Annotated in this window: 49 protein-coding genes and 1 tRNA gene (1 of these 50 running past the window's edge); 25 read left to right on the top strand and 25 right to left on the bottom strand. The window is 64.2% G+C overall.

Features of this window, described 5'->3' with window-relative positions; translation table 11 throughout:
- Both H618_RS22890 and H618_RS0117185 read left to right on the top strand, forming a co-directional pair.
- Positions 1 to 2,025 (top strand): hypothetical protein (locus H618_RS22890; protein ID WP_028696241.1); only part of this gene is annotated, 2,025 nt, incomplete at its 5' end.
- Positions 2,022 to 2,969, top strand: a complete 948-nt coding sequence (locus H618_RS0117185; RefSeq protein WP_154660682.1) for a hypothetical protein — start codon at positions 2,022 to 2,024, stop codon at positions 2,967 to 2,969. The genes H618_RS22890 and H618_RS0117185, both read left to right, overlap by 4 nt.
- A gap of 39 nt (positions 2,970 to 3,008) precedes the next feature.
- On the opposite strand, the gene H618_RS21845 is transcribed toward H618_RS0117185, so the two are convergent.
- Complete coding sequence (locus H618_RS21845; protein ID WP_033727748.1) at positions 3,009 to 3,758, bottom strand: phosphatase PAP2 family protein; 750 nt, start codon at positions 3,756 to 3,758, stop codon at positions 3,009 to 3,011.
- 310 nt (positions 3,759 to 4,068) lie between these two features.
- Here H618_RS21845 and H618_RS21840 point away from each other — a divergent pair, with 310 nt between their 5' ends.
- Positions 4,069 to 5,751 (top strand): phosphoethanolamine transferase, encoded by a 1,683-nt coding sequence (locus H618_RS21840; protein ID WP_050577340.1) that lies wholly within the window; start codon positions 4,069 to 4,071, stop codon positions 5,749 to 5,751.
- Here H618_RS21840 and H618_RS0117170 read toward each other — a convergent pair.
- A complete protein-coding gene (locus H618_RS0117170) occupies positions 5,727 to 6,674 on the bottom strand; it encodes a helix-turn-helix transcriptional regulator (RefSeq protein ID WP_028696239.1) in 948 nt (315 codons plus the stop codon). The genes H618_RS21840 and H618_RS0117170 overlap by 25 nt on opposite strands.
- Before the next feature lie 377 nt (positions 6,675 to 7,051).
- On the opposite strand from H618_RS0117170, the gene H618_RS0117165 reads away from it, so the two are divergent.
- A complete protein-coding gene (locus tag H618_RS0117165) occupies positions 7,052 to 8,518 on the top strand; it encodes a M48 family metallopeptidase (protein WP_081673806.1) in 1,467 nt (488 codons plus the stop codon).
- On the top strand, positions 8,515 to 9,174 hold the full coding sequence (locus tag H618_RS0117160) for a hypothetical protein (RefSeq protein ID WP_028696237.1): 660 nt from the start codon (positions 8,515 to 8,517) through the stop codon (positions 9,172 to 9,174). Before H618_RS0117165 ends, H618_RS0117160 begins: the two co-directional genes overlap by 4 nt.
- 63 nt (positions 9,175 to 9,237) lie before the next feature.
- Here H618_RS0117160 and H618_RS0117155 read toward each other — a convergent pair whose 3' ends face one another.
- The 6 genes from H618_RS0117155 to H618_RS0117130 all read right to left on the bottom strand — a co-directional run bounded on the left by H618_RS0117155 (position 9,238) and on the right by H618_RS0117130 (position 14,470).
- A complete protein-coding gene (locus tag H618_RS0117155; protein WP_028696236.1) occupies positions 9,238 to 9,999 on the bottom strand; it encodes an ABC transporter ATP-binding protein in 762 nt (253 codons plus the stop codon).
- On the bottom strand, positions 9,996 to 11,057 hold the full coding sequence (locus H618_RS0117150) for a FecCD family ABC transporter permease (protein ID WP_028696235.1): 1,062 nt from the start codon (positions 11,055 to 11,057) through the stop codon (positions 9,996 to 9,998). The genes H618_RS0117155 and H618_RS0117150 overlap by 4 nt, the downstream gene beginning before the upstream one ends.
- The gene (locus H618_RS0117145) at positions 11,054 to 12,166 is read right to left on the bottom strand and encodes an ABC transporter substrate-binding protein (RefSeq protein WP_028696234.1); all 1,113 of its coding nucleotides are present in this window, start codon (positions 12,164 to 12,166) and stop codon (positions 11,054 to 11,056) included. Before H618_RS0117145 ends, H618_RS0117150 begins: the two co-directional genes overlap by 4 nt.
- Before the next feature lie 180 nt (positions 12,167 to 12,346).
- Positions 12,347 to 12,940: an HAD family hydrolase gene (locus H618_RS0117140; protein ID WP_028696233.1), complete on the bottom strand. Its 594-nt coding sequence runs from the start codon at positions 12,938 to 12,940 to the stop codon at positions 12,347 to 12,349.
- Positions 12,937 to 13,806, bottom strand: coding sequence for an acyl-CoA thioesterase II (gene tesB, locus H618_RS0117135; protein WP_028696232.1), 870 nt, complete (start codon positions 13,804 to 13,806; stop codon positions 12,937 to 12,939). Before tesB ends, H618_RS0117140 begins: the two co-directional genes overlap by 4 nt.
- 94 nt (positions 13,807 to 13,900) lie before the next feature.
- Entirely contained in the window at positions 13,901 to 14,470 is a 570-nt protein-coding gene (locus H618_RS0117130; protein WP_028696231.1) for a GNAT family N-acetyltransferase, read from the bottom strand.
- Positions 14,471 to 14,597: 127 nt separating this feature from the next.
- Between H618_RS0117130 and H618_RS0117125 the strand changes: the two genes are divergently transcribed.
- The 5 genes from H618_RS0117125 (at position 14,598) to H618_RS0117105 (ending at position 21,094) form a co-directional block, all read left to right on the top strand.
- A complete protein-coding gene (locus H618_RS0117125) occupies positions 14,598 to 15,512 on the top strand; it encodes a histone deacetylase family protein (protein ID WP_028696230.1) in 915 nt (304 codons plus the stop codon).
- Positions 15,513 to 15,663: 151 nt separating this feature from the next.
- The gene (locus tag H618_RS0117120; protein WP_028696229.1) at positions 15,664 to 16,902 is read left to right on the top strand and encodes a TIGR03862 family flavoprotein; all 1,239 of its coding nucleotides are present in this window, start codon (positions 15,664 to 15,666) and stop codon (positions 16,900 to 16,902) included.
- Positions 16,903 to 17,058: 156 nt separating this feature from the next.
- Positions 17,059 to 17,574, top strand: coding sequence for a sigma-70 family RNA polymerase sigma factor (locus H618_RS0117115; RefSeq protein WP_028696228.1), 516 nt, complete (start codon positions 17,059 to 17,061; stop codon positions 17,572 to 17,574).
- On the top strand, positions 17,567 to 18,529 hold the full coding sequence (locus tag H618_RS0117110; RefSeq protein WP_028696227.1) for a FecR domain-containing protein: 963 nt from the start codon (positions 17,567 to 17,569) through the stop codon (positions 18,527 to 18,529). The genes H618_RS0117115 and H618_RS0117110 overlap by 8 nt, the downstream gene beginning before the upstream one ends.
- A gap of 93 nt (positions 18,530 to 18,622) precedes the next feature.
- Positions 18,623 to 21,094: a TonB-dependent siderophore receptor gene (locus H618_RS0117105; RefSeq protein ID WP_028696226.1), complete on the top strand. Its 2,472-nt coding sequence runs from the start codon at positions 18,623 to 18,625 to the stop codon at positions 21,092 to 21,094.
- A 9-nt stretch (positions 21,095 to 21,103) separates the two neighbouring features.
- Here the strand turns inward: H618_RS0117105 and H618_RS0117100 are convergent, their stop codons facing one another.
- The 3 genes from H618_RS0117100 to H618_RS0117090 form a co-directional block, all read right to left on the bottom strand.
- Entirely contained in the window at positions 21,104 to 22,267 is a 1,164-nt protein-coding gene (locus H618_RS0117100; protein WP_028696225.1) for an MFS transporter, read from the bottom strand.
- A gap of 97 nt (positions 22,268 to 22,364) precedes the next feature.
- The gene (locus tag H618_RS22970; RefSeq protein ID WP_169338841.1) at positions 22,365 to 22,508 is read right to left on the bottom strand and encodes a hypothetical protein; all 144 of its coding nucleotides are present in this window, start codon (positions 22,506 to 22,508) and stop codon (positions 22,365 to 22,367) included.
- An 82-nt stretch (positions 22,509 to 22,590) separates the two neighbouring features.
- Positions 22,591 to 23,790 carry an MFS transporter gene (locus H618_RS0117090; protein WP_028696224.1) on the bottom strand — a complete coding sequence of 400 codons (1,200 nt, stop codon included), beginning with the start codon at positions 23,788 to 23,790 and terminating at the stop codon, positions 22,591 to 22,593.
- 171 nt (positions 23,791 to 23,961) lie between these two features.
- Between H618_RS0117090 and H618_RS0117085 the strand changes: the two genes are divergently transcribed.
- From H618_RS0117085 to H618_RS21835, 5 genes are all read left to right on the top strand, one after another.
- A complete protein-coding gene (locus H618_RS0117085) occupies positions 23,962 to 24,906 on the top strand; it encodes a FecR family protein (RefSeq protein ID WP_028696223.1) in 945 nt (314 codons plus the stop codon).
- A gap of 94 nt (positions 24,907 to 25,000) precedes the next feature.
- Positions 25,001 to 25,077 (top strand) — tRNA-Met (locus H618_RS0117080).
- Positions 25,078 to 25,240: 163 nt separating this feature from the next.
- Complete coding sequence (locus tag H618_RS0117075; protein ID WP_050577338.1) at positions 25,241 to 25,741, top strand: RNA polymerase sigma factor; 501 nt, start codon at positions 25,241 to 25,243, stop codon at positions 25,739 to 25,741.
- 52 nt (positions 25,742 to 25,793) lie between these two features.
- Positions 25,794 to 26,738 carry a FecR family protein gene (locus H618_RS0117070; RefSeq protein WP_028696221.1) on the top strand — a complete coding sequence of 315 codons (945 nt, stop codon included), beginning with the start codon at positions 25,794 to 25,796 and terminating at the stop codon, positions 26,736 to 26,738.
- Positions 26,739 to 26,838: 100 nt separating this feature from the next.
- Positions 26,839 to 29,322 (top strand): TonB-dependent siderophore receptor, encoded by a 2,484-nt coding sequence (locus H618_RS21835; RefSeq protein ID WP_050577337.1) that lies wholly within the window; start codon positions 26,839 to 26,841, stop codon positions 29,320 to 29,322.
- An 80-nt stretch (positions 29,323 to 29,402) separates the two neighbouring features.
- Here H618_RS21835 and H618_RS0117060 read toward each other — a convergent pair whose 3' ends face one another.
- The 3 genes from H618_RS0117060 to H618_RS0117050 all read right to left on the bottom strand — a co-directional run bounded on the left by H618_RS0117060 (position 29,403) and on the right by H618_RS0117050 (position 31,465).
- Positions 29,403 to 30,104, bottom strand: coding sequence for a DUF3053 domain-containing protein (locus H618_RS0117060; RefSeq protein WP_028696220.1), 702 nt, complete (start codon positions 30,102 to 30,104; stop codon positions 29,403 to 29,405).
- A 120-nt stretch (positions 30,105 to 30,224) separates the two neighbouring features.
- Complete coding sequence (rimI, locus tag H618_RS0117055) at positions 30,225 to 30,677, bottom strand: ribosomal protein S18-alanine N-acetyltransferase (RefSeq protein ID WP_028696219.1); 453 nt, start codon at positions 30,675 to 30,677, stop codon at positions 30,225 to 30,227.
- Entirely contained in the window at positions 30,674 to 31,465 is a 792-nt protein-coding gene (locus H618_RS0117050; protein WP_028696218.1) for a hypothetical protein, read from the bottom strand. The genes rimI and H618_RS0117050 overlap by 4 nt, the downstream gene beginning before the upstream one ends.
- A gap of 185 nt (positions 31,466 to 31,650) precedes the next feature.
- On the opposite strand from H618_RS0117050, the gene mksB reads away from it, so the two are divergent.
- Genes mksB through mksF form a run of 3 tightly spaced genes read left to right on the top strand, consistent with a single transcriptional unit; the run spans position 31,651 to position 36,408 of the window.
- The gene (gene mksB, locus H618_RS0117045; protein ID WP_028696217.1) at positions 31,651 to 32,928 is read left to right on the top strand and encodes an Mks condensin complex protein MksB; all 1,278 of its coding nucleotides are present in this window, start codon (positions 31,651 to 31,653) and stop codon (positions 32,926 to 32,928) included.
- Complete coding sequence (mksE, locus tag H618_RS0117040) at positions 32,918 to 33,604, top strand: Mks condensin complex protein MksE (protein ID WP_028696216.1); 687 nt, start codon at positions 32,918 to 32,920, stop codon at positions 33,602 to 33,604. Before mksB ends, mksE begins: the two co-directional genes overlap by 11 nt.
- The gene (gene mksF / locus H618_RS0117035; protein ID WP_028696215.1) at positions 33,601 to 36,408 is read left to right on the top strand and encodes an Mks condensin complex protein MksF; all 2,808 of its coding nucleotides are present in this window, start codon (positions 33,601 to 33,603) and stop codon (positions 36,406 to 36,408) included. Before mksE ends, mksF begins: the two co-directional genes overlap by 4 nt.
- 54 nt (positions 36,409 to 36,462) lie before the next feature.
- Here the strand turns inward: mksF and H618_RS0117030 are convergent, their stop codons facing one another.
- The 5 genes from H618_RS0117030 to rplU form a co-directional block, all read right to left on the bottom strand.
- Entirely contained in the window at positions 36,463 to 36,906 is a 444-nt protein-coding gene (locus tag H618_RS0117030) for a CreA family protein (RefSeq protein ID WP_033727747.1), read from the bottom strand.
- Positions 36,907 to 36,928: 22 nt separating this feature from the next.
- The gene (proB, locus tag H618_RS0117025) at positions 36,929 to 38,047 is read right to left on the bottom strand and encodes a glutamate 5-kinase (RefSeq protein ID WP_028696213.1); all 1,119 of its coding nucleotides are present in this window, start codon (positions 38,045 to 38,047) and stop codon (positions 36,929 to 36,931) included.
- A gap of 104 nt (positions 38,048 to 38,151) precedes the next feature.
- Positions 38,152 to 39,375, bottom strand: coding sequence for an Obg family GTPase CgtA (gene cgtA / locus H618_RS0117020; protein ID WP_028696212.1), 1,224 nt, complete (start codon positions 39,373 to 39,375; stop codon positions 38,152 to 38,154).
- A gap of 187 nt (positions 39,376 to 39,562) precedes the next feature.
- Positions 39,563 to 39,820 carry a 50S ribosomal protein L27 gene (gene rpmA / locus H618_RS0117015; RefSeq protein ID WP_023533198.1) on the bottom strand — a complete coding sequence of 86 codons (258 nt, stop codon included), beginning with the start codon at positions 39,818 to 39,820 and terminating at the stop codon, positions 39,563 to 39,565.
- 38 nt (positions 39,821 to 39,858) lie between these two features.
- A complete protein-coding gene (gene rplU, locus H618_RS0117010; protein ID WP_028696211.1) occupies positions 39,859 to 40,173 on the bottom strand; it encodes a 50S ribosomal protein L21 in 315 nt (104 codons plus the stop codon).
- Positions 40,174 to 40,418: 245 nt separating this feature from the next.
- Here rplU and H618_RS0117005 point away from each other — a divergent pair, with 245 nt between their 5' ends.
- The 3 genes from H618_RS0117005 (at position 40,419) to H618_RS0116995 (ending at position 42,276) form a co-directional block, all read left to right on the top strand.
- A complete protein-coding gene (locus H618_RS0117005) occupies positions 40,419 to 41,387 on the top strand; it encodes a polyprenyl synthetase family protein (protein ID WP_028696210.1) in 969 nt (322 codons plus the stop codon).
- A 150-nt stretch (positions 41,388 to 41,537) separates the two neighbouring features.
- Positions 41,538 to 41,879, top strand: a complete 342-nt coding sequence (locus H618_RS0117000) for a zinc ribbon domain-containing protein YjdM (protein ID WP_028631723.1) — start codon at positions 41,538 to 41,540, stop codon at positions 41,877 to 41,879.
- Between the two features lie 148 nt (positions 41,880 to 42,027).
- Positions 42,028 to 42,276 (top strand): PA4570 family protein, encoded by a 249-nt coding sequence (locus tag H618_RS0116995; RefSeq protein WP_028696209.1) that lies wholly within the window; start codon positions 42,028 to 42,030, stop codon positions 42,274 to 42,276.
- A gap of 52 nt (positions 42,277 to 42,328) precedes the next feature.
- Here H618_RS0116995 and bamJ read toward each other — a convergent pair whose 3' ends face one another.
- The 5 genes from bamJ to H618_RS0116970 form a co-directional block, all read right to left on the bottom strand.
- The gene (gene bamJ / locus H618_RS0116990; RefSeq protein WP_028696208.1) at positions 42,329 to 42,946 is read right to left on the bottom strand and encodes a BamJ family beta-barrel-assembly machinery protein; all 618 of its coding nucleotides are present in this window, start codon (positions 42,944 to 42,946) and stop codon (positions 42,329 to 42,331) included.
- Positions 42,947 to 43,033: 87 nt separating this feature from the next.
- Entirely contained in the window at positions 43,034 to 43,339 is a 306-nt protein-coding gene (locus H618_RS0116985) for a DUF6482 family protein (protein WP_028696207.1), read from the bottom strand.
- Between the two features lie 117 nt (positions 43,340 to 43,456).
- Positions 43,457 to 43,945 carry a TIGR00645 family protein gene (locus H618_RS0116980; RefSeq protein ID WP_028696206.1) on the bottom strand — a complete coding sequence of 163 codons (489 nt, stop codon included), beginning with the start codon at positions 43,943 to 43,945 and terminating at the stop codon, positions 43,457 to 43,459.
- Positions 43,946 to 44,048: 103 nt separating this feature from the next.
- The gene (locus H618_RS0116975) at positions 44,049 to 44,387 is read right to left on the bottom strand and encodes a PA4575 family protein (RefSeq protein WP_028696205.1); all 339 of its coding nucleotides are present in this window, start codon (positions 44,385 to 44,387) and stop codon (positions 44,049 to 44,051) included.
- Between the two features lie 161 nt (positions 44,388 to 44,548).
- On the bottom strand, positions 44,549 to 46,987 hold the full coding sequence (locus H618_RS0116970; RefSeq protein WP_028696204.1) for a Lon protease family protein: 2,439 nt from the start codon (positions 46,985 to 46,987) through the stop codon (positions 44,549 to 44,551).
- A 240-nt stretch (positions 46,988 to 47,227) separates the two neighbouring features.
- Between H618_RS0116970 and H618_RS0116965 the strand changes: the two genes are divergently transcribed.
- The 4 genes from H618_RS0116965 (at position 47,228) to H618_RS0116950 (ending at position 50,703) form a co-directional block, all read left to right on the top strand.
- On the top strand, positions 47,228 to 47,716 hold the full coding sequence (locus H618_RS0116965; protein WP_028696203.1) for a DUF3015 domain-containing protein: 489 nt from the start codon (positions 47,228 to 47,230) through the stop codon (positions 47,714 to 47,716).
- A 76-nt stretch (positions 47,717 to 47,792) separates the two neighbouring features.
- The gene (locus H618_RS0116960; RefSeq protein WP_028696202.1) at positions 47,793 to 49,646 is read left to right on the top strand and encodes an Lnb N-terminal periplasmic domain-containing protein; all 1,854 of its coding nucleotides are present in this window, start codon (positions 47,793 to 47,795) and stop codon (positions 49,644 to 49,646) included.
- Between the two features lie 112 nt (positions 49,647 to 49,758).
- The gene (locus H618_RS0116955) at positions 49,759 to 50,118 is read left to right on the top strand and encodes a hypothetical protein (RefSeq protein ID WP_028696201.1); all 360 of its coding nucleotides are present in this window, start codon (positions 49,759 to 49,761) and stop codon (positions 50,116 to 50,118) included.
- 69 nt (positions 50,119 to 50,187) lie between these two features.
- Positions 50,188 to 50,703, top strand: a complete 516-nt coding sequence (locus H618_RS0116950) for a GreA/GreB family elongation factor (protein ID WP_028696200.1) — start codon at positions 50,188 to 50,190, stop codon at positions 50,701 to 50,703.
- 36 nt (positions 50,704 to 50,739) lie between these two features.
- On the opposite strand, the gene gdhA is transcribed toward H618_RS0116950, so the two are convergent.
- Positions 50,740 to 51,427: the 3' portion of an NADP-specific glutamate dehydrogenase gene (gdhA, locus tag H618_RS0116945; RefSeq protein WP_028696199.1), read on the bottom strand. The gene runs 653 nt beyond the window's last position; 688 of the gene's 1,341 nt are visible here — the last part of the coding sequence; the start codon falls outside the window, past its right edge; its stop codon occupies positions 50,740 to 50,742.

Genomic DNA, 51,427 nt, shown 5'->3' with positions numbered 1-51,427 from the left:
GAGCGCAAGACGAAGTATGCCGGCCAGAATGCCCACGCATTGCAGAGCGCGACGCTCATCAGCAACTACTTCGAGGCCATGCACAAGCAGGCTGCGTATTCCGAAGAGGGGGCCGATGCGCTGATCCGGCAGAAAAAGCTCGTCAAATACACTGACGCCATGGCATTTCCCGCCGAGTACGCCGAGCGCATCAACGCCTTCGACGAAACCATCGCCCTGGCGGTGAACGACGTCATCGCCTGGGTAGTGCTGATGAATCCGGTCAAGCTGCTGGGCAAGGCGCTGTCCTGCTTCGATACCCGCGTCATCCCCACGGCCCGTGCCTATGAGCAGGCGGTTTTCCAGTGTATCGGCGCCCTGGTGCACACCCAGCGCGGCACGCACGTGCTGGCCCAACTGATCGATATGCCCGTGGACAGCAGCCCCTATTGGCTGGCGCTGGCCAATGGCAGTGACCTGCTCCTCGATCGCTTGCGCGACAGCGCCGGGGTGCTGGCCAAGAGCACCTTCCAAGTATTGGACGCCTTCATGGAAGAACATGCCATCACCCCGGCCACCAATGCCCTGATCGGTCTGCTGCAAGCGATACCCGCAGCCAAACGCGCGGACGTGCTGATACCACGCTTGCGGCATGTGATGGAGATCAGGGCCAACGTCACCCTCGTCCAGTACGAAATGAGCCTGGCAGACCTGCAACGCGCAGCCTATGAGTTCCAGGGCCACCAAAGCCTGGAGTCCGCCAAAGCGCAAGGCTGGAAAGTGCCGACGCCGAAGGTCACCCAGTTCGACTTGACCATCCGAATCCCCGTCTATGAATGGGTCAAGATTGGCGAGACCAGCTACCACGAAATCGACAGTCCGCCCAAGAATCGACCAGCGCTGCCACCACCACGGGCGATGGAGTTGGAGGGGAATCCGTTCATGAATGCGGTGAAACGGATGCGGGAGCCGGCGGGGCATTTGTTTACGGGGTTGGGGGGGTATTTGGCGGTTGTGGGGATGGGGAATGCCTCTAGAGAGCTGAGTTCTAATAACGAACCAGTCTCTGCTGTTATTCATTTTGTGGGCGCTGTAATTGCATTGACAGGAACCGCTGTAGAGATCAGCGCAAGGGCGGTTGCAGTGAGCGCAGGCATGCGCGGAAATGAAACGCTGGCTAAAACCGCAAAAATCATCTCGGCTAAACGCGGTGTTGCGACTTTCGGTGCTCTCGGAGCGGGCCTGCTGGCTGTTGCAGACCTAGTGAAATCAATACAAGCATTCGACAACAGCAACCGCGCGCAGGGACTCATGTTTCTCGGCTCAGCAATTTCTGCAGGCGTCCTGACCATTGCAACTTGGGGAGGCGGCGTGGCTGCGGCCAAAGCGCTAGGTGGCGCAGGTATGGTCCTCGTCCTAGGACTGGGCATAGCCGGATGGGCCGTTGTGGCATTCGTAGCGACTGCAGCGACTATTGCATTCGCGATGGGTGTCGACATCACTAAGCACGGCCCTGCCGAGATATGGCTTAAACACAGCGCCTGGGGTATCGATTACAGCCGCTATAGTAATGCAAAGGAACTGGAAGCCGTATATGGGCTGTACTACCGACCTCGAATTATTGCGAAATGGGAACAGCGATCCGATTACCCAACAGGCACCTTGTATATTCATTGCTGGCTCCCTGGAATAGAAGGTGCTCCAGGGGATCGGTTCCAAACTCGACTGTCTTTCCATAGAGGTAACAGAACACTCGAGCGTATCGATGGACCGATCGTATATGCCGGTTCCAACCCGCTCGACTACCAACAGGAGTGCTTGGTTACGCCTTTAGGCTTCACTGCCGAGGAATGTGGCTGGTCGATCCAAATGCACGAGTTTGCCCACGTCACACTCGAATATGTATATTTGCCTGATCCTCAACACCAGCCTCATCTGATGTTGACCCCACTTTGCGCGCCTGACCCCCTGATTTTCAAAGCGGGCACCTGGTTAGTCGATCCAATCGAATCAGGTATGCTGCAACCCCTGGTGGGTCCTCTATGAAGCCAGAAATCAAACGCCTGCCGAAGAGTCTTCGCCTTGGCGGAACCAGGCTATATAAGAACTGGCCTACTGGCGAAACTGCGCAACCGGATGGGGTGCGAAGGATAAACAGCAGAGCCGTCGAACTTGAAACGTATGCTAATTGGCATCAGCGCGGTGCGTCAGGGGCGCTTGCCATCTCTATAATAGTTACGATTGCTCTATTGCCAGTCATATTTTACATATACGGCATAGAGCGACTAACATTAGAAACAACCATCAAGATCATCCTATCAGCGGCCACGCTCCCTATGATGGCCGCCATCTTCTACTTCGCCGGCGGCACCCACCGCACTCGCGGTGCCTACATACGCATCCACCGGTTAACGCGCAAGGTCTACATCGTTTTTCCCGGCCAAACGCGCCTTCACACCCTCGACTGGGATCACCTCGAAGTCCTGGCAGGCTACATTCCCATCGTCACGCAAACAGGTTTGATCACCCGGCATCCGCTGTACCTGATCGGCGTGGATTACAGCATGCACCCGCCCACCGAAATCTGTGCCGCATGCGGAAACCTTGGTGTATTCGACGGCGACCGTTCAGCCAAGTCCTTATTCTCCTATCTCCAAACCTTCATGGAGCACGGCCCCGAAAGACTCCCCAAGCCCCCGCCCATTGCCCCTCGACTAAGCCGTCGAGCGGAAGCCCTGCAACCCTACCGTGACTGGTACACCGGCCTGCGTCGCACTTTGGCAAAACCCTACGGCCTGCTCAAAGCGCCGATAACGATTCCGCTCTGGCTCGGTTGGCTGCTGATCAACGCCTACCCTGACAGCTTCGAAAACTTCATCCAGTACAACGTACCCTATTCGAAGTTTCCGAAAGAAATCGACACGTTGTGCGGCTTCCATGAAAAACGCAAACCGGTAATACGGGTGAACGGGAAGCGTATCGACTCATAAGCATACCCCCGCCCGCCGTAACCCCCGGCACCTTCGCATTCAGCCGGCAATACGCACGGCCCCGCGCGGCCCTTGAGGGATCGGCACGTGATTACCCGGTCGATACACCAGCCATCGGTAGCACAGCGCGCAAATCATCCAGTCGATCAGCAGTGTCCACAGGTTGTGCGAGAGGAAATGCGCGCCCTGGGCCATGCGCCCCAAGGACAGCACCGAGCCCAGGATGAGCGCCAGCGCCAGCGCGACGCGGGCGGTTTTTGGGCGGCGGTCACGCAGGGCGAAGAACAGCGCCAGCAGGGAGAACCCGGTAGACGCGTGGCCACCTGGCCAGCACAGGCCGGGCTTGATGGCCTCTGCACGATGGGCCAGCAACGGCGTGTAGGTCTCGACGCCACCGAACTCGCTGAGGCTCCAGGGGCAATGTACGCCAGTGGCGATCTTCAGCGGGGTCACCACCGAGGTGGTCAGGCTCAAGGCCAGCACCACGTAACCCAACGGCCTGCGCAAATGCCGTAGCGGTGCATACACGCAACTGACCACGAAGGCTACGAACAGCAGCACCGCCAGCACGATGACCGCCTGTTTGACGCGGTCATGCAGGATGTTTTCCAGCCAGTAGCTGTTACGGCCGATGAAGCCCTCGCCGGGCTGGTAGAACAGATGCGCCAACTGGAAATCGATGGAGCTCATGTCGAACAGCAGCATCAGGCCCATCAATAACAAAGGCACGCCCAGCGCCAGACGAAAATCGAATGGCCGCGAGGGATTGGAAAAAGGCGCGATGGCCATGACGGAAGCTCCGCAAATAAAAGGTAGAGGGGCCAGCACAAGGTCGTGCGAGCGGTGGAATGGCCGCGCGACAGTAGTGGGCAAACCATTCCTAAACAGTGAAAGACCTGTAAAAAAATCGTTGAACAGCGGCGCGCACGGCAAACTAAATAAACATTCATCCAGCCTTCACACACTTTAATAATTTCCCTACAAATAATTACACTTGGCGCGAAACCCTTTCACGAAAACTTGATGAATCACGGCCTAGAGTCTGCGCATCCAAGAACGGCTTATGCCCCTGCCTTTCCACTTTTCGTCAAAGATCATCATGCTGACCTTGAAACCTGTGCGTCCCGAAGTTGTGGCGGTCGCTGCCAGTGCGTTTCTGCTGGCCGCCTACAACGTGCCCCTTTGGCAACACCTTGATCGCATCGCCAGCTGGCAACCTGCCCTGGCGTTCATCCTCATGCTGTTTGGCGTGTTCAGCGCCATTCTCACCTGGCTGACAGTGCCCAGAGTGTTCAAGCCGGTGCTGATCGCGCTGTTCATGATCAGCGCGGGCGTGGCCTATTTCATGAACCGTTACGGCATCCTGATCGACACGGGCATGCTGCGTAACACCGCCGAAACCAATGCCACCGAAGTGCGCGACCTGCTCTCAGGGAAACTCTTTCTGTATATCGCACTATTAGGATTAGTGCCGTCGCTGTTATTGTGGCGAACGCCCATCGATTACCGCCCGGTATTGCCCAACCTGTTTGCCAAACTGTTGATGACGGTGGGCTGCGCTGCGCTGATCGGCGGCGCCGGTCTGATCAACTATCAAGGCTTGTCGTCGATGCTGCGCAATCATCACGAACTTCGTTTGATGATTGTCCCGAGCAACTATATCGGCGCCTCGATCAATTACCTGCGCGAACAATGGGTCAGTGCACAAGCGCCGTTCACGCCGATTGCCGAAGATGCCATACGGATAAAACCCGCCGGCGCTCAGTCACGCAAATCGCTGACCGTACTGGTGGTCGGCGAAAGCGCGCGTGCCGACAACTTCAGCCTGCTGGGCTACCCGCGCGATACCAATCCTGAGCTGAGCAAACAGCAGGGCCTGGTGGCGTTCACCGACATGCACTCCTGCGGCACTGAAACCGCCGTCTCGGTACCGTGCATGTTTTCCAACCTGGGCCGCGCCGGCTACAGCGCGGCGGCGGCGAGCAACCGCGAAGGCTTGCTCGATGTGCTCAAGCGCGCAGGGCTGAATGTCATCTGGCGCGACAACCAGTCGGGCTGCAAAGGTACCTGCGCCCGCGTGACGGTCGAGAACCTCAGCAATGCGAGCGACAGCGAACTGTGCGCCGACCACGAGTGCCGTGACGAAATCCTGCTGCAGGGGCTGCAGACGATGATCGATAACCTCGACCAGGACACCGTACTGGTGCTGCACCAAATGGGCAGTCATGGCCCGGAATACTACAAACGCTACCCCGCCGCCTTCGAGCGCTTCACCCCGGTGTGCAAGAGCAATGCGCTGGACCAGTGCAGCCGCGACAGCATCGTCAATGCCTACGACAACACCCTGCTGTACACCGACCATGTGCTGGCGCAGTTGATCGAGACCCTGCGCAGCAATCAGGACCGTGTCGACACAGCGATGATCTACCTCTCTGACCACGGTGAATCGCTGGGCGAGTACAACCTGTTCCTGCACGGCACGCCGTACATGCTCGCGCCCGAGCAGCAAAAACATGTGCCGCTGCTGGTGTGGCTGTCGACCGCCTATCAGCGCTCGACCGGCATCGACAGCACCTGCCTGCAAGGTCAGCGCGACGCAGCGCTGAGCCAGGACAACCTGTTCCACTCGATGCTCGGCCTGCTCGGCGTGCAGACCCACGCCTACAAAGCCAACCTCGACCTGTTCGCCAGTTGCCGACGCAGCCAGGTCGCCGGCAGCCTGCCGGGCAAGACAGTGGCGGTCAGCACCGATGCGGCTCAGCGCTCGGCGCCAGGCGGGTGACCGAAATGCGCCTTGTAGGCATGGTTGAAGTTGGCCGGGTTGGCATAGCCCAAGCGGAAGGCCACCTGCGCCACCTGCCAGCGGCCCTGGCGCAACAGCGTGCGCGCCAGTTCCATGCGCTGCTGGCGCAGGTACTGCAACATCGATTGACCGTAAATGCTGCTGAAGGCACGCCGCAGAGTGGTTTCGCCCACCTCTAGCTGACGCGCCAGGGCGACGCTGCCGGGTGGGTCGATGAGGTTGGCGTCGAGCACTCGGCGCGCCTCATGGGCGATATCGCGCTGTCCGCGAGGTGCGGCGGCCACCTGCGCCGGCTTGCCGTTGAGGTGGCTGGCCAGCTCCACCAGCACGGCCAGGCTCAGGCTCTCTTGGTTGAGCCGCTCCAGCGCGCCGACGTAGGGTGAGTGATAGAGCCGCTCGAGCAGGCTGCCCAGGGCACGGCAGCGGTTGAAGGCAGAAAACTGCATGCCATCGTCGAGCAGGCCGAGCAGCGGTTGCAGCGCCGGGTCTTCCTCGGCCAGCTCGCGCAGGAAATCCCCGGCAATGCGTAGCCCGGCCATGCGCACATGGCTGCCTCCGGGTAACTGATCCACCGCCTCCATGCTCTCGCTCAAGCCAAGCCCGTGGGTGCCGCCCAAGGTGTACTGGTTGAGATGGCCATCGACGCGGTGCTGCCACTGGCCGTCGAGCACATGCACGATGCACAGGCTGCCCGGCAGGACCTTGTCGATGCGCAGCGGCTCGGGGAATTGCAGGTTGCAGTCGAAATACTGCAGGTGCGGGCGCACGGTCCGCGCGCGGTAGTGACCGATGGCGCTGCCCACCACCTGCTGCGCGCTGTCATCGAGGACACCGGCCTCGGCAATGGCGGCAGCGTGGTCAAACACGAAATGCGTGTCCAGGTAGGGGTTCCAGCGTTTCATCGGCAAGCGTATCCACGGCTGCTGTACGGCGAAGCGGTGTTAACGCCGTCACAGCGGGTTCATCGGTGATTGTGAGTTTCGAGCTGTTTGTTGTGGGCAGCGGCCCCGGCGCTTGGCAGATCGCCTGGGGTTGCCTTCAATGGCAGCCTTGGACTCACAAGGAACATCAACATGCAGCTGCAGCATGAACGGGTGGCCGCACCGCAGATGCCACCGGCTGTGGCAGGTATCGCTGTACGCCACGGCCATTGGCCGTGTGTGCGGCCGAAGCCAGTAGACCGCGCTGGCCTTGCGAAATTTCACCTACCCACCCCGGAAAACCCAACTGAGCCTGCGCTGTGTCGTGTACGCCCGGCGCCGACGCGGAGGGCTTGCGCATGCAACGTCTGCGTCGCCTGATCTGGCCGCTGACGGTCGTGCTGCTGCCCTTGGCGCTGATGGCCTGGACCAGCCTGCAAGGCTGGCGCGCCAGCAGCGTGCTGGATGAGGCGCAGGTGATGCGGCAATGGCTGGCCAACCCCAGCGATGGGTTGCTCGAGCAGTTGTCGTACCAGGAACGCGTCCAGGCCAGCAGCGTCGGTCGGGCTGACCGCTTCCAGTTTCAGGTCGAGCAGGCCGATGCCGACCGCGGCTGGTTGCGCCTGCGTCAGGCACTGGCCGCGCTGGGTTTCTGGTTGGCCCTGGCCGCGCTGCTGGCCGGGCCTGCCGGCTGGCTCAAGCTGCGCCTGGACGCCTGGCGCGCGCTGAAATCCCAGACCTTCCTGTACCAGCATCTGAGCCGCAGCTGGCACGCACTCGGGCGTTGGCTGGTGGCCTACACCTGCCTGCTGGTCGCTGCGCTGACGATGGTACTGCTGTATGAACTGAGCTGGGGCTGGAGCCACCTCAAGGCCGGCGGCTGGACCCTGCTGCTGCTGGCGCTGCCGCTGGCGGGTGTGATTTATCTGGGCTTGCTGCTGATCGAGCGCCTGCGCAGCCAGTGGCACGCCATGCAGGCGCCCTCCTCGGCCTTTCTCGGCCGCGCCCTTGGTCGCAACGAGGCGCCGCAGTTGTGGGCGTGGATCGAGCAACTGGCGCAAGCCCTGAACGCTCCGGCGCCCGATCACATCGTCGTCGGCGTCGATCAATCGTTCTTCGTCACCAGCGTGCCGGTGGCCCTGCAACCGTCGCAGCATGAACTCAGCGGACGCACGCTCTACCTGCCGCTGACCTACCTGTCGAGCCTCAGCCAGGCGGAAAGCGCGGCGATCATCGGCCACGAACTGGGCCACTTCAGTAACCGCGACACCGAGCGCGGCAGCGAAATCAGCGCGCGCTTCAGCCTGATGTGCACGCACTTTGCGCTGATCAGCGGCGCGGATGCCGAACCTGCGTGGATCGAGCGCCCGGCGATCTGGATGGCCGCGCACTTCCTCCACCACTTTCAGCTGGCGGTGCATCACTGGGGCCGCCAGCAGGAGCTGCTGGCCGACCGCAGTGGCGCCGCAGTGGCCGGTGAGCGGCTGTTCTGCCAGGCCCTGCTGCGCGTGATCGCCCTCGACCGCGAAATCGACCAGGTGCTGCGTGAGCGCCCTGCCGGCAACCTGATCCAGGCCCTGTCGCAGCGCCTGCAAAACAGCGTTCTGCAGCTGGGTGGCGAGCAGCTCGAGCATGCCATCGGCCACCCTTTCGATACTCATCCGTCCACCGCACTGCGCCTGCAACAGCTGGGCGTCGCCCTCGACGCGCCGCTGCTGGCGGCCGCCACCCGGCGCCCCAGCGACGACGACCGGCAATGGTTCGCCCAGCTTACCCAGGCCACGCCGACAACCGCCGCGAATACCTCCAAGGAAACCTTCATATGAGCAACCCACAAAATCCTGATCCGTTGGCCCATCTTGCCGATGACCTCAGCGCCGAATATGGCCAGGCGCGCCAGGCCGACCAACAGCGTGCGGTCGCAGAACTCAAGGCGGTGATCGAGCGCGTGCCCGAGCAGAGCGAGTTCACCGAGAGCAAGCGCTTCAAGATTCTCGCGCCGCTGTTCGCGGTCGTGTCGGTGGCGCTGCTGGGCATCGCGATCAACTCCGGCAAGACCGGTGCCATCGTCTTCACGGCATTGATGGTGCTGCTGTTCATCGTCACCGCCTGGCAGCACCGCAATGCCGGCAGCCACGTGTTCATGCGCTTGAACCGCCGGCAGTTGATCGTCGATACCCTGGATGCACCGGTCGACCTGCTGGACGTCACCGAGGTGCTGGTCAAGGACGAAGGCATCGTCACCCTGCAACGCTTCACCTTGCGCCCCGGCGCGCCACTGCCCAAGCACCGCCACTGCGGCAAGCTGATGGGCGCCCAGGGCATGGCGCTGGCCAAGCCCTTTGCACAGGTGCGCATTCACTCCCCAGGCCTGATGCGAGATGGGCGCAAGCTGAGCATCGATGAAATCGCCGAAATCATCGACGGCTACCGCATGGCCGCCCATGCCCAGCAACAGCTCGATGCCCTGCAGCGGGGCTAGGCTGGCCGGTTACACCGGGCGCCGCCGCACACCTCGCGCAGCGGCGCCTATTCCCTTTCAGCCTCAGGGCAACGCGCGGTCCACCAGCACCTGCAAGCGTTGCCGCGAGCAGCGCTCCACGCGCGCTTCGACGCCATACACTTCAGCCAATAGCTCAGGCTGCAACACCTCGTGCGGGGTGCCGCAGGCGACGATGCGGCCCTGGCTGAGCATCACCAGAATATCGGCGTGGCTGGCGGCCAGGTTGATGTCGTGCAGCACGGCAATGGCCAGCAGGCGCTGCCCATGCACGCGCTCGCGCACTGCGTCCATCACCCGCAACTGGTAATGCAGGTCCAGGGCACTGGTGGGTTCGTCGAGCAGCAGCACCTGCGGGTTGCGCGCCAGCAACTGGGCCAACGCCACCAACTGTTTCTGCCCGCCCGAGAGGCTGTTGAGCATCTGCTCGGCCAGGTGCTCGATACCCAGCTGGCGCAGCGCCTCGAAGGCCAGCGCCGCAGGCTGTTCAGCGCCGCTGACGCGCAGCCCGGCGATGATGCTTTCCAGCACACCCAAGGCGATGCCCGGCGGTAGTTGCTGGGGCATGTAGCTCAGGCGCCGGGCGCGCTCGGCGAAGGCCAGACGGGCGACATCCTGGCCCTCGAGGCTGAGCCGGCCCTGCATCGGCTCCAGGCCCGCCAGCGCCCGCAGCAAGGTGGACTTGCCGGCGCCATTGGGGCCGACCAGGGCCACCAGGCTGCCGCTGGGCAGGGCCGGCAGGCTGAGGTCGTTCAGTACCTTGCGCGCGCCATAGGCCACTGACAGTCGTTCGATCGACAAACTCACAGGTTTCTCCCGCGGCGGAACACCAGGGCGACGAACACCGGCACCCCGACCAGCGCGGTGACGATGCCGACCGGCACGATCACCCCCGGCATGATCAGCTTGCTGGCAATCGATGACAGCGCCAGCAACAGCGCGCCGACCAGGGCGCTGGCCGGCAGCAGGAAGCGTTGATCCTCGCCCACCAGCATGCGCGCGATATGCGGCCCGACCAGGCCAATGAAGCCGATGGTGCCGACGAACGCCACCGCCGTCGCCGACAGCAGGCTGATGCGCAGCAACGAGGCATGGCGCAGACGCCGAGTGTCGACGCCAAAGCTGCGAGCGCGGTCCTCGCCCATGCGCAGCAAGGTCATCGCCGGGGCTGCGCGCAGGGAAAACGGCGTCACCAGCAGCAGCACCACGGCCAGCATGCCGAGCTTGTTCCAGTCTGCGCGGGCCAGGCTGCCCATGGTCCAGAACACCAGTTGCTGCAGCACATCTTCGGTCGCCAGCAATTGCAGCAACGACACCAGCGCGTTGCAGCTGAACACCAGGGCGATGCCGAACAGCACCAGGCTCTGCACCCCGGCGCCGCGCAAACGCGCCATGAATTGCAACAGCAGCACCGACAAGCACGCGAAGATGAACGCCATCAGCGTTACCTGAAGGCTCGGTGCCAGCCAGGCCACGCCCAGTGGATAGGCAATCGCCAGCGAAGCGCCCAGCGCTGCCGAGGACGACACGCCGAGGGTGAACGGGCTGGCCAGGGGGTTGTCGAGAATCGCCTGCATCTCGGCCCCGGCCAGCGACAGTGCGGCGCCTACCAGCACCGCCATCAGCGCATAGGGCAGGCGCACGTTCCAGATGATCACCCGCTCGGTGGCGCTCAGGCTGCCGGGGTCGAACACGCCATGCAGCAACTGCCCCAGGCCCATGCCCGAGGCACCGCTGGCCAGATCGCCAAGCACCGCCAGCACCAGCAACACTGCCAAGCCCAGCACCAGCCAGGTGCGCCGCCACAACAGGCGGCGATAGCGGCTGGCCGCCTGGGCGGCATCTGCGGACAACGCTTGGGTCATTTCGCGTCGATCCAGTACTGGCCGTCGAGGTCAACGTTGAGCAGTTGGTTGATCTGGGCCTGGGTCGCCTTGGGATCGATGTCCTTGAACAGCTCCGGGTGAATCCAGCCGGCCATGGCTTCGATGGCCAGGATATTGAACGGCGAGTTGTAGAAGTCGTGCCACAGGGCATGGGCCTGGCCTTGCTGAATCGGCCGCAGCGGCGCGAATTCCGGGCGTGCGGTGATGCGCGCCAGGCTGTCGCGGGCGGTCTGTTCGCTGACCCCGGCGCCGAGCAATACGCCCGGGGCGCGGTTGCCGGTGGCGATGTACACATCCGGGTCACGCTCGAGCACGTACTCGACACTGACATCGCCCAGGGCACCAGGTACCACGTCGGCGGCGATGTTATGCCCACCCACGGCGGTCACGACACTGCCCAGGCCGCTCTTGCCGGTGGTGTGCCCCGGCGCCTGCCAGACTCCCGGCAGCAGTTCGAGGAAGACCTTCGGCCGCTCGCTGTCCTTGATGCCGGCAACGCGGTCGGTGATCTGCTTGAGGTGGCGGTCGTAGAGGCTGAGGAATTCATCGGCCTGCGGTTTGCGCTCGAGCAGGCTGCCCAGCGCTTCCAGGCTGACCCGGGTGTTGCGAATCGGGTGCACACGAAAATCGATGAACAGCACCGGCACCCCGGCCTTGGCCAGCAGGTCGGCGACCGGGCTGTGCTGGGTCGGGCCTTCGCCCGAGATGCTGAAGATCGCCAGATCAGGCTTGAGGGAAAGGATCTGCTCGGCGCTGACGCTCTGCTCCGAGGCCTGGCCGATCAGCGGCAGCTTGGCGATCTGTGGGTACTGCTTGGCATACACCTCGTAGGTGTGCGGGTCGAGCAGGCGCATGTCGTTCTGCCAGCCGACCACGCGTTGGAACGGGTTGTCACGGTCGAGCAGGGCCAGGGCGAAGAACAGCCGACCTTCGCCGAGCACGATGCGTTGTGGCGCTTTGTCGAGGCTCACGGTGCGGCCGAGCACATCGGTGACCTGCACTGCACTGGCGGGCAGTGCCAGGCCGAGCCAGCAGCAGACAATAGCGAACAGCGGCAGCAGACGCCGCCAGGCGGGAAAGAGGTTCATCAGCGCAGCTCCAGACGGGTCGGTGAGCGCCGCTCAGAAAGGTCGGCGCTGTAGCGAATGAATCGCATTCGAGCGGCGCAATTGTAATGACCTGACGGCCTCGACCGCAGTGCGCAAATGTAATGGTCTGCCATGGTCGGCAGAACCGTTACATGCTGTTACATCGACCCCGGTGCTGGCCTACTCGCTCAGCAGCGCCTGCAAGGCGCGGCAATCGGCGGCATGCCAGTCGGTCAACTGCGGCCATGGATTGTCGGGCAGGTTGACCAGCACAGTGCGCGCACCCGCTGCGCGGCCACAGTCGAGGTCGTTGAGGTAGTCGCCGACCATGACCATCTCGCTGGGCGCCACCGACCAGGCCTGGGCGATCTTCAGCAGGCCCTCTGGGCTCGGCTTGGGCTCGGCGTCGTCGCGCCCCAGCACGTGCTCGTGCTCGAAACAGTCGGCAATGCCGATCGCCTGCAAGGTGACATGGGCCAGTTCGCGCGCATTGCGGGTGAGGATCGCCAGCCGGCAACCGCGCCCGGCCAGCTCACGCACCAGCGCCACGGCACCCGGCGCCGGCCGCGAGCCGAGCGCCAGGTCGCGCTCGTGCTCCAGCAGCCAGGCATGCTTCGCTGCGGCTTCCTCAGCGGGCAGCGCGGCCAGATGGCTGAGGATGTCGTCCTGCGCGGGGATGTCGAGGGCCACGCGGATGGCGGCGAAATCGTGCACCGCCACGGTCAGGGTGCCGTCCATGTCGAACACCCAATGACGAATCTGTGCGAGCTTCATGCCCAGTCCTTGCGATGGCGGATGAGCCCTTCCTGGCTGGACGAGGCGACCAGTTGGCCCGCGCGATTGTAGATGCTGCCGCGGTTGAAGCCGCGGGCATTGCCCGCCCAGGGGCTGTCGGTGGCGTACAGCAGCCACTCGTCGGCGCGCAGGTTGGCGTGGAACCACAGCGAGTGGTCGAGGCTGGCGATCTGCATATCGTTCTGCCACACCGATTTGCCGTGGGGCAGCAGCGAGGTGGTCAGCAGGCCGAAGTCCGAGGCGTAGGCCAGCAGGTATTTATGCAGCGCAGGCAGGTCAGGCAGCATGCCGTCGGCGCGGAACCACACGTACTTGATCGGATCGCCAGGCTTGGGGTTGAACGGGTCGCGCTCGGTCACCGGGCGGATTTCGATGGGCTTGGGGCGCAGCACCTTTTCCCGTAGACGCTCGGGCAGGTGCGCGGCCATGACACTGGCCAGTTCCACTTCGCTGGCCAGGTTTTCCGGGCCGACCACCTCAGGCATCGGCGCCTGATGCAGGAAGCCTTCTTCGTCGTACTGGAACGACGCGCTACAGGTGAAGATCGGCTGGCCCTTCTGGATCGCCGTCACCCGCCGGGTGCTGAAGCTGCCGCCGTCACGCACCCGATCCACCGAGTAGACCACCGGCATGCTGGCATCGCCCGGGCGCAGGAAATAGCCGTGCAGCGAGTGCACGTGGCGGGCGTCCTCGACCGTCTGGCTGGCCGCCGAGAGCGACTGGCCGAGCACCTGACCGCCATACAACTGGCGAAAACCCAGGTCCTGGCTGCGCCCGCGGAACAGGTTTTCTTCGATCGCTTCGAGGCTCAACAGGTCGACCAGGTCGTCCAGCACTTCACTCATCAGGGTTCTCCTAGCAAGGCTTTGGCGCACTGCGGTGGTTCAGGCCACGGCGTTTTAATGGGGAAAGATCATACAGGGTTTGTCGCCAAATCCCTCAGCCGTGCAAGGTCTGCTGCCACTGCGCCCGGTCGATGCGGTACAGCACGTGAGGGCGCAGGGGATGCTCCGCGGGCAGGCGCGGATGATCGAAACTGCCGTCCGGATCGTGCTGCATGCCGATGGCCTGCATGACCTTCTGCGACGCCAGGTTGCCCTCGCTGGTGAACGCCACCACCTCGTTCAACTGCAACTGGCTGAAGGCGCAGCGCAGGCAGGCCCAGGCCGCTTCGCTGGCAAAGCCCAGGCCCCAGTGCCGACGCGCCAGACGCCAGCCGATTTCCACCGCGGGGGTGAATGGCGCATCGAAGCTCACGTTGAGCAGCCCGGTCATGCCGATGAAGGCGCCGGTATCCTTGCGCTCCAGCGCCCACAGGCCGAAACCGTATTCATTGAAGTGGCCACGTATACGCCCCATCAGCGCCGCCGTCTCCAGCCGCGTCAACGCCGCCGGAAAATGCCGCATCACCTGCGGGTCGGCGCACAGCGCAGCGAACTCGGCGAGGTCATCGTCGTGCCACTGGCGCAGGATCAGGCGCGGGCTTTCGAGGGTGGCGATCAGGGTCATGGCAGGCTCCGGCACGGCTGACAGGCGAGCAGTCTAACGGGTAAGACCTGCGCTCGGCGCCGGCGTGCGACTGGTCGTGACCCTGCACGGCTGGCAAGATCAGCGCTGACCGCCACTCGAGCCGACCATGCCGCTGCCGCTGATCTACCACGACGACTACAGCCCGCCATTCCCCGCCGACCACCGTTTCCCGATGGACAAGTTTCGCCTGCTGCGCGATCACCTTGTCGACAGCGGCCTGACCTGCGACCAGGCCTTGCTGCGCCCGGAACTGTGCCCTGTGGATATCCTCGCCCTGGCCCACGACCGCAGCTACATCGAGCGTTACATTCACGGCGAGCTGTCACGCGAGGATCAGCGCCGCCTCGGCCTGCCATGGAGCGAGGCGCTGGCGCGACGCACGGTGCGCGCCGTCGGCGGCTCGCTGCTGACCGCCGAGCAGGCCTTGCAGCACGGCATCGCCTGCCACCTGGCCGGCGGCACCCACCACGCCCACTACGACTACCCGGCAGGTTTCTGCATCTTCAATGACCTGGCCGTCATCAGCCATTACCTGCTGGCCGCAGGGCGGGTACAGCGGGTGCTGATCTTCGACTGTGACGTGCACCAGGGCGATGGCACCGCGCGTATGCTTCACGACACCCCGGATGCCATCACCGTGTCGCTGCACTGCCAGCAGAACTTCCCGGCACGCAAGGCCGACAGCGACTGGGACATCGCCCTGCCCCGCGGCATGGGCGATAGCGACTACCTGCAAGTGGTCGACGAAGCGCTGAATTACCTGTTGCCGCTGTATCAGCCTGATCTGGTGCTGTACGACGCCGGCGTCGACGTACACCGGGACGATGCGCTGGGCTACCTGCAACTGAGCGATGCCGGGCTGGCAGCACGGGATGAAGCGGTGCTGCGCCACTGCCTGGGCCGCGACATCCCGGTGATGGGGGTGATCGGCGGTGGCTACAGCAAGGACCGGCAGGCCCTGGCCAAGCGTCACGGAATTCTTCACCACAGCGCAGCGCGGGTGCTCGGTTACCCACAATGACTGTGGAACCGACTGTGGATAACCTGCGCGAAACCCCTTCCAGCCCTTGCCGCACAAGGCCTGCGGCGAGATGTACGTTTTTTGTACAGTGTCGTCGAAGGCATGCCTGGGGTAGAATGCGCGCCCTCTTTTCCACAGCCCACCGCCCGTCATGACCGATTCCTTGCCCGCTGCACTCCCCGTTGTCGTGATCGGCGCTGGCCCCGCCGGGCTGATGGCTGCCGAGGTGCTGGCGAACGCCGGTGTGCCCGTGCAGGTGTTCGATGGCATGCCTTCGGTCGGGCGCAAGTTCCTTCTGGCCGGTGTCGGCGGCATGAACATCACCCATTCCGAGGCTTATGCGGCGTTCGTTGCGCGCTATGCCGAGCGCAGTACGGCCATCGATGCGTTGCTGCGCGACTTCGATGCCGATGCCTTGCGCCAATGGATTCACGCGCTGGGCATCGATACCTTCGTCGGCAGCTCCGGGCGAGTGTTCCCCAGCGACATGAAAGCCGCCCCGCTGCTGCGCGCCTGGCTCAAGCGCCTGCGCGAGGCCGGGGTGGTTATCCACACCCGCCAGCGCTGGCTGGGCTGGGCTGCCGATGGCCGTTTGCGGTTCAGTGGTGCACAGGGCGAGCAGCAGATAGCTGCGCGGGCAGTGGTGCTGGCCCTGGGCGGCGCCAGCTGGGCGCGGCTGGGCTCGGATGGTGCCTGGGTGCCGCTGCTGCAAGCGCGGGCTGTGGATATCTCGCCGCTCAGGCCGAGCAACTGTGGCTTCGAGGTGGCCGGCTGGAGTGAAGTGCTGAGCGCCAAACATGCTGGTGCACCGGTAAAGAACATCGCCCTCAGCGTGCCCGGCGCAGCGCCGCGCAAGGGTGAGTTCATCCTCACCGCGCAAGGCGTGGAAGGCAGCCTGGTGTACGCCTGGTCGGCGCCACTGCGCCAGGCGATCGAGCGCGACGGCAGTGCCGTGCTGCGCCTCGATCTACTGCCGGACAAATCCGTGGAAAGCATCCGTAAAGCCTTGGCCCGCCCGCGCGGGTCGCGTTCGATGGCCAAGCACTTGCAGGCGCAGTTGGGGCTGGAAGGGGTCAAGGCGGGGCTGCTGCGCGAGTTGGCCGAACCTGCGCTGTTCAACGACCTGCCGCGTCTGGCCGAAGCGATCAAGGCTCTGGAGATTCGCCTGCTGCGCACCCGCCCGCTGGACGAGGCGATCAGCAGCGCCGGTGGCGTGCGCTTCGAAGCGCTCGACCCCGGCCTGATGCTCAAGGCCGTGCCCGGCGTGTTCTGCGCAGGCGAGATGCTCGACTGGGAGGCGCCGACCGGCGGCTACCTGCTGACCGCCTGCTTTGCCAGCGGCGTGCGCGCCGGACGGGCCGCAGCGCACTGGCTCGCGCAACAGGATTGAGTCGCCGTCCGGCTCTGCGCGGTCGCCGTTCATCCGATCAGGCCAGCCGGCAACCGGACAAATACCCCGGGTGGCATTGCTCCGTGGCAATCGGCCCGCATAGAATTGAGAACGATTAACAATCATTCCTCCATTCCAGCGCAGGCCGCCATCACCATGCAGGTCAATCACCCACTGCCACCCGCCGAGGTCGATCTGCTCTACCAGGCGCATAACGCCTGGCTGCGCGGCTGGTTAAGGGCCCGGGTCGGTTGCCGCGAGCATGCGGCCGATCTCGCCCAGGACACCTTCGTGCGCCTGCTGCGGGCCCGCCAGAGCGCCCCGCTGAAACAGCCGCGGGCCTATCTGAGCAGCATCGCCCGGGGCCTGATGATCGACCAGTTGCGCCGCCGCGCCCTGGAACGGGCGTACGCCGACAGCCTGGCGCATCTGCCCGAGCTGGAAGCGCCGAGCGAAGAGCAACGGCTACTGATTCTCGACACCCTGGAACGCCTCGACCGCGCCCTGCATCAGCTCAAGCCCCGGGCGCGGCAGGCGTTCTTGCTGGCGCAGCTGGAGGGCCTGAGCATCGTTCAGGTCGCCGAACGCCTGGAGGTGTCGCGCGCCACGGTCGAGCGCGATCTGGCCCGGGCGCTGGGCGCCTGCTACCGGATTCGCTACGCCGATGCGTGAGCGCGACGCCACCAGCAGCCTTGCCCAGGAACAGGTCGACCAGGCCATCGAGTGGCTGGTGCGGCTGCGCTACGACCGCCCCAGCCCCGGCACCGAACGACAGTTCCAGCACTGGCTCAGCAGCCATCCGCACAACGCCCTGGCCTGGCAGCGGGTCAGCAACCTGGGCGATGAACTGGCCAGCCTGCCCAGCGAGCTGAGCCGCAATACCCTTGAGAGCAGCCAGCGCCAACGCATCAGCCGGCGCGACCAGCTCAAGCTGCTCGGCGTGCTGGCCATGGCCGGCGGCCTGGGCTGGATCAACCGCGAGCCGCTGGGCCTGGAGCGCTGGCTGGCCGACAGCCGCACCGCCACCGGCGAGCGGCGCGACGTGCGTGGCCGCGACGGCAGCCGTATCCAGCTCAACACCGCCAGCGCCATCGACCTGCGCTTCAGCCACGACCTGCGCCGGCTGACCCTGCTGCAGGGCGAGGTCAGCCTCGACAGCAACGGTGACGATCGGCGCCCTTTCCTCATCGACACTCGTGTGGCGCAACTGACCACCCAGGGCGGCCAACTGCTGCTGCGCGAACAGGGCGCCGGCCTGCTGCTGGCGGTCAAGCGCGGCGAGGTGACACTGAATGGCGCTGCCGGCCAATCGCGGCGCATCGCGCCCGGCGAGGTGCTGCAACTGGACGCCGCCGGGCAGTTGCAGGCCGCCCACCTGCACGTCGATCCCTGGGGCTGGACCGATGGCGTACTCAGCGTGCAGAAGATGCCTCTGGCGGCCTTCTGCGCCGAGCTGTCGCGCTACCGGCCGGGCTTTCTGCGCTGCGCCGAGCAGGTCGCCGAGCTGAAGGTGTCCGGCACCTTCCAGCTGGCCGACACCGAGCAGATCCTGCGCCTGCTCGCCCGCAACCTGCCGGTGCAGGTGCATTACCGCACGCGCTATTGGGTCAATCTCGAAGCGGTGTGAAAAAAACGTGAAAATAAATGAGGTGGAATCTCATTCTCGTGCGGCCTGAAGGAACAAAGCCCGAAAAGTGGTCTTAACCTTCAGGAGCGTTTCATGATTCACCTTGCCCCTTCCCATCGCCTGCGCAGCGCCGTGCGTGCGGCGCTGTTCGGCCTCAGCCTGGCCGGCGCCTGTGGCGTGTCCAGCCTGGCCCAGGCCGCCGAAGCCAGCCAGGCGCAACAACGCGACTGGCGTATCACCGCCGGCCCACTGGCCCCGGCGCTGGATCAACTGGCGCGGCAAGGCGGGCTGAACCTCTCGTTCGACGCCGCCAGCCTGCAAGGCAAAAGCACCCAGGGTGTTCAGGGCCGCTACAGCAGCGCCCAAGCCCTGTCGGTGCTGCTGCAGGGCAGCGACATGCAGGCCCAGCAGCAGGGCGACAACAGCTTCGTGCTGATGCCGACGCTGGACCTGGGCGGCGCCATGGAACTGGGCGCTACCAGCATTTCCAGTAACCACCTGGGCATCACCACCGAGAACAGCGGCTCGTACACCACCGGCGCGGTGACCATCGGCAAGATGCCGCAAAGCCTGCGCCGCACCCCGCAATCGGTGACCGTGGTCACCAGCCAGCGCATGGCCGACCAGAACATCACCAACCTCACCTCGCTGCTCGAACAGACCCCCGGCGTGGTGGTCAACCTGTTCGACAGCGAGCGGGTGCAGTACTACTCGCGCGGCTACGCCATCGATGCCATCCAGTACGACGGCGCCACCGTGGCCCAGGGCAGTGGCGGCGGCTCGTTCGTGCAGAGCGACGCAGCGCTGATCGACCGCGCCGAAGTGCTGCGCGGCGCCACCGGCATGCTGCGCGGCGCCGGCAACCCATCCGGCACCGTCAACCTGGTGCGCAAGCGGCCGACGGCCGAATTCCAGGGTCAGGGCAGCGTGACCCTCGGCTCGTGGGATTCGCAGCGCTATGTGGCCGACATCTCCGGGCCGCTGACCGAAACCGGCAACGTGCGTGGACGGATGATCGCCGTGCATGACGACAAGGAACACTTCCAGGAATCGCGCAAGGAGCGCAAGGAAGTGCTGTACGGCGTGCTGGCCTTCGACCTCAGCGAAGCCACCACCCTGACCACCGGCCTTGAGTGGACCAAGCTCGACGCCACCGGCGCCTGGGGCAACCTGCCCGCCGACTTCGATGGCTCGCCGCTGCCGTTTGGCCGCAGCACCTACCTGGGCGCCGACTGGAACCGCTGGAACCGCAGCAACCTGCAAACCTTCGCCGAGCTGGAGCACCGCTTCGGCAACGACTGGTCGCTCAAGCTGATGGCCCAGCGCACCCATTTCGAGCTGGCCGATGATGGTTTCAAGCAGACTTACATGAGCCGTGCGCGCAGCGAGGACAACCCCACCAACAACCCCTATCTGATGAGCTACCAGGTGGTCGAGGGTGATGGCGGCGAGAGCCTGCAGAACAACCTCAGCGCCACCCTCAATGGCCCGTTCGAGCTGCTCGGTCGCAGCCATGAGCTGATGCTCGGGGTCGAGCGCATCCGCAACGACTCCTACGCCTCGGCGACCGCCAACGTGCAGTCGGGGCTGTTCGACATCCGTGACTGGGACCCGAAGACCAGCCTCGGCAACCCGAAAATTGATGTCACCAAGCACCCGGTGCGTACGCGAACCACCCAGCAAGGCGCCCATGCCACCTGGCGCATTTCCCTGGCCGACCCGCTGACCGCGATCATCGGCGCGCGCACCAACTGGTACGAGTACGAGCAGGAAAACAACACCAACAGCAATGGCAAATTCAGCGTCGACAACGAGGTGGTGCCCTACGCCGCGCTGATCTACGACCTCAATGACAACTTCAGCACCTACGCCAGCTACACGGAAATCTTCAACCCGCAGACCGCCACCGACAGCAGCGGCGCGGTGCTCAAGCCGGTTACCGGCGAAGCCTACGAGACCGGTATCAAGGGCGAGTTCTACGAGGGCCGGCTGAATACCTCGCTGGCGTTCTTCCGCATCTATCAGGTCGGCAATCCACTGACTGACCCGACGTTCACCGACGGCAACTGCCCCTCTGGGCTGACGAGCAATTCGTGCAAGATCGCAGCCGGCAAGAACCGCAGCCAGGGCTTCGAGCTGGAGGTGTCCGGCGAGGTGCTGCCCGATTGGAACGTCGGCGGAGGCTTTACCTACAACACCACCAAGTACTTGAAGGACACCACCAGCAACACCGGCAATGCCATCCGCACCACCGACCCCAAGCGCATGCTGCGGCTGTTCACCAGCTACCGCCTGCCGGGCGAGCTGCAGGCCTGGACCGTTGGCGGCGGCGTGCAGGCGCAGAGCAGCATCTACAACCGCGCAGGCGCGGCCGAGGCGTCGCAGTCGGGCTATGCGGTGTACAACGCCATGCTCAGCTACCGCTTCGACGATCATTATTCGGTGCAGCTCAACGCCAACAACATCTTCGATCGCAAGTACTACCGCCAGGTCGCACCGACCGCCACCGGCTACTACTGGGGTGATCCGCGCAACGTCTCGCTAACCCTGCGCGGCGCGTTCTGATTCGCGCCTTCAGCCCTGCTCTGGCAGCGGCGCTCGCTCGCCGTTGCGCCGGTACGCCGCCCAGGCGAAGCAGACGAACAGCCCGGCCATCAACGCCAGCGCCACGGGCAGGCCATGGGGCGCAACCTCCATGGCCGCGCCACTGAGCAGCGGCCCGACCAGGCTGCCGACGCCCCACAACAGGCCCACACTGGCGTTGGCGGTGACCAGGTCGCGGCCGCTGAACTGCTGGCCGATCAGCACCAGCGCCAGGGTGTAGATCCCGCCGGCCACGGCGCCCAGCAGCACCAGCAGCGGCCACAGCAGCCAACTGGCCTGCAGCAGCCATGGCAGGCTGATGCCGATCAGCATCGCCAGCACGCCGCAGGCCAGATGCAGGCCGGTGCGCTCGACCCGGTCGGCCAGCCAGCCCAACGGCAGCTGGAACAGCATGTCGCCGGCGAACACCACCGTCACCATCAACGCGGCGACCGCCACGGCAAAGCCGTGACTGCTGGCATACACCGGCAGCAACGACAGCACCACGGCATCGAAGAACGAGAAGAACAGCACGCCCATGCACAGCGCCGGCGCTACACGGAAGAACCCGGCCAGGCCGAAGGTCGCCTCGTCGCCGTGATGCACCGCGCGGTCGTCGGGCACCGTCAGCACGATGCACAGCAGCGCCAGCCCGTAGCAGGCGGTGACCAGGCCGATCAGCCACGGGCTCTGCGCCCCCAGCAGCGACAACAGCGCCGGGCCGAGCACCTGAAAACCGGTGAAACAGGTGGCGTACAACGCCATGACCTTGCCGCGGTTGTCTTCCCGGCACAGCTCGTTGACCCACGATTCCCCCAGAATGATCGCCACCCCCATGCCCAGCCCCAGGGCCAGACGCAGCAGGGCCAATTGCCACAGCGCATCGAAACCCCACGGCAGCAAGGCGATGCTCACCGTGCACAGGCTGAAGCTGAGCAAGTAGATGCTGCGCCGGGTCAGGTGCCGGCAACAGGCGTCGACCAGAAACGCCGACAGCATCATGCCCGCCGCCGGAATCGCCGAGACCACGCCGATCTCCAGGCTGCTCGCACCCTCGGCATGCAGACGCAAGGCCACCAGCGGCAGCGTCGCGCCCAGACTGAAACCGACCACCGACACCGCGAACAACAGACCCACCAACAGACGCATGTTCATGACTACTCCACACCCGCCAGGCAGGGGCTGGCAGGAATTCTTCACTCAGGTAAAGGACGAATGCAGGCGCCGACCGCGCAAGGCCGAACGGCGCAGATCAGTGGCTGGCGAGGTGTGGCGAGAAGGTGAAGGCGAACAGCACGCTGCGCCGGCGCTTGAGCACCGTGTCGCTGGGCCAGGCGCGGCGCAGGGCCTCGGGCTCAGGCTGACGGGAAGCGGCGATGATCGGCAGGCGCTGCATGACGGCGGGTTACGTGAGAGGACAGGAGGCGGACTCTAGGCCAGCCACCCTGCCCTCGTCAATTGAGCGAAAGTCGAGCCGCTCAGCGCTTGCTGGTCGAAGGCAACAACACCGTCAACAGCCCGAACAGCGGCAGGAACGAGCACAGTCCATAGACGTATTCGATACCGCGCAGGTCGGCGACGTAGCCGAGCAGTGCGGCGCCGATGCCGCCGAAGCCGAACATCAGGCCGAAGAAGATCCCGGCGATCATGCCCACGCTGTTGGGCACCAGCTCCTGGGCGTAGACGACGATGGCCGAGAACGCCGAGGCGAGGATGAAGCCGATGATGACGCTGAGCACGGTGGTCCAGAACAGGTCGGCGTAGGGCAGCACCAGGGTGAACGGCGCAACGCCGAGGATCGAGAACCAGATCACCGCCTTACGCCCGATGCGATCGCCGATCGGCCCGCCGAAGAAGGTGCCGGCGGCGACCGCGCCGAGGAACAGGAACAGGTGCAACTGCGAGCTGGCCACCGACACGCCGAACTTCTCGATCAGGTAGAAGGTGAAGTAGCTGGTGAAGCTGGCCATGTAGAAGTACTTGGAGAACACCAGCAGGCCGAGAATCACCAAGGCGGCGATGACCCGTCCGCGGGAAATGCCATGGCCGGCCTGCACCGCCTTGCGCGCCTTGAACTGGTTCAGGTGCTGGCTGTACCAACTGCGCAGAATCAGCGTCACGCCGAAGAAGAACAGCGCTGCCAGGCCGAACCAGGCCACATGGGTCTGGCCGAAGGGAATGATGATCGCCGCCGCCAGCAACGGGCCGAGCGCCGAGCCGGCATTGCCGCCGACCTGGAAGCTCGACTGCGCCAGACCGAAGCGCCCGCCCGAGGCCAGGCGGGCGATGCGCGAGGTTTCCGGGTGGAAGGTCGACGAGCCGATGCCGACCAGCGCCGAGGCCAGCAGAATCATCGGGAAGCTGCCGACGAAAGCCAGCATGACGATGCCGACCAAGGTGCACAGCGTGCCCATGGGCAGCAGATTGGGGTTGGGCCGGCGGTCTGTATAAAGGCCGACCCAAGGCTGTAGCAGCGAAGCGGTGACCTGGAAGGTCATGGTGATCAGGCCGATCTGGGTGAAGCTCAGGTCGTAGTTGGCCTTGAGCATCGGGTAGATAGCCGGTAGCACCGACTGGATCAGGTCGTTGATCAGGTGCGCCAGCGCGCAGAAGCCGATGATGCGCATCACCAGCGGCATGCTGCTGGCGGTGGAGGTCTGCGTACTGCTGGTGGCCATGGCCTGAATCATCCGTCCGCGAAATGAACCGCGATTATCCGGAAACAACTAGTTACTTAGCTACCTTTTTTACCACCCATCCGCTACGTACTTGTAAATGGTTCTCACTCTAATTAGCATCCCTGGCACACCTACCCACCCTCTTCCACATGGTTCACGAGCGCTCGAACGATGCAGCCGATGCCCGCCCTGCAGCCTGAAGTCGATGCCGATGGCGATGTCCATCAGCACGCCACCCAATGGTTCATCCGTTTGCAGCAACCCAACTGCGACCCGCGTCTGCGCGAGGCCTTTGCCCAGTGGTGTGCCGAGCCGCACAACGCCCAGGCCTATGCCGCAGTGCAGGCCCGCTGGCTGCGCAGCGCGGTGCCGCCCGAGCGTCCCCGCCCCAACCCTGTGCAATTGCGCCGCAGCAAGGCCGGGGCGTACCTGGGCGTGCTGTTCCTGCTGCTGCTCGCTGCGCTGGCCTACCTCTATTGGCCTTGGGCCCAGCGTCAGACCAGCGATCTGCACAGCGCCCCCGGCGAGCGGCGCATGGTCAAACTCAACGAAGGCTCCAGCGTGCAACTGGCTGGCGCCAGTGCGCTGAACCTCGACCTGCGCGGCCGCGTGCGTCAGTTGCACTTGCTGCAAGGGCAGATGTACCTGGAAGTGCGCCTGGACGGGCGCCCCATGGAAGTGCAGGTCGACGATGCGCGCATTCAGGTGTTCGGCACCCGATTGCTGATCGGCCACCGCGCTGACGGCGGCGAGCTGGTGGTACTCGATGGCAAGGCGATGGTCATTCAGGGCGGCGACCAGCGCCTGGTGTCGGCCGGCGAACGGGTCAGCTTCGGCGAACACGGCATCGCCACCGTGCAGAAGGCAGACATCCAGGCCGCGCAAGCGTGGCGCAAGGGCGAACTGATCGCCCAGGACATGCCCCTTGACGAACTGCTGCAGCGCCTGGCCAGCACCCGGGGCCAGCGCGTGTGGCTGCTCGACGAGCAAACCGCGCATCGGCGAATCAGCGGCCAGTTCGATCTGGACCACGCCGAGCAGACCCTGCAACGCCTGGCCGCCGAGCAGCAGGTCGCACTGTATAGCCTGTTCGGCCACGCCTGGCTGCTGCGCTGATCGCCGTGGCGGGCTAAGTTTCTGAAAGCGTGTGGATTTTTTTTGCAGGGAGTGTTGACAGAGGGGCGAGTGAAGAGAATAATGCGCGCCAGTTGGCTACATAGCTCAGTTGGTTAGAGCATAGCATTCATAATGCTGGGGTCCGGGGTTCAAGTCCCTGTGTAGCCACCAAACTCCGAAAAGGGCTTACCGCAAGGTAGGCCCTTTTCTTTTGCGTCCGAAAAAGCCCAGCCGGGGTTCGACGGATTCGCGCGCAAAGCCTGAGCTCAGCATTGAGAATAAGTACCATTCACGCTAGCATGCCGCACCTTTGGCCGCCGTCAGGATGTGGGCAATGTCGCAAGATCGCGAGCACCTGCTGGCGGCGTTTCTGGAAAACCGTGAAGCCTTGCAGGCGTACCTGGCTCGCCAGTTCGGCAACGTCGGCGTGGCCGAAGACCTGACCCAGGAAACCTGGCTGCGGGTCGCCAGCCGTACCCTTGGCGCGCACATCGGTAATCCCCGCGCGTACATCTTCCGCATCGCCCGCAACCTGGGCATGGACCTCTACCGCCGGCAGTCGCTGGGCATCGAGCTGCAGCTCGACCCGCTGGCCGTGGAGCAGATCGCCGATGCGCGAATCGATCCAGCGCACAATCTCGAACAACGCCGAGAACTCGAACGCCTGGTGCAGGTGCTCGACGAACTGCCGCCGCGCTGCCGCGAAGTGTTCATCCTCTGCCGCGTCGAAGGTCTCGACCATCAGCAGATCGCCGAGCGCCTGAACATCTCCAAGAGCACCGTGGTGTCGCAGATGGTCAAGGCCATGCAACGGCTCGAGCGAGCAATGCGGTGAAAGGCCGATTACACTCCCCGCCCCGTCCCCAGCCTGGCCTGGCCGCTTGCCTATGACCGATCCGCAGACTGCTACCCCGCTCGACCAGGCGCTGGAGTGGTGCGTGCGCCTCGATGATCCAGGCGTAACGGCCGCGCAGCGCCAGGCGTTCGAACGGTGGCTGGCCGCCGACGAACTGCACGCGCAAGCCTGGCAACGGGCGCGGCAGGTCTGGCAGGCCGCTGGCCCCGCCGCCGAACGCAGCGCCGCGCGACGGCCGCTGGCGCCACGTCGGCGCGCACGTGTGGCCGGTTTTGCCAGCGCTGCGCTAGTGCTGCTCGGCCTGCTGCTGTGGAACCTCGACCCGGCGCGCCACGCTGACTACCGCACCGACGTGGCGCAAGTGCGCAGCTGGACCCTGGACGACGGCTCGACCGTGCAATTGGCGCCGCACACCGCTCTGGATGTGCGCTACAGCGAAGGCGAACGGCGCATCCGCCTGTACCGCGGTGAAGCCTGGTTCCAGGTCGCCGGCAACCCGCAGCGGCCGTTCATCGTCGAAAGCGCAGGCGGCACCACTCGCGCCCTGGGCACTGCCTTCGATGTGCGGGTGCTGGACGATGGCGCGCAAGTCAGCGTCACCGAGCATGTGGTGCGCATCAAGCAGGGCCAGCAACAACTCGACCTCGCCAGCGGCCAGGCGGTGCGCTATGACGCCCAGGGCATTGGCTCGCCCAGTGCCTTCGAAGCCGAGCAATTGAGCTGGCGCGAGCAGCGCCTGAGCTTTCGCAACCAGCCGTTGCAGGACGTCATCGCACGCTTGCAGCCCTACAGCCGCGCCCACCTGATGCTGTTCGACGAGCGTCTCAAGCACCTGCCGGTGACCGCCTCGGTGCGCACCTCCGAGGCCGATGCCGCCCTGCGCAGTCTGCAAGTGGTGCTGCCGGTGCAGGTGACTGAAGTAGGCCCGTGGCTGACTCTCATACGCCCCGCAAAAACGCCTGCGGAAAAAAGATAGCGAAGTGGCATCGTTGTCTTCGGCGAGTCGTCCGTCATAAGTCCTGATCGCAAACGAGAAACACTCGCGAGCACGACTGACCCTTACGGATAACCCGCCCATGCGCACCCCTGCCCGCCGAACCCTTCCTTACCACGGCCTGTCCACCTGCCTGACGCCGTTGCTGCTGAGCACCGCCCTGGGCTGCTCGCTGGCCCTGCTGCCGCTTGCCAGCAGCGTCGCCGTCGCCAACGAGCAGAGCACCGAGCACAGCTATGCCATCGCCGCCCAGCCACTGGATGCAGCCATCCTGCAATGGTCGGCGACCAGCGGCGTGCAGCTGTTCGCCGACGGCGAACTGACCCGCGGCAAGCGCAGCAGCGCGGTACAGGGTCGCTACAGCGCAGAGGCCGCCTTGCAGCAGCTGCTGGCCGGCACCGGCCTGACCTTCAGCCTCGCCAGCGGCCAGCGCGCCTACCTGCAAGCGCTGCCGGAACAGGGCGCGGCCATGCAACTGGGCGCCACCACCATCGACAGCCAGATGCTCGGCGCCACCACCGAAGACACCGGCTCGTACACCACCGGACAAGTGTCGATCGCCAAGACCGCGCAGACACTCAAGGAAACCCCGCAAACGGTCAGCATCATGACCCGCCAGCGCATCGAGGATCAGCACCTCACCTCGATCCACGACGTGCTCAACCAGACCAGCGGCGTGTCGGTGTACCAAGGCTCGCTGACCAGCTCGCGCTACCTGTCGCGCGGTTTCGAGATCACCAGCTACCGCATCGACGGCGGCTCGCCGCTGGGCAGCGCGGCCTATGCACGCAAGGACCATGACATGGCGATGTACGACCATGTCGAAGTGCTGCGCGGCTCCGATGGGCTGTTCTCCGGTAACGGCGAGCCGGGCGGCAGCATCAACCTGGTGCGCAAACGGCCCACCGCCGCGCCGCGGGTCGAGCTGGAAAACTCGGTCGGCAGCTGGAACAACTACCGCTCGATGCTCGACGTCAGCGGCCCGCTGGCCTTCGACGGCAAGCTCAAGGGCCGCTCGGTGCTGGTCTACAACGACCGCGACATGTTCTACGACAAGGCCGACGCCGAGCGCTCGTTCTTCTATGGCGTGCTGGAAGCCGACCTGAGCGACGACACCACCGTGCTGGCCGGCATGACCTACGACCACAACCGCACCTCCGACCAGGCCTACGGCTGGCCACGGGCGCTGGACGGCGCCTCCCTGGGCCTGCCGCGCAGCCATTTCCTGGCCGGCGCCGATGACTTCATCAAGACCAAGGGCGAGTCGTTCTTCCTGCGCGTCGACCAGCGTCTGTCCGACACCTGGACCGCCACCCTCGACACGCTCTACGCCCAGGCCGACCAGGGCCGTGGCTACTACAACTTCTACGGCGCCGTCGACCCAGCCGACGGCTCGGGTTCCGGGGCCAACTGGCAGGGTCAGGCGCAGGACCTGTCGAGCAAGTCGGTGGACTTCAACCTCAAGGGCGACAGCACCGTGCTGGGCCTGGAAACCAACACCCTGGTGGGCTGGAACTGGACCGACGTGGTGTTCGACAACGATCACTGGGAGGGCGAGGAATTTCGCCAGATCGACGACATCTTCGCCTTCGACCCCGACGACTACCGCAAGCCCGGCAGCACCGTACCGACCTACAAGGAATACCAGCGCATGAAGCAGAATGGCCTGTACGGCTCGTTGCGCGTACGCCTGTTCGACCCGCTGCACGTGATCGTCGGTGGCCGCTACAGCAACTACAGCTACACCTACGACACCGACTACGTCACCGGGCGCAGCACCACCAACCCCTACAGCGACCGACGGGTGTTCACTCCCTTCTTCGGTGCCACCTACGACCTCACGCCGGAGTGGAGCCTTTACGCCAGCGTCGCCGACATCTACAAATCCCAGGCCGATCTGCGCAAGGCCTCGGGTGGGCCGCTCAAACCGATCACCGGCACCAGCCATGAACTGGGCATCAAGGGCGAGTTGCTCGGCGGGCGAGTGAACACCTACGCCGCGCTGTACTACGTCAAGCGCGAAGGCCAGGGCGTGCGCGAATTCCGCAACGGCGTCGACAACTGCTGCTATAACGACGATGGCCTGGTGACCAGCAAGGGCCTGGACCTTGAGATCAGCGGCGAGCTGTTCGAGCGCTTCCAGGCCAGCCTGGGCTACACCTACAACCATGTACGCAACAACGTGGCCGGATCGGCGACCAACTCGCTGACCCCAAAACACTTGCTCAAGCTGTTCGGCGCCTATCAGATGCCGGGCGCCTGGTCGGCGCTGAAGGTTGGCGGTGGAGTGACGGCGCAGTCGCCGTCGTACGTCAACGGCAGCATCTACGTGCGCGGCAGCGATGGCGAGTTCGAGGAAACGTCCGACAGTTACGCCTTCTCCCAGGCCGGTTACGCGATCTGGAGCGGCTTTGCCGAGTATCAGCTGGATAAACACTGGAGCCTGGCGCTGAACGCCAACAACCTGCTGGACAAGAAGTACTACGCCACCGTCGGCCAGGCCGAGTACGGCAACTTCTACGGCGATCCGCGCAACTACACGCTGACCTTGCGTGGGGTGTTCTAAGAGGTGGGAAGCGCTGCTGGAACGGCAACATCGACGGCCGTTCCAGCAGTGCTCAGAAGCGGGTGTTCAGAGACGGCTGATCAGCGACCGAGCATGACCGCTTGCATGCGCGACTGCGCCTGCTGCACGGCCTGGCCCTGTTCGTTCAGGCTTTTCAAGCGGGTATTGAGCTCTTCCAGCACTTTCGGATCCTGCACGGAAATCTGCGCGCCCTTGATCTCGATCTGCTCTTTGTGCGCCTCGACGTAGTTGCCGACGTCCTCGATACCGGCCATGGCCGTGTCGATCTGCGGCAGCAGGGCCAGGAAGGTGTCGGCCGGCTTGCTCACGGTGCGCTCATAGGCCTGGTCGTACACCGGCTTGAGGTCTTCAGGCTGCTTGAGCTGGGCCTTGGCGGCGTCGGCCTCTTCCTTGTACTGCTTGAGGTTCTGGCCCATCTCCGACAGCCCGGTTTGCGCCGCCTTGAAGTCATCGCGGTGCTCGATGACATCGTTCAGCGAGCGCACCGAAATCTTCTTGGTCAGCTCACCCAGGGGTTTGACGCTGGCGTCCATCTTGCCGTTGAAGTCGGTGATCACCGAATAGTGCGAGGCGTAGTCGCCGAAGGCCTTGGTTTCTTCGGCCGAAGGTTTGGGCACATGCACGCCCGGCTTGTCGATGATGCGCGTTTGCAGGAACTGCTTGAAGGCGGCGCGTTGGTCCGGCTCGCTGTCACCGCAGGCGGTGAGCATGAAAGGGATGACGGCAGCGAGCAGCCATTGCGGACGGAAAGAGACGTTCATGTCGGAGACATTCCTTGCAGACAGGGAGGAGTTACCGGGATTAGTCCGACGAAACGTGAATAAGTTTTGTCTAGCCGTGTGACAGGCCGCACAGGCCTGCCTGCTAGCTGAAAAGCGGCGCTACTCGAACAACGTACAGGCCATCACCAGAGCATCTTCGCGGCCACCGGCCATGGGGTAGTAGTCGCGGCGTCGGCCAATCTCGTTGAAGCCGAAGCGCTCGTACAGGCGATAGGCCGACTGATTGCTGGCGCGCACCTCGAGGAAGCACTCGCGGCCATTGAGCTGCCAGGCCCGGGCCATGAGCTGCTCGAGCAGGCGCAAACCCAGGCCGCGCCCCTGGTTCTCGGGCTTGACGGTGATGTTGAGCAGGTGCGCTTCATCGATGATGACGTTGATCACGCCATGGCCGACCTGCTGCTGGCCGTCGAACATCAGCCATACCTCGTAGGATTTCAGCGCATCGAGGAAGATGCCGCGGGTCCAGGGGTGGCTGAACGCGGCGTATTCGATTTTCAGTACGGCATCGAGGTCGGCCTCGGTCATGCGGCGGAAACTGAGGGTGTCGGTCATTGCGCAGGTTTCCAGCGCGCCATCAGCTGGCGCATGGCTTTCCAGACGTCAGCCTTGCGCTGCGGCTCGTCCATCAACAGTTCAAGTCCCGGCAGCGCCCAGGCGGCGCCCAGGCTGTCGACCTGGAGCAGTTGGTAATAGCTGTGTTCATCGCCCTGGCCGGCGAAGCGTACCGCCGGCAGGCCAACCAGCCACAGGCAGACACTGGGCGAGTCTTCCAGGCGGGCCTGGACGAAGGCCTGGAGAAACTCTCGCGCAGCGTCCGGGCCCTGATCCATGTTGCCGCGGGTGAACATCGGCCAGCGCACCGGCTCACCGACGATCTGCGGCGCGTCGGGCAGGCCGGCGGCGCGCAGCATGTCCTTGAGCAGCAGGTAGGACGGGTCGCGGCTCTGGAACGGCTGCCCGGTGGCCAGCTCGACCAGCAGCAGGCAGTTGCCGGCGCGCAGCAGTTGTAAGGCAAAGCGCGGTGGCGCAACGCGCGGCGCACGCGGCTCGCTGGGTTTTTCCGGGCTTTCGAGCACTGCTGGCGCCGGTTTGGCCAAGCTGGCCGGACGCGGAATGTCGATTTTCGGGCGTGGCGCAGGGCGCACTGCCGGCGCCTCGGACCGCGCTGCCGGAGCGATCGCGGCAGTATCGTCGACTACCGGCAACGGCGCTTCGGGCGGCGTCTGTGGCAACAGCAGCTCGGCACGCGAGGGTGCGGCGAACGGCAGCTCGGCGCGCGGCAGCCAGTGCACCACTTGCATGGCGGAAAGGTAAGCGCGGCGGCGGGGTTCGGTGAGCACGGCGGGTCGTCCGGGAAAAACAGGCGGGCATTCTACCGCTGTTGCCGCTGATTTACCGCAACAGACCAGCGGAAAAGCCGCCCTGGCGACGCCGCCGCGCCCGGCGAGCGCTCGGGGGGTGAAATCCTCCCGGTGCTATGCAGTACAATCGCCCCCCTTTTGTGTGGCAACGAGTCGACCCGCCAATGATCGAACCCAAGCGTGTACTGCGTGCCCTCGCCGAGCACTGGGCGCTGATCGAGCCGCTCTGCGAGCGTTTCGACCAGGGCACCCTGAGCCTGATCGAGCTGCGCCAGCACCTGGCCCGCCATCAGCTCGACAGCACCCCGCAGGACATCACCCAACTGCTCGACCTGTGGATCCGCCTGGACATCCTGGTACCGGTGGCCAAAAGCCCCAACCGCTTCGAGCTGAACGCGCAGATTCATGATTTCCTCGCCTACCTGCGCCGCGAACACCGGCTGGGCCTGTGCCTTGAGATCGAAGCCTACCTGCGCCACCTCGAACGCCTGGCCGGTCACATTCAGGACGCCTTCGACACCCGCGACAGCGACGACCTGGCGCGCCAGTTGCGCCTGCTCGACATGCGCGTGCGCGATGTGCTGAAGAAACTCGACAACGACGAACAGGCGCTGGTGGCGGTGGCCGAGCGGGCCAAGACCAGCAACCGGCAGATTCCCCTGCGCCAGCGCTACGCCGAAGTGCTGGCGACCTGGGACGAGTACGTCGAGCCGATGATCCAGCTGGTCAACGCCGATGGCGCCTTCGAGCAGGGCGTGCGCAAGGTCGAAAGCGTGCTGCTGCACCTGCTCGGCGAACAGGCACGCTTGGGGCATCTGGTCGACGACGACATGCTGCTGCGCACCCACGCGCGCATTCTGGAAATGCAGACCAGCGCCCAGCTGACCTTGCGCCATGCCCGCGAACTGCTGCTGCCGCTGCGCGAAGAGGCGCGTCGACACAACGCCGTGACCCGTGGCGCGGCGCTGGCGCTGTCGGTGATCCGCCGCAAGGGCCTGGACGCCCTGCCCCACGCCGCCATGCCGCTGTTCACCCGCCCGCAAAGCACCTTCCTCGGCAGCGCCAGCCAGGTCGAGGCCTACGTGTATGCCCTGGCCCGTTTCGAGCCCAAACCTGCACGCTTCCCCAAGGCGCACAAGACCGACAAAGACCCGGCAACCCAGGCGCCGCGCACGGTCAAGGAAATGCTCCAGCGCTGCGAAGACGCCCTGCCCATGCCTGACCTGATGCTCTGGCTGCTGGAGCAGGAGCCCAATGGCGCCACCGATGAACTGCTGTACTGGTTCTCGCGCCTGTCGCGCGACAAGCGCTTCGCCCGCCAGCGCCTGGCGCGCCGCGATTACCTCACCTGCGAGCACAGCGTCAGCCTGCACTCCTTCGCCCTGACCTCCATCCGCGATGCCACGCCCGAATCCACCGCGAGTTCCGCCCATGCATCTTGATCTCTCCGAACTGTCCCAGCTGGCGCCGATCTTCCGCGAGCTGTTCAAAGGCTTCCACGTCAGCCGCCGCGACCCCGAGCTGTACGCGCAACTGTCGAACTTCCAGGACCAGTACCGCACGCTGTTCAAAGCCTTGGGCTTCGAGTTGGTGTGCGATACCCGCGGCTTCTACTACTTCGTCCCCGAGCAGGCCGCCGCGCAGGTCAACAAGACCGCCCAGCGCCTGTCGCTGTTCACCTTCATTCTGGTCGAGCACCTGGCTGACCAGGGCCGCGACCCGATGGCGGTGCTCGACGGCGGCAGCCTGGGCCGCGACGAACTGCCCTCGCTGCTCGACAAGTACCGTGACCTGTTCCTGCAGGCCGAAGTGCAGAGCGTCGAAGAGCTGGAAGAAAAGATCCTGCGGCGGATGACGCAACTGGGCTTCGCCCACGAGGAAGGTGGCGTGTACCGCTTCCTGCCGCCCATGCACCGCTTCCTCGATGTGTGCCTGTCGGTGCAGCAGGACCGCGACCTGGCCGCCACGCTGCACAGCGCCCTGCCCTTGCCGACTCCGGTGCTGGCAGAAGAAGCGCCGGATGACGACGCCGCCTCGGTGGATGAAGAAGAAGAAGAAGACGAAGCAGCCGCCTTGGCCCGCGCCATTCGCGATGAGCAACAGGAGATCGACGCATGAGCCAGGAACGCTACGGTATCCGCCGTTTCGCGCTGCTCAACACGGCCGGCTACAGCCTTGGCCTGTTCCCCCTCGAACACCCGCTGTCGGTGTACGGTGCCAACAACCTGGGCAAGTCGGCGTCGATCAACGCGCTGCAGTTCCCGATCCTGGCGCGCATGTCGGACATGAGCTTCGGCAAATACAGCCTGGAGCAGTCGCGGCGCTTCTACTTCGCCAGCGACACCAGCTACATCCTCTGCGAACTCAAGCTGCCCCACGGCAGCCATGTGGTGGGCGTGGTCGGGCGTGGCCCGGGTGGCGGCTTCGGCCATCAGTTCTTCGCCTACAAAGGCGAGCTGGACCTGGCCCACTATCAGCAGGACGACACCTGCCTGCGGCAGAAGGAGCTGTTCGCCAACCTCGAGCGCCACGGCCTCAAGGCCTATGAGCTCAAACCCGACGAACTGCGTCGACTGCTGGTCGGCGGCCACACCTCGGTGCCGCTCGACCTCACCCTGATCCCGCTACGTTCGACCAGCGAGCACAGCCTCAAGACCTTCCGCGCGCTGTTCATCAACTTGCTGCACATGCGCGAAATCACCGCGGCCAAGCTCAAGCAGTTGTTCCTGGATGCTTTCGAGCACAGCCTGCGCTCAGGCAGCGTCGATTACATCGCCGCCTGCGAGGAAGCCTTCCGCGACGTGCGGCGCATGGAGCAGGACTACAACGCGCTGGTCACCGCCGGCCCGCTGATCGAGGCCCTGGCCGGCGGCGTGGCCCAGCGCGACGTGCTGCGCGGCAAGCTGCACCGGATATCTCCCCTGCTCGATAACCTGCTCGGCACCTGGCAGGAATACGCCATGGCGCGCAAGGAAGAACTGGTGATCCAGGCCGAGCACTACCGCAGCGAACAGGACAACCTGCAGACCACCCAGCGCAGCGGCACCCAGGAGCTGATGCGCCTGGAGCGGGAAATCACCGGCTGCCAGCGCTGGCTGGGCGAACTGGCGGTGCTGAAGAATCGCTTCGCCCTGATCGACGATGTGAAAGTGCTCGAGCAGCAACTGCTGGCGGCCAAGGATGCCCACGACGAACTGGCCGGCGCCCTGGCGCAATCGCGTCAGTTCAGCGCCGAAGACCTCGACGAGCGCCTGCGCGACCTCGAACAGCGCCTCAAGAGCGTGCGCCAGCAGCTCGACCACGCCGACAACAATAGCTACGCCAAGCTGCGCGAGGAGTTTTCCCAGGCCGATGTCGAGCGCCTGATGCGCCTGTTCAACGGCGCACTGTTCAGCTTGCCGCTGGGCGAGCGCGGCATCGCACTGGACGACGACGGGCTGTGGGTCAAATCCCTCGAAGCCCTGCTCGATGGCTTCAATGGCGAGCGCTTCGAAGTGCCGGGCCTGGCCATCGACCTCTCGCACATCGACCCACCGGCGTTGCAGGCGCTGGCCGACCGCGCCGCCCTGCGCGAGCAGAAGGATCGCCTCGACAAAGAGCTCAAGCAGCTCAAGACCCAGCAGTCGGTCGCCGTCGACCGCAACGCCAGCAAGGCCCAGACCGAGGCGCTGTACCAACAGGTACTCGACGCGCAGAAAGCGCTGGAAGACTACCGCCGCAGCCAGACCCTGTGCGTTGAAGAGGCCGAGAAACTCGAACAGCTGGCACAACTGGAAGCGGCCCAGGACGAGCTCAAGCGCTCCAGCGACGCCTTCACCGAGCGCGTCCAGCAGTTGTCGGCCAAGCTGCAATTGGTCGGCCGGCAGTTGTCCGATATCGAGTCCAAGCAACGCACCCTCGACGACGCCCTGCGCCGCCGCCAACTGCTACCCAGCGACCTGCCGGCCGGTACGCCGTTCATGGAGGTGGTGGACGACTCGATGGACAACCTGCTGCCGCTGCTCAACGACTACCAGGACAGCTGGCAGGCCTTGCAGCGGGTCGACAACCAGATCGAGGCGCTGTACGCCCAGGTGCGCCTCAAGGGCGTGGCCAAGTTCGACAACGAAGATGACATCGAGCGCCGCCTGCACCTGCTGATCAACGCCTATTCGCACCGCAGCGAAGAGGCCCTGACCCTGGCCAAGGCGCGCCGCGCGGCCGTCACCGACATCGCCCGCACCCTGCGCAACATCCGCAGCGACTACGACAGCCTCGAACACCAGTTGGCGTTGTTCAACCGCGAGATCAACAAGCGCCAGGTGTCGAACCTGGAGAGCTTCCGCGTGGTGCTGGCGCCGAACAAGGAAGCGCTGCGGCACATCGACCAGATCATCCATAGCGCCGGCAAGTACGAGGAAGGTGAAACGCTGTCGGTGTTCGACCTGACCCACAGCGTCGAGCAGGACCAGAAGAACGAAGAGGCCAAGGAATACCTGGCGCGGCTGGTGGCGGCCAACCACAACCAGTTGGGCTTGAAAGAGCTGTTCGAACTGGCCTTCGAGATCACCAAGATCAACGGCCAGCCGGTGATCCACGCCGACATCGACGGCGCCGCGTCCAACGGCACCACCATGACCATCAAGGCGCTGACCAACATGTACCTGTTGCTGCACCTGATGGACCGCGACCTGGCCGGACGCATTCGCCTGCCCTACTACCTCGACGAAGCCGCCGACATCGACGAACGCAACCAGACCGCCTTGCTGGAAACCAGCCAGCAACTGGGCTTCGTGCCGATCCTGGCGAGCGTCAAGCCACAGGTATCGGCCCACGTAGCCATCGACCTGGAAGGCGGCAGCGGGCCGAACGGGATCTATATCGATGAGTCGGACTGGAAGTTCATCAGCCGGCTGGAGGAGGGAGAGGCTGGCGCGGCGTGAGCGTTCAATGCCTGGGGTGCAGCTCACAGTTGAGCTGCACCCCGATGATGGACATCACTGCACCCAAGGCAGAATCGGAATCGCCGTCACGGCATTCTGTGGGCTGCCTTCGATGACGCGGTCGCTGTACACCAGGTAGACCAGGGTGTTGCGCTTCTTGTCGAAGAAGCGCACCACCTGCATGGTCTTGAACACCAGCGAGGTGCGTTCCTTGAACACGCTTTCGCCGTCCTTCAGGTCGCCCTTGAAACTGATCGCACCGACCTGGCGGCAGGCGATCGAGGCTTCGGCGCGATCTTCGGCCAGGCCCAGGCCACCTTTGAGGCCGCCGGTCTTGGCCCGCGACAGGTAGCAGGTCACGCCTTCGACCTTGGGATCGTCGAAGGCTTCGACGACGATGCGGTCATTCGGGCCGACGAACTTGAACACCGTCGACACATTGCCGATTTCCTCGGCGCCGGCCAGCAGCGGTGTAGCCAGGGCAACAACAGCGAGCATCCGTTTCAGCACGGCAAATTCCTCAAACCAGAACCAGGTTGTCGCGATGGACCAGCTCGGGCTCGGCGCTGTAACCGAGGATGGCCTCGATGGCGTCGGACGGCTGGCCGATGATTTTCTGCGCTTCCAGCGCACTGTAGTTGGCAAGACCCCGGGCCACTTCACGACCATCGAGGTCGACGCAGATGACCATTTCACCGCGGCGGAAACTGCCCTGTACGGTCTTCACGCCAACCGGCAGCAGGCTCTTGTGCGCCGCCTTCAGCGCCTGCACGGCGCCGGCGTCGAGCACCAGGGTGCCGCGGGTCTGCAAGTGCCCGGCCAGCCATTGCTTACGCGCCGCGAGCATTCCGCGTTCGGGCGAGAGCAAGGTGCCGAGGCGCTCACCGGCCTTGAGCCGATCGAGCACGCGCTCGATGCGCCCGCCGATGATGATGGTGTGGGCGCCGGAGCGGGCTGCCAGGCGCGCGGCGCGCAGCTTGGTCTGCATGCCGCCACGGCCCAGGGCGCCGCCAGTGCCACCGGCGACGGCATCCAGGCTCGGATCATCGGCACGGGCTTCGTAGATCAGCGAGGCTTCGGGGTTGTTGCGCGGGTCGGCATCGAACATGCCGTCGCGGTCGGTGAGGATCACCAACAGGTCGGCTTCCACCAGGTTGGCCACCAGCGCGGCCAAGGTGTCGTTGTCGCCGAAGCGAATCTCGTCGGTGACCACCGTGTCGTTTTCGTTGATCACCGGCACCACGCCGAGGTCGACCAGGGTGCGCAAGGTGCTGCGCGCGTTGAGGTAGCGCTTGCGGTCGGACAGGTCATCGTGGGTCAGCAGAATCTGCGCGGTGTGCTTGCCGTGCTCACCGAAGCTCGACTCCCAGGCCTGCACCAGGCGCATCTGGCCCAGGGCGGCGGCGGCCTGCAGCTCGTTCATCGCGCTCGGTCGGGTGGTCCAGCCCAGTTGGCTCATGCCGGCGGCGACTGCCCCGGACGAGACCAGCACCAGTTCCACGCCCGCTTCACGCAATGCCACCATCTGCTCGACCCAGACCGCCATGGCACCGCGGTCCAGCCCTTTGCCGTCGGCTGTCAGCAGGGCACTGCCGATCTTCACGACCCAGCGCTGCGCGCCCGTCACCTTGCTTCGCATCTTCTTTCCAACCTATGTCGAATCTGTAGATAGCGTTGATATGTGGATACTAAAACGCCGCTCGATTGAGCGGCGTCCAGTGTACTGCAACTTGCTGCAACCAATCAGTCGCGCACGTAAATGATTTCCGGGCCGTCTTCGTCGTCTTCGAAGTCATCCCAGTCATCGTCGTCGCCGATGTCGTGCACGCTCTTGACGCCGGTGCGGCGCAAGGTGCGGGCGTCGTCCAGGGCTTGCAACTGGGCGCGCGCCTCGTCTTCGATGCGCTGGTCGAGCTCGGCGAGTTCGGCTGCGAACACCGGGTCGTTGGCCAGGCGATCAGCGCGGTCTTCGAGGTAACGCATCAGGTCGTGGCTGAGCTTCTCGGTGCCCTGCTTGGAGATCGCCGAAATCACGTAGACCGGGCCTTCCCACTGCAGACGCTCGACCACTTCCTTGACGCGTTCATCGCGCTCGTCGTCCATGACCATGTCGGCCTTGTTCAGCACCAGCCAGCGCTCACGCTCGGCCAGCGACGGGCTGAAGCGGGTCAGCTCGTTGACGATCACTTCGGCGGCATCGGCCGGGCTGCTTTCATCCAGTGGCGCCATGTCCACCAGGTGCAGCAGCACGCGGGTACGCGCCAGGTGCTTGAGGAAGCGAATACCCAGGCCGGCACCATCGGAGGCGCCTTCGATCAGGCCGGGGATGTCGGCGATGACGAAGCTCTTCCAGCGGTCGACGCTGACCACACCCAGGTTCGGCACCAGGGTGGTGAACGGGTAATCGGCAACTTTCGGCTTGGCGGCCGAGACCGAGCGGATGAAGGTGCTCTTGCCGGCGTTGGGCAGGCCGAGCAGGCCGACGTCGGCGAGCACTTTCATTTCCATCTTCAGGTCGCGCTGATCGCCGGGCTTGCCGGGCGTGGTCTGGCGCGGCGCACGGTTGGTGCTGGACTTGAAGCGGGTGTTGCCCAGGCCGTGCCAGCCGCCCTGGGCGACCATCAGTTTCTGACCGGGCTTGATCAGGTCACCGATGACTTCCTGGGTGGTGGCGTCGATCACCGTAGTGCCGACCGGCACGCGCAGGAACAGGTCTTCGCCTTTCTTGCCGGTGCAATCGGTGCTGCCGCCGTTGGCGCCGCGCTGGGCCTCGTGGTGGCGGGTGTAGCGGTAGTCGACCAGGGTGTTGAGGTTTTCGTCGGCGACCATGTACACCGAACCACCATCACCGCCGTCGCCACCGTTGGGACCGCCGTTCTCGATGAACTTCTCGCGACGGAAGCTCATGCAACCGTTGCCGCCGTCACCGGCTTTGACCCGAATGGATACTTCGTCAACAAACTTCATAAAAACCGCCTCTCGTCTCTCGACGAGTTGAATACTGGATAACCTTGAGGCTCTTGCGAAGATGGCGCGGCGGCCCCGTACAGCAGTAGAAACCCACGCCGGCAGCCCATACAAACAGCTTTGCAAGAGGCTCACTACAAACGAAAAAGCCCCGTCGCATGACGGGGCTTCTGGAGCGACGTCGCGATTAAGCGGCGACGATGCTCACGTAACGGCGGTTGAACTCGCCTTTCTTCTCGAACTTGATCACGCCTTCGATCTTGGCGAACAGGGTGTGATCCTTGCCGATGCCCACGCCGTAGCCCGGGTGGAATTCGGTGCCGCGCTGGCGGACGATGATGTTGCCTGGCTTGATAACCTGGCCGCCATACATCTTCACGCCAAGGCGTTTCGATTCTGAGTCGCGACCGTTACGAGTACTACCACCAGCCTTCTTGTGAGCCATGGTTCAATTCTCCAAATAAATTCAGGGGACCGAGGCGATTAAGCCTGGATACCGGTGATTTTGATCTCGGTGAACCACTGGCGGTGGCCCATACGCTTCATGTGGTGCTTACGACGACGGAACTTGATGATGCGCACTTTATCGTGACGACCTTGCGACACGACTTCGGCAACGACGGTAGCGCCGGCGACGACTGGAGCACCGATGGTGACGGCGTCACCGTTGGCAACCAGCAGAACGCGGTCGAAGGTTACGGATTCGCCAGTGGCGACTTCCAGTTTCTCGACCTTGAGGTATTCACCTTCAGCGACTTTGTACTGCTTGCCGCCGGTAACGATTACTGCGTAAGACATGGGTATTTCTCCGATAATCCTGCTCACCCAGCGCTTTATAAGAAGAGTATTGGCTGGCATGGCTGCACGAGGCTGGAAAGGCCCGGTGCAATTGCGTAAGGCAGGTGCTGCCCAGGAAAGTAGGGTGCGCGATTGTACGCAACCGCCCTGCCCCTTGCAAGTACCGCCCCCGAGCCCGCCGCCACGCGCCTTGACACACCCGTACCCGCGACCTAGCATGCCGCGCAACCTCAATGGAGCAGCCGATGCAACCCCAATCCTTCTACCGCGCGGTGGCTGAAGACTTCAGTGCCGTCGACGAGATCATCAAGAAACAGCTGACCTCGCGCGTGCCGCTGGTATCGAAGATCGGCGACTACATCACCTCGGCCGGTGGCAAGCGCTTGCGCCCCCTGCTGGTGCTGCTCTGCGGCAAGGCCCTGGGCCGCGAAAGCGACGACCTGCGCCTGCTCGCCGCGACCATCGAATTCCTCCACACCGCCACCCTGCTGCACGACGATGTGGTCGACATGTCGGGCATGCGTCGCGGCCGCTCCACCGCCAACGCCCTGTGGGGCAATGCACCAAGCGTGCTGGTGGGCGACTTCCTTTATTCGCGCTCGTTCGAAATGATGGTCGAGCTGGGCTCGATGCCGGTGATGCAGATTCTGTCGCGCGCGACCCGGGTCATCGCCGAAGGTGAAGTGCTGCAACTGTCGCGGGTACGTGACGCCAGCACCAGTGAAGAGGTGTACATGGAGGTCATCCGCGGCAAGACCGCGATGCTCTTCGAAGCCTCTACCCACAGCGCCGCCGCCCTGGCCGGCGCCGATGAAAGCCAGCGCGAAGCCCTGCGTACCTTCGGTGACCACTTGGGTGTGGCCTTCCAGCTGGTCGACGACCTGCTCGACTATAAAGGCGACTCGGAAACCCTGGGCAAGAACGTCGGCGACGACCTGGCCGAAGGCAAACCGACCCTGCCGCTGATCTACACCATGCGCGAAGGCACGCCCGAGCAGGCCGCGCTGGTACGCCAGGCCATCCAGAAAGGCGGCCTGGAAGACCTCGAGCAGATTCGCCTGGCGGTCGAGCAATCCGGTGCGCTGAAGTACACCGCCGAGCTGGCACGCGACTACGTCAAGCGCGCCATCGAATGCCTGGAAGTGCTGCCGGCCAGCGAATACCGCACGGCCCTGATCGAACTGAGCGAGTTCGCCGTCGCACGTACGCACTGATTCCCCAGCGCTTCATCCTCGCGGGTGAACCCCCTGCTGCGTAACTCGCAACGGGCGGTTCACCCGCGCTGCATTTGTCCGGACATAAACACTTCGCCGCCAATACCTTATACAATGTGGGCCTTTCCGCCCCCTGCTTAAGGAACCGAAGTGAGCACGCTGCCCCCCTGCCCCAAATGCAATTCCGAATACACCTACGAAGACGGCACCCAGCTGATCTGCCCTGAATGCGCCCACGAGTGGTCGGCCAGCGGCGACGCCGAGGCGGCCAGCGATGAAGTGGTGAAGAAGGATTCGGTCGGCAACGTGTTGCAGGACGGCGATACCGTCACCGTCATCAAGGACCTTAAAGTCAAAGGCTCGTCGCTGGTGGTCAAGGTCGGCACCAAGGTGAAGAACATTCGCCTGTGTGACGGCGATCACGACATCGATTGCAAGATCGACGGCATCGGCGCCATGAAGCTGAAGTCCGAATTCGTGCGCAAGGTCTGATCGCGCTGTGCACGGGGCTGCCTGAGCGGCGGCCCTGGCAGATCCTGCAAGGGGATCACGCACAGAAACATGAAAACCGCCAATAGGCGCTTGCTATTCTGATAATAAGAATTATTCTCATTGGAAATGCTTTCCAAGGAGAAACCCCATGACCTACCTCATCGACGCCTGGCTCGACCGTCCTCAACCCTACCTGCGCATCCTCCATCGCGAAACCGGCGAAGTGTGCGCGGTGCTTGGTGAAGAGGCTATCGACGAACTACGCGATCAGGGCGACCTGGACCTCAGCGGGCTGAATTCCAGCGAACCGATCGTGCTCAAGGAGCTGGTGCGTAACCTGTTTCTATTCTGCTATGCCAGAGCGTTGCGCCCGGGCGGCGCAGAATGGGGGCACTGAAAAGCGCGTTGCGGGGCCAAATGCAGCGCCCCGCGCGCGGTGAAGCGGGGAATTACAGGACGTCGAGCAGCTCGATGTCGAAGATCAGCACGCTGTGCGGGGCGATGCTGCCAACGCCTTGGGCGCCGTAGGCCAGCTCGCTCGGCACGTACAGGCGCCACTTGCTGCCGGCGTTCATCAGTTGCAGGGCTTCGGTCCAACCGGCGATCACGCCGCCCACCGGGAATTCGGCAGGCTGGCCACGCTGGTACGAGCTATCGAACACCGAACCGTCGATCAAGGTGCCGTGGTAGTGGGTACGCACGGTGTCGTCACGGCCAGGCTTGGCGCCTTCGCCAGTGGTGACCACTTCGTACTGCAGGCCCGAGGCCAGGGTGATAACGCCTTCGCGCTGAGCGTTCTCGGCGAGGAATGCCTTGCCAGCACCCGCCGCCGCTTCGGCCTTGGCCGCAGCTTCAGCCTGCATGACTTCACGGATCACCTGGAAGCTCGCCGACAGGTCGGCTTCGCTGACGCGGCTTTCGGCACCGGTGAAGGCGTCGGTCAGGCCAGCGACGATGGCTTCGAGGCTGACACCCGGTGGCGGGTTGTCACGCAGTTGACCGCCCAGCTGGCGGCCAATGCCGTAGCTGACGCGGGTTTCGTCGGTGGACAGATTGAGTTCGGACATTGACTTGCTCCGCTGCCGGGCGCACGAGCGCTGCGCCCTGGATGATAAAGGGCCAGCAGCCTAGCACACCCGCGCGCGGGTAATCAGCTACCAGGTCGGATGGGGCGAGATGGCCACTTTCAAGTCTTCTTCGGGGTGCACGCCCATGCCGCACATCTCGTCCTGCACCGACCAGTGCACCAGGTTCATCGACTCGAGGGGCAAGGCCTGCAGCAGCTCGCGGGCCTCGGTCACCGAGCGCACACGCAGGCGTTGGCCCTGGGCGTCGGCGAGCGGATGGGGCTTGCCATCGAGGCAGGCTTCGAGCAGGTAATCACCGCCCTCGATGCCGATCAGGTTGAGTTCTTCCACACGGCCAGCGATGGCCTCGAGATGAAGCTGATGCAGGTTCATGGACACACCTCTTGGCACACGGCCATGGAAGCCCATTTTTCGTACAGATCAAGGTAAAGCACAACCCGCAGCGCGTGCCGCTGGTCTGGCGGGCACCTGCCCGCCGCAGCGGCTCACTCAGTGCTTGGTGAGCTTGTCCAGATAGCCCATGACGAAGGCCGAAATGACGAAGGTCATGTGGATGATCACGTACCACATCAGGTATTCGGTGGAGATGTTCTGCGCATCCATGAACACCCGCAGCAGATGAATCGAGGAAATCGCCACGATCGACGCGGCAACCTTCATCTTCAGCGAGGTGGAGTCCATCTTGCCCAGCCAGCTGAGCTTTTCCTTGCCCTCGTCGATGTCCATCTGTGACACGAAGTTCTCGTAGCCAGAGAACATCACCATCACCAGCAGACCACCGACCAGCGACATGTCGATCAGCGACAGTATCACCAGCACCAGGTCGGCCTCGGCCATGCTGAACACGTTGGGCAGGACGTGAATGATTTCCTGGAAGAATTTCAGCGCCAGGGCCAGCAGGCCCAGCGACAGGCCAAAGTAGATCGGAGCGAGCAGCCAGCGGGAGGCATACATCGCGTTTTCAAGAAAGCGTTCCATGGGGAAAGGACTCGTCAGATGGCGGGACAGCGCGGGCGAGTATATCCAGCAGCCTGTGCCAGAAAAAGCCCGTGGCAGATGCACATCACCGACGCAGGCGCGCTCACTGCTCAGGATGGAATTGATAGTCGCCAAGGTTGCGGCAGCGCTCGCCGTTGATGCGGCGCAGTTGCGCCTGCAAATGCAGGCACCAGATCTGCGGATCGTCGGCAACCTGATAACCGTGCAGGGTCAGGCTGTCGACGATGGCGTTCATCACCGATTCGGCAACCAACGGCCCATGGAACGGCCCTTGGGCCTTGATCGCCGAGGGCTGCTCGCCCTGCATGCCAGCGGCGAACAACAGCGTCCATAAACCATTGCCACCGGCCAACGGGCGGATCGAGCATTCGATGCGGGTCACCAGGCCCAGGCACTGGCGGGTGAGGCTGAGGTTGCGCATGGCGGCCGCCTCTCTGATCGAGCACGTTCAGCCCCCTAACGGCAGGGCTGTTTTCGTCTTGAACGCTGAAACTGTCCTTGTTTGAGCGTAGTAGAGAGTGACTGACAGTTGGAAAACCGGCGCCGAACGGTAGCCATTAGCCTTCAGCGCCGGATTATTGACTAGTTAGGTTTTGCTTGCGCCACCATGTCCTCGAGACGCTCTTTTTCCGCCTCTTTGACGTCCTCTTCGCTGACCATCTCGGCAATGAAGCGCAGGCGCTCGACCACCCGCGCGTTGACGCTGCCTTCGGGGAATTCGCCCTCTTCGTCCGGTGCCCCGGCATCCTCGCCCACCAGCAGGCTCAGGGCCTCATCGGCCTGGCTCACGGCATAGACGTGGAACTGGCCATTCTCCACCGCTTGCAGCACGCGTTCATCGAGCATCAGCGTGGCGACGTTGGCCTTGGGAATGATCACCCCTTGTTCGCCATTCAATCCACGGGCCTGGCACAGGCGGAAGAAGCCTTCGATCTTCTCGTTGACGCCACCCACCGCCTGCACTTCGCCGAACTGGTTGATCGAGCCGGTGATGGCGAAGCATTGCTTGAGCGGGGTGCGCGACAGCGCCGAAATCAACGTGCAGGCCTCTCCCAACGAGGCGCTGTCACCGTCGACATAGCCGTACGACTGCTCCAGCGCGATGCTCGCGGAAATCGCCAGGGGGAATTCCTGGGCGTAGCGGCTACCCAGATAGCCGGTGAGGATCATCACCCCTTTGGAGTGAATCGGCTGGCCGAGGTTGACCTCGCGTTCGATGTCGACGATGCCACTGCCGCCGGGGTAGACCGTCGCGGAGATACGCGCCGGCATGCCGAAGGCCGAATCACCCACTTCCAGCACGGTCAGGCCGTTGCACTTGCCGATGGCGGCGCCGTCGGTGTCGATGAGGATGATGCCGGCGAGCATGTCGTCCAGCACCCGTTGCGAGACCCGCCCGGTGCGCGTGGCCTTGGCCCGCAGGGCACGCTCGATGTGGCCGGCGTCGGTCATCTCGTCGCTGGCCAGCTGGCGGATGAAGTCCGCTTCGCTGACCAGTTGGAACAGGTCACCGATGCGGGCCGAGAGGCGCGACTGGTTTTCTGCCAGGCGTGCGCTGTAGGTGGCCAGGCGAGCCACGGCATCGCTGGTCAGCGGCGCCATGCCCTCTTCGTTGGTGCGGGTGCGCAGCAACTGGGCGAACTGCTCGAGGTTCTCGTCGACCATCGGCATGTCTTCGTCGAAGTCCACCAGCACGCGGAACATCTCCTGGAAGTCCGAGTCGTGGTCCTGCAGGGCGTAGTACAGCTGGCGCGAGCCGATGATCACCAGCTTGACGCTAAGCGGGATCACTTGCGGAGTCAGGCTGATGGTCGCGACCCGGCCCAGTTCGCCCAGCGGCGATTCCATCTTCAGCTGGCGCGACTGCAAGGCGCGCTTGAGGCCGTCCCAGACGAACGGCTCACCGAGCATTTTCTCGGCTTCAAGAATCAGGAAACCGCCGTTGGCGCGGTGCAGTGCGCCGGGGCGCAACTGCCGGTAGGAGGTGTACAGCGCGCCCTGGTCGGTGCTGTATTCGATGCGCCCGAACAGGTTGTCGTAGGTCGGGTGTGGTTCGAACACCACCGGCGCCCCGCTGTTGCCGGCGTGACCTGCGACCAGGCTCGGCACGTACTGGTCTTCGAGCAGCTTGCGCGCGGCGGCGTCGGTCTTGCTGTCTTCGACCAGTTGCTCGATCACCGTGCGCAGCAGGTTCAACTGCACCGATTGCAGGTAGGCGCAGACCCCGGCGTTTTCCGCATACTTTTGCGACAGCGGCGCCAACAACGGCTGCAGGGCCAGGGTGATGGTTTCTTCGTTGAGCTGGCGCAGCTGATTGTTCGACTCGCGCTTCCACTGCGGCAGGCTGGCGAGTTCTTCGTTGAGGCGTTCTTCCAGGGCGGCGATGTCGCTGTGGAAACGCTCGCGCACCTCATCGGGCAACTGCGCGAACTCGGCTTCATCCAGCGCCTTGCCATCGGCCATGGGGGTGAAGGCGACGTTGCTGCTGTCGCGATACAGCGCCACATCACGCTCCAGCGAGGCGCGCTCGATGACGTCGAGGGCGCGGTCGTAACGCTGGTTGAAGGTGCGGTCGATGGCGCCCTTCTTCTGCTGGAACGAGGGGTGTTCGAACACCGCCGGGAAGGTCGCCAGCAGGTTGTCGATCAGGCCATGCATGTCGGCGACGAAGTCACCGGCGCTGCCCGATGGCAGCTCCAGCGCGCGCGGTTCGCGCGGGTCGTCGAAGTTGTTGACGTAGACCCAGTCGGCCGGGGTCTTCTGGCGCTTGCCTTCGGCCTTCAGGTAGCGTTTGACGAACGAGAAACGGCCGGTGCCCGGCTCACCCATGACGAAGACGTTATACCCGGGCCGCGGCATCGCCACGCCGAACTGCAAGGCCTCGACAGCACGCTCCTGGCCCAGCACGCCACGGAACGGCTCCAGATCATCGGTGGTGGAAAAGGCGAACTGTTCAGCGGAGAAACGCCGGGTCAGGGCTTGTGGCGCGAGACGCAGGCGCGAGGCGACAGGATCGGGCATTGGGTTTCCTTACTTCGGCGGGCAGTGCTGGCATTCTGGGGCTGCCCGCGCACCACTGGCAAGGCTCGCCCGGACTTTATGTCGCAGCCACACACGCGCAAATTTTTCGCGATAAGCCACGCAACCTTTGGATCAGGCCTAGACTCCAAATTGCGCGGGAGGAGTAGAAAGACTTCCCGAGCTGGCATCTCGCTGCCAGACCCTGACCATTGGAACGTCTACGAAAAAGAGAACAATGCTATGAAACGGATTCTTCTGGGTACCCTGTTCGCCGCAGTTTCGATCAACGCCATGGCCGAAGCGCCAGGCGGCCCGAACTGCGGTTGGGGCAACATGCTGTTCGAGGGCCAGCGCGGTACTCCGGCCCATTTCCTGGCTTCAACCACCAACGGCACTTCCGGTAACGCCACCTTCGGCATGACCTCGGGCACCAACGGTTGCTCGACCAAGGCTTCGCTGACCTACGGCGGCAAATCCTGGCTTGCCATGAATGGCATGATGAACGAGCTGTCCGAAGACATGGCGCAAGGTCAAGGCGAAGCCCTGACCACCTACGCCGTGGTCATGGGTGTGGCGCCTGAAGATCGTGCGCGCTTCGCCTCCGTCACTCACGAGCACTTCCAGCAGATCTTCAACACTGCAGACGTCAACGCCGAGACCGTGCACACCAACACCCTCGCGGTCCTCAAGACCGACCCGCAACTGGCCAAGTACGCCACCGAGGCTTGAGTCCTGCCAACCCGCCCTGCACAACAGGGCGGGTTCGGTGCATCCTATCGGCCTCCTCCTGACCTAGTTGCCCGACATGCTCAAACGCCTTTCCCTGCTGGCGCTCAGCGTCAGCGCACCGCTGCATGCCGCACCCCACCTCGATTCGGCCCGCGCGCAGCAGCTGGCTGACCTGCCGTACTGGATCGCCCTGGGGCATTACGAGAAAGGCAAGCTGGGCGGCTGGCGCAGTTATGTCGACGACCGCAAATTCTTTCTCGCAGACGACGGCGCGCACCATCCCGCGCAAGAGCTGCAAGCGACCGTCGCGGCGCTGTATGCCCCGGCAAGCCTGGGCAACCAGCATGCCCAGTGCGTGTTCCCGGCGCGTACCCGCTGGTTGCGCGAGCAACTGACCCTGACCGACCTACCGCGTCCGGACTGCAGCGAATACCGCGAATGGTACGCAGACGTCGCACCGCACAGCGCGGCGCTGATCTTCCCGGCGGCGTACCTGAACAGCCCCTCGTCGATGTTCGGCCACACCTTGCTGCGTATCGACAAGGCCGATACCCACAGCAACGAAACCTCGCTGCTGAGCTACGCGATCAACTTCGGCGCGTACATCGAAGGCAGTGACAACAGCATTCTCTACGCCTGGAAAGGCCTGGCCGGCGGCTACCCAGGCCTGTTCGCGCTGATGCCTTACCAGGACAAGCTCTCCGAATACCGCAGCCTGGAGAACCGCGACCTGTGGGAATACCAGTTGAACCTGACGCCGGAAGAAACCGGGCGCATGGTCGAGCATGTCTGGGAACTCAAGCAGGTGCAGTTCGACTACTTCTTCTTCGATGAAAACTGCTCGTACCGCCTGCTCGAACTGCTGCAGGTGGCGCGTCCGTCGCTCGACCTGACCTCGCAATTCCCCCTGACCGCGATTCCCACCGACACGGTCAAAGCGGTCAAGCAGTCGGGCCTGGTCGCCGACACCCGCTACCGTCCCTCCCGCGAGCGCGAACTGCTGGCCCGCGCCGAGCCGCTGGATGCCGAGGAACAGCGACAGGTGCTGGCGCTCAGCGCTGACACCGCTCAGTTGCAAAGCCCAGGCTTCACCGCCCTGCCGCGCGAGCGCCAGGCGCTGGTGCAGGACGCCGCCTACCGCCTGGAGCGCTACCGCGCCAATGGCCAGGAACGTGATCCGGCGCAAGCTGCACGCAGTTTCGAGCTGCTGCGGGCGATCAACCGCAACCCGCCGCCGCCCTTGCAGATCGAAAAACCCGGCCTGCCGGAAGAAGGCCATGAGTCGCGCACCTGGCAGCTGGGGGTCGGTACCCGCGATGATCGCGCCTTTGCCGAATATGGCCTGCGCATGGCCTACCACGACCTCAACGACAACGCCTATGGCTTCCCGCTGGGTGCGCAGATCGAAATCCTCCAGCTCAAGGTGCGCCAGTACGAAGGCAACCAATGGCAGGTACAGCGCCTGGACCTGGCCACCATCCGCTCGCTGACCCCGCGCAACGCCCTGTTGCAGCCGTGGTCGTGGCAGGTCGCAGGGGGGCTGGAGCGGGTGCCGGGCAAGCATGGCGATGAAGTGTTGGTCAGCCACGTCAATGGCGGCGCCGGTGGTACCTGGCAACTGGCCGACGATGTGCTGGGTTTTGCCCTCGGCACTGCGCGGGTCGAACACCACAACGACTTCGCCGAGTTCATCTCCCCGGCTGCCGGCTTCAACACTGGCGTGCTGTGGCGCAACGGGCTGGGCAACCTGAGCCTTGAGGCCAAGGGCGATTTCTTCACCAATGGCGAGGTGCGGCGTAGCCTGAGTCTCAATCAGCAATGGGAGCTGTCGCGCAACCTGGGCCTGCGCCTGAGCGCCAAGCGTGAGTTCAGTCACCTGACCTCGGCGCAGAACGAGGTCATGCTCGAGATGAAGTGGTATCACTACTGAGTTGGCGTATTGCCATCGAGCCCTTCAGGCCGCATGGCAATTGCACATCGTTTTGACATCCCGGCGACAAACTCGCGCCTAGACTCGTTGAATCCTTCGAGGGTTCATGGACATGGCGCGATATTGGTGTGGGCTGTGCGTGTCGTTGCTGCTGCTGGTCGGCTGCCAGTCGGCGCGAGAGCAGATGCTGCAGGACGGTTACCCGCCCGCCTATGCCGACGGCTTTCAGGATGGGTGCAGTAGCGGCCGAGAGGCCGCCGAGCTGACGGTCGGCCGTTTTCGCAAGAACGTGCCGCGCTACCTCGCCGAGCGCCAATATGAAACTGGCTGGGACGATGGTTTCCGGCAATGCGAGGGCATGCAGGCCAGCCACGACCAGCGTGTCGAACGCGCCAGTTTCCTGGATGAGCGTGAGCGCGATTGGCAGCAGGAAAACGCCCGCGATATGGCCCGCGCCTTCCGCCATCACTGAGCATGCACAAGCCATGCAACGAAACCACAGGGCGATGCCCAGGGTCCCACTCTCAAAGGAGGCCTTAGCATGAGCCGAGCATTCGTCAATGAAGATCACGCCGCCGCCCAGGCCAGTGAGCCTGTGCAACGGCGCATCAGCGAGCAACCCAATTACGTCACCGCCAGCGGCCTGGCCCAGTTGCAGTCCCGCGTCGAGACGCTCAACGCCGAGCGCCGGCAACTGCAAGCGCAAGGCGAACGGGCCGACAAGCAACGCCTGGCCGACAACGAAAGCGACCTGCGTTATTTCACCGCTCGGGTACTCAGCGCCCAGCCGGTGCCGACACCCACTGCGCATGACAAGGTGCAGATCGGCAGCCGCGTGACCTTCGCCGATGAGCATGACCATAAGCAACAGGTGCGTCTGGTGGGCGAAGACGAGGCCGATGCCACGCGCGGCCTGATCAACTGGGGCTCGCCCTTGGGGCAGGCGCTGCTCGGTGCAGCGCCAGGTCATGAAGTGCTATGGAAGCGGCCAGCAGGGGATCTGCTGATCGAGGTGATCGCGATCGACGCGGGCGAGTCCACGGGCAGTCGCGCCTAGGCGCGAAGGTACGACCCCCTTCGCCCCCTCGCCGCTTTACACCACTCCTTGCGCCAACATGGCATCGGCCACTTTGACGAAGCCGGCGATGTTGGCGCCTTTGACGTAGTTGACGCTGCCGTCGGCCTCTTCACCGTAGTGCACGCAGGCATGGTGGATCGACTGCATGATGTTGTGCAGCTTGCTGTCCACCTCACCTGCGGTCCACAGCAGGCGCATGGCGTTCTGCGACATTTCCAGGCCCGACACCGCAACGCCACCGGCGTTGGACGCTTTGCCCGGAGCGAACAACGTACCGGCTTCGATGAACAGGTCGACCGCATCGAGGGTGGTCGGCATGTTGGCGCCCTCGGCGACGCAGAAGCAGCCGTTGCCCAGCAGGGTGCGAGCATCGTCCAGGTTCAGTTCGTTCTGGGTTGCGCAGGGCAGCGCGATGTCGCAGGGCAGCGACCACGGCGTCTGGCCCTTGCGGAACTCCAGGCCCAGCTCACCGGCCAGGGCGCTGAGGCGGCCGCGCTTGACGTTCTTGAGCTCCATCAGCGCATCCCACTGGCTATCGTTCAAGCCGGCTTCGCAGTACAGCGTGCCTTCCGAATCGGACAGCGAGATGACCTTGCCGCCCAAGTCCATGACCTTGCGCGCGGCGTACTGGGCGACGTTGCCGGAGCCGGAGATCGCCACCCGGTGACCGTCGATGCGCAGTTGTTTGCGCTTGAGCATTTCC

Origin of the sequence: Pseudomonas cremoricolorata DSM 17059 = NBRC 16634 (genome assembly GCF_000425745.1) — a bacterium.
In the GTDB taxonomy this organism is placed as follows: domain Bacteria; phylum Pseudomonadota; class Gammaproteobacteria; order Pseudomonadales; family Pseudomonadaceae; genus Aquipseudomonas; species Aquipseudomonas cremoricolorata.
The sequence above is the reverse complement of the archived record's forward strand: the minus strand, read 5'-3'. Positions and strand labels throughout refer to the sequence as shown.

Coding starts and splice junctions, on each gene's coding strand:
- H618_RS0117185 (WP_154660682.1), top strand. CDS start 2,022: ATGAAGCCAGAAATCAAACGCCTGCCGAAGAGTCTTCGCCTTGGCGGA.
- H618_RS0117140 (WP_028696233.1), bottom strand. CDS start 12,940: ATGAAGCTCGCACAGATTCGTCATTGGGTGTTCGACATGGACGGCACC.
- rimI (WP_028696219.1), bottom strand. CDS start 30,677: ATGACCGACACCCTCAGTTTCCGCCGCATGACCGAGGCCGACCTCGAT.
- H618_RS0116975 (WP_028696205.1), bottom strand. CDS start 44,387: ATGCGCAACCTCAGCCTCACCCGCCAGTGCCTGGGCCTGGTGACCCGC.
- mksB (WP_028696217.1), top strand. CDS start 31,651: ATGATCGAACCCAAGCGTGTACTGCGTGCCCTCGCCGAGCACTGGGCG.
- rplU (WP_028696211.1), bottom strand. CDS start 40,173: ATGTCTTACGCAGTAATCGTTACCGGCGGCAAGCAGTACAAAGTCGCT.
- H618_RS0117115 (WP_028696228.1), top strand. CDS start 17,059: ATGCAGGTCAATCACCCACTGCCACCCGCCGAGGTCGATCTGCTCTAC.
- H618_RS22970 (WP_169338841.1), bottom strand. CDS start 22,508: ATGCAGCGCCTGCCGATCATCGCCGCTTCCCGTCAGCCTGAGCCCGAG.
- cgtA (WP_028696212.1), bottom strand. CDS start 39,375: ATGAAGTTTGTTGACGAAGTATCCATTCGGGTCAAAGCCGGTGACGGC.
- tesB (WP_028696232.1), bottom strand. CDS start 13,806: ATGAGTGAAGTGCTGGACGACCTGGTCGACCTGTTGAGCCTCGAAGCG.
- H618_RS0117105 (WP_028696226.1), top strand. CDS start 18,623: ATGATTCACCTTGCCCCTTCCCATCGCCTGCGCAGCGCCGTGCGTGCG.
- H618_RS21835 (WP_050577337.1), top strand. CDS start 26,839: ATGCGCACCCCTGCCCGCCGAACCCTTCCTTACCACGGCCTGTCCACC.
- mksE (WP_028696216.1), top strand. CDS start 32,918: ATGCATCTTGATCTCTCCGAACTGTCCCAGCTGGCGCCGATCTTCCGC.
- H618_RS0116970 (WP_028696204.1), bottom strand. CDS start 46,987: ATGCCCGATCCTGTCGCCTCGCGCCTGCGTCTCGCGCCACAAGCCCTG.
- H618_RS0117090 (WP_028696224.1), bottom strand. CDS start 23,790: ATGGCCACCAGCAGTACGCAGACCTCCACCGCCAGCAGCATGCCGCTG.
- H618_RS0117030 (WP_033727747.1), bottom strand. CDS start 36,906: ATGCTCGCTGTTGTTGCCCTGGCTACACCGCTGCTGGCCGGCGCCGAG.
- rpmA (WP_023533198.1), bottom strand. CDS start 39,820: ATGGCTCACAAGAAGGCTGGTGGTAGTACTCGTAACGGTCGCGACTCA.
- proB (WP_028696213.1), bottom strand. CDS start 38,047: ATGCGAAGCAAGGTGACGGGCGCGCAGCGCTGGGTCGTGAAGATCGGC.
- H618_RS0117170 (WP_028696239.1), bottom strand. CDS start 6,674: ATGAAACGCTGGAACCCCTACCTGGACACGCATTTCGTGTTTGACCAC.
- H618_RS0117100 (WP_028696225.1), bottom strand. CDS start 22,267: ATGAACATGCGTCTGTTGGTGGGTCTGTTGTTCGCGGTGTCGGTGGTC.
- H618_RS0116955 (WP_028696201.1), top strand. CDS start 49,759: ATGGCGCGATATTGGTGTGGGCTGTGCGTGTCGTTGCTGCTGCTGGTC.
- H618_RS0117085 (WP_028696223.1), top strand. CDS start 23,962: ATGCAGCCGATGCCCGCCCTGCAGCCTGAAGTCGATGCCGATGGCGAT.
- H618_RS0117150 (WP_028696235.1), bottom strand. CDS start 11,057: ATGACCCAAGCGTTGTCCGCAGATGCCGCCCAGGCGGCCAGCCGCTAT.
- H618_RS0116980 (WP_028696206.1), bottom strand. CDS start 43,945: ATGGAACGCTTTCTTGAAAACGCGATGTATGCCTCCCGCTGGCTGCTC.
- H618_RS0117120 (WP_028696229.1), top strand. CDS start 15,664: ATGACCGATTCCTTGCCCGCTGCACTCCCCGTTGTCGTGATCGGCGCT.
- H618_RS0117060 (WP_028696220.1), bottom strand. CDS start 30,104: ATGAACGTCTCTTTCCGTCCGCAATGGCTGCTCGCTGCCGTCATCCCT.
- H618_RS0117110 (WP_028696227.1), top strand. CDS start 17,567: ATGCGTGAGCGCGACGCCACCAGCAGCCTTGCCCAGGAACAGGTCGAC.
- H618_RS0117145 (WP_028696234.1), bottom strand. CDS start 12,166: ATGAACCTCTTTCCCGCCTGGCGGCGTCTGCTGCCGCTGTTCGCTATT.
- H618_RS0117125 (WP_028696230.1), top strand. CDS start 14,598: ATGCCGCTGCCGCTGATCTACCACGACGACTACAGCCCGCCATTCCCC.
- H618_RS21840 (WP_050577340.1), top strand. CDS start 4,069: ATGCTGACCTTGAAACCTGTGCGTCCCGAAGTTGTGGCGGTCGCTGCC.
- H618_RS0117130 (WP_028696231.1), bottom strand. CDS start 14,470: ATGACCCTGATCGCCACCCTCGAAAGCCCGCGCCTGATCCTGCGCCAG.
- mksF (WP_028696215.1), top strand. CDS start 33,601: ATGAGCCAGGAACGCTACGGTATCCGCCGTTTCGCGCTGCTCAACACG.
- H618_RS21845 (WP_033727748.1), bottom strand. CDS start 3,758: ATGGCCATCGCGCCTTTTTCCAATCCCTCGCGGCCATTCGATTTTCGT.
- H618_RS0117160 (WP_028696237.1), top strand. CDS start 8,515: ATGAGCAACCCACAAAATCCTGATCCGTTGGCCCATCTTGCCGATGAC.
- H618_RS0116995 (WP_028696209.1), top strand. CDS start 42,028: ATGACCTACCTCATCGACGCCTGGCTCGACCGTCCTCAACCCTACCTG.
- H618_RS0117075 (WP_050577338.1), top strand. CDS start 25,241: ATGTCGCAAGATCGCGAGCACCTGCTGGCGGCGTTTCTGGAAAACCGT.
- H618_RS0117165 (WP_081673806.1), top strand. CDS start 7,052: ATGCAACGTCTGCGTCGCCTGATCTGGCCGCTGACGGTCGTGCTGCTG.
- H618_RS0117070 (WP_028696221.1), top strand. CDS start 25,794: ATGACCGATCCGCAGACTGCTACCCCGCTCGACCAGGCGCTGGAGTGG.
- H618_RS0116985 (WP_028696207.1), bottom strand. CDS start 43,339: ATGAACCTGCATCAGCTTCATCTCGAGGCCATCGCTGGCCGTGTGGAA.
- bamJ (WP_028696208.1), bottom strand. CDS start 42,946: ATGTCCGAACTCAATCTGTCCACCGACGAAACCCGCGTCAGCTACGGC.
- H618_RS0116950 (WP_028696200.1), top strand. CDS start 50,188: ATGAGCCGAGCATTCGTCAATGAAGATCACGCCGCCGCCCAGGCCAGT.
- H618_RS0116965 (WP_028696203.1), top strand. CDS start 47,228: ATGAAACGGATTCTTCTGGGTACCCTGTTCGCCGCAGTTTCGATCAAC.
- H618_RS0117005 (WP_028696210.1), top strand. CDS start 40,419: ATGCAACCCCAATCCTTCTACCGCGCGGTGGCTGAAGACTTCAGTGCC.
- H618_RS0116960 (WP_028696202.1), top strand. CDS start 47,793: ATGCTCAAACGCCTTTCCCTGCTGGCGCTCAGCGTCAGCGCACCGCTG.